General features: G+C 66.7%; 47 protein-coding genes (1 of these 47 running past the window's edge). 28 read left to right on the forward strand and 19 right to left on the reverse strand.

Annotation, left to right across the window (positions count from 1 at the left end):
- A partial coding sequence (locus ACK5JE_RS09775) for an autotransporter outer membrane beta-barrel domain-containing protein (RefSeq protein WP_416801521.1) occupies positions 1–1,323 on the forward strand: 1,323 nt, incomplete at its 5' end.
- Between the two features lie 20 nt (positions 1,324–1,343).
- Here ACK5JE_RS09775 and ACK5JE_RS09780 read toward each other — a convergent pair.
- Entirely contained in the window at positions 1,344–3,272 is a 1,929-nt protein-coding gene (locus ACK5JE_RS09780; RefSeq protein WP_416801522.1) for a sigma-54-dependent Fis family transcriptional regulator, read from the reverse strand.
- Positions 3,273–3,630: 358 nt separating this feature from the next.
- Here ACK5JE_RS09780 and ACK5JE_RS09785 point away from each other — a divergent pair, with 358 nt between their 5' ends.
- Both ACK5JE_RS09785 and ACK5JE_RS09790 read left to right on the forward strand, forming a co-directional pair.
- Positions 3,631–5,157: an aldehyde dehydrogenase family protein gene (locus ACK5JE_RS09785; protein ID WP_416801523.1), complete on the forward strand. Its 1,527-nt coding sequence runs from the start codon at positions 3,631–3,633 to the stop codon at positions 5,155–5,157.
- Between the two features lie 279 nt (positions 5,158–5,436).
- On the forward strand, positions 5,437–6,411 hold the full coding sequence (locus tag ACK5JE_RS09790) for a PDR/VanB family oxidoreductase (protein WP_416801524.1): 975 nt from the start codon (positions 5,437–5,439) through the stop codon (positions 6,409–6,411).
- Between the two features lie 21 nt (positions 6,412–6,432).
- Here ACK5JE_RS09790 and ACK5JE_RS09795 read toward each other — a convergent pair whose 3' ends face one another.
- Positions 6,433–7,620, reverse strand: a complete 1,188-nt coding sequence (locus ACK5JE_RS09795; protein WP_416801525.1) for a benzoate/H(+) symporter BenE family transporter — start codon at positions 7,618–7,620, stop codon at positions 6,433–6,435.
- An 86-nt stretch (positions 7,621–7,706) separates the two neighbouring features.
- Here ACK5JE_RS09795 and ACK5JE_RS09800 point away from each other — a divergent pair, with 86 nt between their 5' ends.
- Positions 7,707–8,837 carry an alanine--glyoxylate aminotransferase family protein gene (locus tag ACK5JE_RS09800; protein ID WP_416801526.1) on the forward strand — a complete coding sequence of 377 codons (1,131 nt, stop codon included), beginning with the start codon at positions 7,707–7,709 and terminating at the stop codon, positions 8,835–8,837.
- Between the two features lie 15 nt (positions 8,838–8,852).
- Here the strand turns inward: ACK5JE_RS09800 and tenA are convergent, their stop codons facing one another.
- Positions 8,853–9,533, reverse strand: a complete 681-nt coding sequence (gene tenA, locus ACK5JE_RS09805; RefSeq protein ID WP_416801527.1) for a thiaminase II — start codon at positions 9,531–9,533, stop codon at positions 8,853–8,855.
- A 135-nt stretch (positions 9,534–9,668) separates the two neighbouring features.
- Between tenA and ACK5JE_RS09810 the strand changes: the two genes are divergently transcribed.
- The 3 genes from ACK5JE_RS09810 (at position 9,669) to ACK5JE_RS09820 (ending at position 12,481) form a co-directional block, all read left to right on the forward strand.
- A complete protein-coding gene (locus tag ACK5JE_RS09810; RefSeq protein ID WP_416801528.1) occupies positions 9,669–11,069 on the forward strand; it encodes an ATP-binding protein in 1,401 nt (466 codons plus the stop codon).
- A 92-nt stretch (positions 11,070–11,161) separates the two neighbouring features.
- Entirely contained in the window at positions 11,162–11,860 is a 699-nt protein-coding gene (locus ACK5JE_RS09815; RefSeq protein ID WP_416801529.1) for a response regulator, read from the forward strand.
- A 96-nt stretch (positions 11,861–11,956) separates the two neighbouring features.
- Positions 11,957–12,481 (forward strand): Spy/CpxP family protein refolding chaperone, encoded by a 525-nt coding sequence (locus tag ACK5JE_RS09820; protein WP_416801530.1) that lies wholly within the window; start codon positions 11,957–11,959, stop codon positions 12,479–12,481.
- 141 nt (positions 12,482–12,622) lie between these two features.
- Here ACK5JE_RS09820 and ACK5JE_RS09825 read toward each other — a convergent pair whose 3' ends face one another.
- Both ACK5JE_RS09825 and ACK5JE_RS09830 read right to left on the reverse strand, forming a co-directional pair.
- Positions 12,623–13,159, reverse strand: coding sequence for a C40 family peptidase (locus ACK5JE_RS09825; protein WP_416801531.1), 537 nt, complete (start codon positions 13,157–13,159; stop codon positions 12,623–12,625).
- 27 nt (positions 13,160–13,186) lie between these two features.
- On the reverse strand, positions 13,187–13,975 hold the full coding sequence (locus tag ACK5JE_RS09830; RefSeq protein WP_416801532.1) for a YggS family pyridoxal phosphate-dependent enzyme: 789 nt from the start codon (positions 13,973–13,975) through the stop codon (positions 13,187–13,189).
- A gap of 183 nt (positions 13,976–14,158) precedes the next feature.
- Between ACK5JE_RS09830 and recC the strand changes: the two genes are divergently transcribed.
- The 9 genes from recC (at position 14,159) to ACK5JE_RS09875 (ending at position 31,584) form a co-directional block, all read left to right on the forward strand.
- Entirely contained in the window at positions 14,159–17,641 is a 3,483-nt protein-coding gene (gene recC, locus ACK5JE_RS09835; RefSeq protein ID WP_416801533.1) for an exodeoxyribonuclease V subunit gamma, read from the forward strand.
- Positions 17,638–21,327: an exodeoxyribonuclease V subunit beta gene (gene recB, locus ACK5JE_RS09840; RefSeq protein ID WP_416801534.1), complete on the forward strand. Its 3,690-nt coding sequence runs from the start codon at positions 17,638–17,640 to the stop codon at positions 21,325–21,327. The genes recC and recB overlap by 4 nt, the downstream gene beginning before the upstream one ends.
- Positions 21,320–23,281: an exodeoxyribonuclease V subunit alpha gene (recD, locus tag ACK5JE_RS09845; RefSeq protein WP_416801535.1), complete on the forward strand. Its 1,962-nt coding sequence runs from the start codon at positions 21,320–21,322 to the stop codon at positions 23,279–23,281. Before recB ends, recD begins: the two co-directional genes overlap by 8 nt.
- Before the next feature lie 86 nt (positions 23,282–23,367).
- A complete protein-coding gene (locus tag ACK5JE_RS09850) occupies positions 23,368–25,014 on the forward strand; it encodes an acyl-CoA synthetase (protein ID WP_416801536.1) in 1,647 nt (548 codons plus the stop codon).
- 8 nt (positions 25,015–25,022) lie between these two features.
- A complete protein-coding gene (locus ACK5JE_RS09855; protein WP_416801537.1) occupies positions 25,023–26,618 on the forward strand; it encodes an NAD(P)H-hydrate dehydratase in 1,596 nt (531 codons plus the stop codon).
- Between the two features lie 19 nt (positions 26,619–26,637).
- The gene (locus ACK5JE_RS09860) at positions 26,638–27,486 is read left to right on the forward strand and encodes an HAD family hydrolase (protein ID WP_416801538.1); all 849 of its coding nucleotides are present in this window, start codon (positions 26,638–26,640) and stop codon (positions 27,484–27,486) included.
- The gene (gene tadA / locus ACK5JE_RS09865; protein ID WP_416801539.1) at positions 27,383–29,143 is read left to right on the forward strand and encodes a tRNA adenosine(34) deaminase TadA; all 1,761 of its coding nucleotides are present in this window, start codon (positions 27,383–27,385) and stop codon (positions 29,141–29,143) included. Before ACK5JE_RS09860 ends, tadA begins: the two co-directional genes overlap by 104 nt.
- A 129-nt stretch (positions 29,144–29,272) precedes the next feature.
- Entirely contained in the window at positions 29,273–30,874 is a 1,602-nt protein-coding gene (locus ACK5JE_RS09870; RefSeq protein ID WP_416801540.1) for an ABC-F family ATPase, read from the forward strand.
- A gap of 86 nt (positions 30,875–30,960) precedes the next feature.
- Positions 30,961–31,584 (forward strand): IMPACT family protein, encoded by a 624-nt coding sequence (locus ACK5JE_RS09875; protein ID WP_416801541.1) that lies wholly within the window; start codon positions 30,961–30,963, stop codon positions 31,582–31,584.
- Between the two features lie 7 nt (positions 31,585–31,591).
- On the opposite strand, the gene ACK5JE_RS09880 is transcribed toward ACK5JE_RS09875, so the two are convergent.
- The 3 genes from ACK5JE_RS09880 to ACK5JE_RS09890 all read right to left on the reverse strand — a co-directional run bounded on the left by ACK5JE_RS09880 (position 31,592) and on the right by ACK5JE_RS09890 (position 35,005).
- Complete coding sequence (locus ACK5JE_RS09880; RefSeq protein WP_416801542.1) at positions 31,592–33,082, reverse strand: MFS transporter; 1,491 nt, start codon at positions 33,080–33,082, stop codon at positions 31,592–31,594.
- Positions 33,079–33,459 carry a thioredoxin gene (gene trxA / locus ACK5JE_RS09885; RefSeq protein ID WP_416801543.1) on the reverse strand — a complete coding sequence of 127 codons (381 nt, stop codon included), beginning with the start codon at positions 33,457–33,459 and terminating at the stop codon, positions 33,079–33,081. Before trxA ends, ACK5JE_RS09880 begins: the two co-directional genes overlap by 4 nt.
- Positions 33,460–33,712: 253 nt before the next feature.
- Complete coding sequence (locus ACK5JE_RS09890) at positions 33,713–35,005, reverse strand: NCS2 family permease (RefSeq protein ID WP_416801544.1); 1,293 nt, start codon at positions 35,003–35,005, stop codon at positions 33,713–33,715.
- Between the two features lie 91 nt (positions 35,006–35,096).
- On the opposite strand from ACK5JE_RS09890, the gene tsaD reads away from it, so the two are divergent.
- On the forward strand, positions 35,097–36,143 hold the full coding sequence (gene tsaD / locus ACK5JE_RS09895; protein ID WP_416801567.1) for a tRNA (adenosine(37)-N6)-threonylcarbamoyltransferase complex transferase subunit TsaD: 1,047 nt from the start codon (positions 35,097–35,099) through the stop codon (positions 36,141–36,143).
- Between the two features lie 39 nt (positions 36,144–36,182).
- On the opposite strand, the gene plsY is transcribed toward tsaD, so the two are convergent.
- Complete coding sequence (plsY, locus tag ACK5JE_RS09900; RefSeq protein WP_416801545.1) at positions 36,183–36,824, reverse strand: glycerol-3-phosphate 1-O-acyltransferase PlsY; 642 nt, start codon at positions 36,822–36,824, stop codon at positions 36,183–36,185.
- 115 nt (positions 36,825–36,939) lie between these two features.
- Here plsY and surE point away from each other — a divergent pair, with 115 nt between their 5' ends.
- The 6 genes from surE to ACK5JE_RS09930 are packed head-to-tail and all read left to right on the forward strand — an operon-like array spanning position 36,940 to position 42,729.
- Entirely contained in the window at positions 36,940–37,686 is a 747-nt protein-coding gene (surE, locus tag ACK5JE_RS09905) for a 5'/3'-nucleotidase SurE (RefSeq protein ID WP_416801546.1), read from the forward strand.
- A gap of 16 nt (positions 37,687–37,702) precedes the next feature.
- Complete coding sequence (locus tag ACK5JE_RS09910) at positions 37,703–38,548, forward strand: protein-L-isoaspartate(D-aspartate) O-methyltransferase (RefSeq protein WP_416801547.1); 846 nt, start codon at positions 37,703–37,705, stop codon at positions 38,546–38,548.
- A 13-nt stretch (positions 38,549–38,561) separates the two neighbouring features.
- Positions 38,562–39,416: a peptidoglycan DD-metalloendopeptidase family protein gene (locus ACK5JE_RS09915; RefSeq protein ID WP_416801548.1), complete on the forward strand. Its 855-nt coding sequence runs from the start codon at positions 38,562–38,564 to the stop codon at positions 39,414–39,416.
- Positions 39,413–40,192 (forward strand): 3'-5' exonuclease, encoded by a 780-nt coding sequence (locus tag ACK5JE_RS09920; protein ID WP_416801549.1) that lies wholly within the window; start codon positions 39,413–39,415, stop codon positions 40,190–40,192. The genes ACK5JE_RS09915 and ACK5JE_RS09920 overlap by 4 nt, the downstream gene beginning before the upstream one ends.
- Positions 40,185–41,507: a 23S rRNA (uracil(1939)-C(5))-methyltransferase RlmD gene (gene rlmD / locus ACK5JE_RS09925; RefSeq protein ID WP_416801550.1), complete on the forward strand. Its 1,323-nt coding sequence runs from the start codon at positions 40,185–40,187 to the stop codon at positions 41,505–41,507. The genes ACK5JE_RS09920 and rlmD overlap by 8 nt, the downstream gene beginning before the upstream one ends.
- 10 nt (positions 41,508–41,517) lie before the next feature.
- Positions 41,518–42,729, forward strand: a complete 1,212-nt coding sequence (locus ACK5JE_RS09930; protein ID WP_416801551.1) for an MFS transporter — start codon at positions 41,518–41,520, stop codon at positions 42,727–42,729.
- Positions 42,730–43,056: 327 nt separating this feature from the next.
- On the opposite strand, the gene ACK5JE_RS09935 is transcribed toward ACK5JE_RS09930, so the two are convergent.
- Positions 43,057–44,010: a LysR family transcriptional regulator gene (locus tag ACK5JE_RS09935; protein WP_416801552.1), complete on the reverse strand. Its 954-nt coding sequence runs from the start codon at positions 44,008–44,010 to the stop codon at positions 43,057–43,059.
- A 113-nt stretch (positions 44,011–44,123) separates the two neighbouring features.
- Here ACK5JE_RS09935 and ACK5JE_RS09940 point away from each other — a divergent pair, with 113 nt between their 5' ends.
- Together ACK5JE_RS09940 and ACK5JE_RS09945 are read left to right on the forward strand one after the other, a co-directional pair.
- The gene (locus tag ACK5JE_RS09940) at positions 44,124–45,206 is read left to right on the forward strand and encodes a tartrate dehydrogenase (RefSeq protein WP_416801553.1); all 1,083 of its coding nucleotides are present in this window, start codon (positions 44,124–44,126) and stop codon (positions 45,204–45,206) included.
- An 87-nt stretch (positions 45,207–45,293) separates the two neighbouring features.
- Positions 45,294–46,613, forward strand: coding sequence for an MFS transporter (locus ACK5JE_RS09945; RefSeq protein ID WP_416801554.1), 1,320 nt, complete (start codon positions 45,294–45,296; stop codon positions 46,611–46,613).
- 150 nt (positions 46,614–46,763) lie between these two features.
- On the opposite strand, the gene argH is transcribed toward ACK5JE_RS09945, so the two are convergent.
- Entirely contained in the window at positions 46,764–48,197 is a 1,434-nt protein-coding gene (gene argH / locus ACK5JE_RS09950; protein WP_416801555.1) for an argininosuccinate lyase, read from the reverse strand.
- A 139-nt stretch (positions 48,198–48,336) separates the two neighbouring features.
- On the opposite strand from argH, the gene ACK5JE_RS09955 reads away from it, so the two are divergent.
- A complete protein-coding gene (locus ACK5JE_RS09955) occupies positions 48,337–48,675 on the forward strand; it encodes a P-II family nitrogen regulator (RefSeq protein ID WP_416801568.1) in 339 nt (112 codons plus the stop codon).
- Here the strand turns inward: ACK5JE_RS09955 and ACK5JE_RS09960 are convergent, their stop codons facing one another.
- A complete protein-coding gene (locus ACK5JE_RS09960) occupies positions 48,676–49,227 on the reverse strand; it encodes a chorismate--pyruvate lyase family protein (RefSeq protein ID WP_416801556.1) in 552 nt (183 codons plus the stop codon).
- Positions 49,228–49,366: 139 nt separating this feature from the next.
- Between ACK5JE_RS09960 and ACK5JE_RS09965 the strand changes: the two genes are divergently transcribed.
- Positions 49,367–50,095, forward strand: coding sequence for a pseudouridine synthase (locus ACK5JE_RS09965; RefSeq protein WP_416801569.1), 729 nt, complete (start codon positions 49,367–49,369; stop codon positions 50,093–50,095).
- On the opposite strand, the gene ACK5JE_RS09970 is transcribed toward ACK5JE_RS09965, so the two are convergent.
- Both ACK5JE_RS09970 and ugpQ read right to left on the reverse strand, forming a co-directional pair.
- A complete protein-coding gene (locus tag ACK5JE_RS09970) occupies positions 50,068–51,033 on the reverse strand; it encodes a 23S rRNA (adenine(2030)-N(6))-methyltransferase RlmJ (RefSeq protein WP_416801557.1) in 966 nt (321 codons plus the stop codon). The genes ACK5JE_RS09965 and ACK5JE_RS09970 overlap by 28 nt on opposite strands.
- 14 nt (positions 51,034–51,047) lie before the next feature.
- Positions 51,048–51,815: a glycerophosphodiester phosphodiesterase gene (ugpQ, locus tag ACK5JE_RS09975; RefSeq protein WP_416801558.1), complete on the reverse strand. Its 768-nt coding sequence runs from the start codon at positions 51,813–51,815 to the stop codon at positions 51,048–51,050.
- Between the two features lie 158 nt (positions 51,816–51,973).
- Between ugpQ and ACK5JE_RS09980 the strand changes: the two genes are divergently transcribed.
- Positions 51,974–53,935 carry a SurA N-terminal domain-containing protein gene (locus ACK5JE_RS09980; RefSeq protein ID WP_416801559.1) on the forward strand — a complete coding sequence of 654 codons (1,962 nt, stop codon included), beginning with the start codon at positions 51,974–51,976 and terminating at the stop codon, positions 53,933–53,935.
- A 75-nt stretch (positions 53,936–54,010) separates the two neighbouring features.
- Here the strand turns inward: ACK5JE_RS09980 and ACK5JE_RS09985 are convergent, their stop codons facing one another.
- The 5 genes from ACK5JE_RS09985 to xth all read right to left on the reverse strand — a co-directional run.
- Entirely contained in the window at positions 54,011–56,275 is a 2,265-nt protein-coding gene (locus tag ACK5JE_RS09985) for a RelA/SpoT family protein (RefSeq protein WP_416801560.1), read from the reverse strand.
- 15 nt (positions 56,276–56,290) lie between these two features.
- Positions 56,291–56,494 carry a DNA-directed RNA polymerase subunit omega gene (gene rpoZ, locus ACK5JE_RS09990; protein WP_376813999.1) on the reverse strand — a complete coding sequence of 68 codons (204 nt, stop codon included), beginning with the start codon at positions 56,492–56,494 and terminating at the stop codon, positions 56,291–56,293.
- Positions 56,495–56,506: 12 nt separating this feature from the next.
- A complete protein-coding gene (gmk, locus tag ACK5JE_RS09995) occupies positions 56,507–57,151 on the reverse strand; it encodes a guanylate kinase (RefSeq protein WP_416801561.1) in 645 nt (214 codons plus the stop codon).
- Positions 57,152–57,163: 12 nt separating this feature from the next.
- Positions 57,164–57,481, reverse strand: coding sequence for a hypothetical protein (locus ACK5JE_RS10000; protein WP_416801562.1), 318 nt, complete (start codon positions 57,479–57,481; stop codon positions 57,164–57,166).
- Positions 57,482–57,559: 78 nt separating this feature from the next.
- Positions 57,560–57,671 carry the 3' end of an exodeoxyribonuclease III gene (gene xth / locus ACK5JE_RS10005; protein ID WP_416801563.1) on the reverse strand. 674 nt of this gene lie beyond the right edge of the window, so the window shows 112 of its 786 coding nt (coding positions 675–786); its start codon lies beyond the right edge, outside the window — the gene reads right to left on this strand; its stop codon occupies positions 57,560–57,562.

Genomic DNA, 57,671 nt, shown 5'->3' on the forward strand with positions numbered 1-57,671 from the left:
GATGCCGATGGCGTGACCACGGTCTCCGTGCCCGATGGCATCATCGGCAACGTGACGCAAAGTGAGATAGGCGGACCCGCCAAGAATGGCCAATGGCTCGCTCCGGTGGTCACGGTGCAGGGCACCGATCTGAACAAGGCGGGCACCTTTGTCGGTTCGGCCGAGACGACCAATGCGGGCCAGGCACAGCTTGCGCAGCGCGATGACGCCAATGGCGCCAGCAACTATTACTGGACGCTGTCGGCCAAGGTGCCGCAGCCCGAGACTGAACCTGAAGTTCCCATCTACACCCCCGGCACCTCGGGCTACGTGCAGATGTCGCGCATCGACCGCGAGATGGGGCTGGAGCAACTGGGCAAGCTGCACGAACGCGTGGGCGAGCAGCAGACCTGGGCCTGGGATGACTGTGGCATGGTGTGCGCGGATTACCGCGAGCGCACGGCGGCGGGCAAGCGTCCCCACCCGGTCTGGGGCCGTCTGAACGTCACCGACCTGAAGGAGCAGGGCGAGAACCGCTTCGGTTACGCCACCAAGGACAGTTTCATCCAGTTCGGCACCGATCTGCGGGTGCGCACGGATGAGGAGCGCAATCACCAGCACCTCGGCGTAATGGTGACCTACAGCCGGGGTGATCACGACTTCTACGACAGGTACCGCGCCGAGAACGGCGTGGTCACCGACCGCAAGCATGTGGGCACGGGCACGACCGACATGTACTCGCTGGGAGCCTACAGCACCTGGTACAGCGCCAACGGCACCTATCTGGACCTGGTGGGCAACCTCTCGGGCATCCACAACACCTACGACAGTGGCAGCGGTTCGGCCAGCCAGAACGGCTACGGGCTGGGCGTGTCGGTGGAGGTGGGCCGTCCGTGGCGGCTGGGCGACAGCCACTGGCAGATCGAGCCGCAGGCGCAGCTGTCCTATCAGTACGTGCATCTGAACGACTTCGATGACGATGTGCGCACGATCGACGACCAGAGCGGCGGCACCCTGCGCGGCCGGCTCGGGGCGCGGCTGGCCTACAACAACGACAACGGCGAGCAGCGCACCCACACGTTCTACGTGACGGCCAACGTGCTGCATGACTTCACGGGCAACAAGTCCGAGGCGAGTCTTGGACGCGACGAGCTGCGCGAGACCTACAGGCGCACGTGGGGCGAGCTGGGCGTGGGCGCGCAGTTCCCGCTGGGCAAGTCGGCCTACCTGTACGGGGATGTGCGCTACGCGCGCGCGTTCAGTGGCGGCACCGACGTGTACCGGGGCAGTGATACCGCCCATGAAAGCATCAGCGGGCGCGTGGGTGTGCGCTTTGTCTGGTAGATCGAGTGGAGCATTGCACTCTATCTGTTCAGCTTGCGATAGAGCGTGCTGCGGTGGATGCCCAGGCGATGCGCAGCGTGGCTGATGTTCCCCTGACAGGCGCGGAGCGCCTGTTCGATGGCTTGTCGCTCCAGTGTGCGCAGTTCGGCGGCAGGCGCCGCGCCCGGTCCGGAGGCGGCAGGGGAGCTGGTGTCACCGCCCCTGTGGCCGCTGGAATCGGCGCGCCCTTGATCCAACGATGCGGCATCCGGTGACCATGCGACAACATGTGACGGCGCGACGTCCGGTGATCCGACCCCCGGTGAGGTGATGTCCGGGGGCAGGCCGTCGGCCGCGACGGGCGCAGGTCCGGGGTACTGGCAGCGCAGCCGCCGCAGGATACTGAACAGTTCCCGGTAGTTGCCCGGCCAGTCATGTCGCGCCAGGAGGGTCAGCGCATCATCGGCCAGGTGGCCCCCCAGGGCGTGGTAGGCCCCGCCGATGAAGGTGGCCAGATCGATCCGGGTTCGCAGCGGCGGCAGATGCAGCGGCATGTCCTGCAAGCGGTAATACAGGTCGGCGCGGAACCGTCCCTGGGCCACGAGCATCTTGAGATTCTGGTGACTGGCGCTGACCAGACCGAATTCCAGGGGCACCCGTTTGTCCGATCCTAGCGGCTGGACCTCGCGTTCTTGCAGAACCCGCAACAGCCGGGTTTGCAATGCCAGTGGCATGTCGCCGATCTCGTCCAGGAACAGCACCCCGCTTTGCGCCTGCCTCAGCAGGCCGCGCGCGCCTTCGCGCCGTGCGCCGGTGAAGGCGCCTGGATCGTAGCCGAAGAGCTCGGATTCGATCAGATGCTCGGGCAGGGCGGCGCAGTTGATGGCGATGAAAGGGCCAGCGCGCCAGAGGCTGCGGGCATGGATGTGGCGCGACAGGACTTCTTTGCCGGTGCCTGTTTCGCCACACAGCAGAACGGCCAGGCCCGAGTCCAGGGCGCGGACCGCCTGATCCAGCAGGGGGCTGCTGACGACATCGGGCTCGGGAAGCGGGGGGGCAGCCGGGCGAGCGCGCGTCGGGGCCGAGGGGCTGGGGGTGCGCGCAGCGGGCGCGGCCCATGTCGACGCGCGCGGGGGCAGGATCAGGCGGCCGGTCAATGGCTGGCCATCGTGCCGGTGCAGCAGTGTGTCCCGAGCATGCAACGGCCCGTCGATCCATTGCGCGCAGGGTGTGCCGATGAGGCGGCTCCAGTCGGCATCCAGCGCCCGCAATGCCGCCTCGTTGGCGCCGGCGATGCGGGCCTCGTCGTCCAGAAGGAGCAGGGCGTGTTCGTCGTCCTGCGGCCCCTGGCCGAGGCGGAAGTTCAGTCTGCGCAGAGGGCTTTCACCCAGGAGCCGGTCTGCGATTCCCCGCGCCATGCGCTGCACCAGGGCCAGCACGTAATCGTGCATGTCATCGGCCGGACCGGACAGATCCAGAATGCCGAGGATCGCGCCCGTGGCCGAGAAGATAGGGGCAGCATGGCAACTGAGGATGCTGTTGCAGGCCAGGAAATGCTCCGTCCCGTGGATACGCACGGCACTGCCATCGTGCAAGGCTGTGCCGATGGCGTTGGTGCCGCGCAGTGACTCGGCCCAGCTGACCCCGGGTTGCAGCGCCACACGGCGCGCCTTGTCCTGAAAACTGTGGCTGCCGCGCTCATGCAGGATCAGGCCGCTGGCGTCGGCCAGCAGCACGACACTGTCTGCGGAATCCGCGAACGCGCCCAGCGCATCGAGGCTGGGCTCGGCCTGGTACAGCAGATGCTGATGGGCCTCGCGACGCAGATTCAGGTCGGCGCGGGGTATCGGGTTGGGGTCGGCCAGCAATGCGGGGTCGAGGCCGGCGCAGCGCGCCCAGGACTGGTGGATGCGTGTCGCGGCGTGCGTGCGGGTGTCTGGTGCCAGGTGGATCGTGGGCGGTGCCTGCATGAGATTCCCCATCCGGAGATGTCGCGGACACTGTCGCGCTCCGCGGCGGAGCCTGTCGCTGTTTGCGGCGCGCGGTGTCGCAAAGTGCGACAAACCTATGTTTTGAAAGCCGATTCGAGTCCAGTATGCCACTGTCGCAGGGCCTTTTGAAGGACGGGTGGGTAACGACAGGAAACCGCACTCCGGCCTGCCCGGGCGGGGGCGCTGCTGCGCTCCGTTGCCGCGTTGTGGCGATGCAGGCGGTATTCACACGAATTGGCATGAGACTTGCTTGAATGGCGTGAGCGCCATCGCGTGTCGCGGCGGCGCATCCGGATTCCGTGCGCGCGGCATCCGGTCAACCCATCAGGAGACAGACATGGACATGACCGACCTGAAGCACTTTGGCATCGATATCGGCTTTCCCTACAAGAAACACTACGAGAATTACATTGGCGGGCGCTGGGTGGCGCCGATGGCGGGACAGTATTTCGACAATCTGTCGCCGATCACCGGACAGGTGTTCTGCGAGGTGCCGCGTTCGGACGCGACCGACGTCGATGCGGCGCTGGATGCCGCTCACGCGGCGCGCAAGGCCTGGGGCGAGACCTCGGTGACCGAGCGCGCCGGCATTCTGCTGCGCATGGCCGATCGCATCGAACAGAACCTGCGCCTGCTGGCGGTGGCCGAGACCATCGACAATGGCAAGCCGCTGCGCGAGACCATGGCCGCGGACCTGCCGCTGGCCATCGATCACCTGCGTTATTTCGCCGGTTGCATCCGGGCCCAGGAAGGTGGCATCTCGGAAATCGACAAGACCACGGTGGCCTACCATTTTCATGAGCCCCTCGGGGTCGTGGGACAGATCATTCCCTGGAATTTTCCCCTCCTGATGGCGGCATGGAAGCTCGGCCCGGCGCTGGCGGCGGGCAATTGCGTGGTGCTCAAGCCTGCCGAGCAGACGCCTGCCTCGATCCTGGTGCTGGTGGAGCTGATCGGCGACCTGCTGCCGCCGGGCGTGCTGAACATCGTCAACGGTTTTGGCAAGGAAGCGGGCGCGGCACTGGCCTCCAGCCAGCGCATCGCCAAGATCGCTTTCACGGGGTCGACGCCGACCGGCAAGCACATCCTGCATGCGGCCGCCGACAATCTGATTCCCAGCACGGTGGAACTGGGCGGCAAGAGCCCTAATGTTTTCTTCGCCAACGTAATGGACCAGGAGGACGCTTTCTTTGACAAGGCACTGGAAGGCCTGAGCATGTTCGCCCTGAACCAGGGCGAGGTCTGCACCTGCCCCTCGCGCATTCTGATCCAGGAATCGATCTACGAGCGTTTCATCGAGCGCGCCATCAAACGGATCGAGTCCATGAAGACCGGCCACCCTCTGGATGCATCGACCATGCTGGGAGCCCAGGTTTCCAAGGCGCAGATGGACAAGATCCTGGGCTACATCGACATCGGCCGCGAGGAAGGCGCCCGCTGTCTGACGGGCGGCGCGCGCAACGCACCCGGCAAGGGGCTGGACGAGGGGTTCTACATCAAACCGACGCTGCTGTTCGGCGAGAACGACATGCGCGTCTTCCAGGAGGAGATCTTCGGCCCGGTTGCCTCTGTCATGACGTTCAAGGACGAGGACGAGGCCATCGCCATCGCCAACGACACCGACTATGGTCTGGGGGCGGGGGTGTGGACGCGCGACGGTTCCCAGGCCTACCGGGTCGGACGCCAGATTCAGGCCGGCCGGGTCTGGACCAACTGCTATCACCTGTACCCGGCGCACGCGGCGTTCGGCGGCTACAAGCAGTCCGGGATCGGCCGTGAGACGCACAAGATGGCGCTGGATGCCTACCAACAGACCAAGTGCCTGCTGGTCAGCTACAGCCCTGATGCGCTCGGGTTCTTCTAGGATCTTTAATCTGCCGTCCAGGGATGCTTGATCAATCCCCGGCTAGGATCGCCCAATGTTCTGATGAGGGCCTGGTCGATCCGCCGGGGCGTAAGGCGGTGCGCTGTTGATGTGGTTCGCGGCGCGATGGGCTTTATCATATCGGTTGTGATGATCAGCCGATGACCGATGACCGACGACCGGATGAACCCGACCTGCGAGGCGTGCAGGCATGCCTGCGGCATCGGCCTGGGGCCGACGGATCCGTGCGTCTGTAAGGCCGCCTGCAAAGTGAATGACATGACCACCGAATCCCTGACCGTGAAGGTTGCAGGCAAGCGCCAGGTCGCCCAGGACGTTGTCTGCCTCGAACTCGTGGATCCCGAGGGCCGGCCCTTGCCGGCATTCTCACCGGGCGCGCATATCGACGTGCATCTGCCGGGAGGGTTCATTCGCCAGTATTCCCTGCTCAACGACAGCCGACAGCGCGCGCGTTTCCAGATCGGTGTCTTGCGCGAACTGCCGTCGCGGGGCGGGTCGGCTGCCGTGCATGAGCGGGTCCATGAGGGGGATCTGCTGCGCATCAGTCTGCCGCGCAATCGTTTTCCCCTGGCGCCGGCCGGACGCAGCCTGCTGTTTGCCGGCGGCATCGGGGTCACGCCGCTGCTGTGCATGGCGCGTCACTTGCGGGCCATCGATGCGGAGTTCGAGCTGCACTACAGTAGCCGTTCGCGCGCGCGCGCCGCTTTCCTGGATGAAGTGCTCGGGCCGGATCTGGCCGATCAGACCCGGGTGCATTTCGATGATGAGCCGCAGACGGCCCTGGATGCGCAAGCGGTCCTGGCGGCGGCCGATGCGCAGACCCATGTCTATGTCTGCGGGCCGTCCGGCTACATCGATTTCATTCGCGATCAGGCGCGGGCGGCGGGGGTGGACGAGACCCGGATTCATTTCGAACGCTTTGCGCTGGATGAGGACCAGCGCCCCGCTGCCCCCGGCGCGGGCGATGTGGCTTTCCAGGTCCAGTTGGCCAGCACGGGCGAAGTTTTCGATATTCCGGCCGACGAGACTGTCACCTCGGCACTGGACCGGCAGGGGGTGTTCATCCCGGTCTCTTGCGAGGAGGGCATCTGCGGCACTTGCCTGACGGGAGTGAGCGAAGGGGTGCCGGAGCATCGGGACAGTTATCTGACCGAGGCCGAGCATGCGGCCAATGACCAGTTCACGCCGTGTTGTTCACGAGCCCGCACCTCGCGATTGGTGCTGGACCTGTAAGAGCATCGATGTGTCCCTGTCTCATGACCGCTGTTTCAGGGCAAGATGGCAGAGGCTGCCCAGCGCCAGGCCCCAGAAGGCGCTGCCGATGCCCAGCAGGCTCATGCCCGAGGCCGTCACCAGGAAAGTCACGAGCGCGGCCTCGCGGTGTTCGGGCGCTTGCAGCGCGTCGTGAATGCTGCCGCTGAGCGTGCCCAGCAGGGCCAGGCCCGCGATGGCCGCGACCAGTTCGTGCGGGAAGGCGGCAAACAGGGCCACGACCGTGGCGCCGAAGATGCCCGTGATCAGATAAAAGATACCCGCCCAGACCGAGGCCTTGTAGCGTTGCGTGGCATCCGGATCGGCATCGGGGCTCATGCAGATGGCGGCGGTGATGGCGGCCAGATTGAAGGCAAAGCCGCCGAAGGGGGCGAGCAGCATGCCGGTCGCGCCCGTCCAGGAAATCAGCGGCGAGGCGGGGACGCGCGCATAGCCGTTGGCGCGCAGCACGGCCAGTCCCGGGACATTTTGCGATGTCATGGTGACGATGAACAGCGGCAGGGCGACGCCCACGAAGGTCGAGAGCGAGAATGCCGGCGGCATCCAGACGGGGCGGGCGGGTGTCCAGTCGAGCCCGGACAGGGCCAGGCCGCCTTGCAGGGCGGCGCAGACGATCCCGGCGGCCAGGGCGAGCGGGACGGCGTAGCGCGGCAGCAGGCGCCTGGCCATCAGGAACGCGACCAGCATCACGCCCACCAGCAACGGGCGGCCTTGCATGGAGACGAACAGGTCCATGCCGAAGCGCAGCAGAATCCCGCCGAGCATGGCCGAGGCCAGATGCCGGGGCACCCAGTCCATGATTTTCTGGAACCAGCCCGTGATGCCGCATAGCGTGATCAGGGCCGAGCAGGCGAGAAAGGCGCCGATGGATTGCGCCAGACCGATATCGCCCAGGCTGGTCGCCAGCAGCGCGGCCCCGGGGGTGGACCAGGCTGTCAGCACCGGGGCCCGCCAGGCCAGCGCCAGGCCGATGCAGGTCACGCCCATGCCGATGCCCAGCGCCCACATCCACGAGGCCAGCTGGGCATCCTGCGCGCCGGCGGCGTTGGCGGCCTGAAAGACGATGGCCACGGAACTGGTGTAGCCGACCAGGACGGCGATGAAGCCGGCCGAGATGTGCGAAACACGGAGCCAGCCCGCGATTCCGCTTGCTGCCGTGCGTGCTGTCATAGGGTCTCTCCTGGCGCTTGCTGTCCGCCCGGCATTGTACTGTGCCTGAGGGTCTACAATCGGGTCATCATTCGTCGGAGAAGCTCATGTCTGGATTACTGCCTGATGTCGACCCCGAGGGGTTGCTGGAATATTCGGTGGTCTACACCGACCGTGCCCTGAACCATATGTCCGCATCGTTCCAGCAGGTGATGCGCGATATTTCGCGTACGCTCAAGTCGGTGTACGGGGCGCATGCCGCCGTCGTGGTCCCCGGCAGCGGCTCGTTCGGCATGGAGGCTGTCGCGCGGCAGTTCGCCACCGGCAGGCGCTGTCTGGTGATCCGCAATGGCTGGTTCAGCTATCGCTGGAGCCAGATCTTCGAGGCCGGCGGCATCCCCTCCGAAGAGCGCGTGCTCAAGGCCCGTCCGATCGAGACCGGCAGCCAGGCGCCCTTTGCGCCGCCGCCCGTGGACGAGGTCGTCGCGACGATCCGTGAGTTCAAGCCCGAGGTCGTTTTCGCCGCCCACGTGGAAACCGCCTCCGGCATCCTGCTGCCCGATGACTACCTCCGTCAGGTGGCCGATGCGGTGCACGAGGTCGGCGGCCTGTTCGTGCTGGACTGCATCGCATCGGGCACGATCTGGGTGGACATGCGCGACGTGCACGTGGATGTATTGATCTCGGCGCCGCAAAAGGGCTGGACCGCTTCGGCCTGCTGCGGCCTGGTGATGCTGGGCGAGGCCGCCCGCCGCCACATCGAGACCACTCAGAGCACCAGTTTCGCCTGCGACCTGCGCAAGTGGCTGGGCATCATGGAGGCCTACGAAAAAGGCGGTCACGCCTACTACACCACGCTGCCCACGGACTCGCTGGCCGTGCTGCGCGATGTGATGGCCGAGACCGAGGCCTACGGCTATGACCGGGTCCGCTCCGAGCAGCGGCAACTGGGCGCGGCCGTGCGCGCGCTGTTGAGCGAACACGGCTTCAAGAGCGTTGCGGCGCCCGGTTTCGAGGCGCCCGGGGTGGTCGTCAGCTACACCACCGACGAAGGCATCCACACGACACGCAAGTTCGCCGAGGCTGGGCTGCAGGCCGCGGCCGGTGTGCCGCTGGCCTGCGACGAGCCGGCGGATTTCAGGACCTTCCGCATCGGCCTGTTCGGGCTGGACAAGCTGCACAATGTCGCGCGGACCGTGGATTCCCTGGCCCGGGCGCTGGAACGGATCCAGGGGTAATCCCGGAGGCCGGTTTCAGGCGCCGTCCAGCCCCATTTGCCAGAAATCGATCTCCAGACGGGTGGCGTCGCGGAACGTGGTTGCCAGCCCGTCCAGGCGCTCGGCGGTCTGACCCGCCAGCCGCGTGTTCAGCCAGTCCCGCTCGGTCTGCGCCGCCACCTGGAATTCGTCGCTGGCGTACATGGCGATCCAGGCTTCGTAGGGGTTGGCCAGCCCCCGGACGGTGAACGGCTGCGCCTCGATCCAGCGGGCGATATCGGCGTAGCCGATCAGGCAGGGGGCGAGCGCCACATGCAGATCCAGCAGATCGCCCCGATGTCCGGCATCCAGGACATAGCGGGTGTAGGCCATGGTCTCGCGGGCTTCGGGCGAATTTTCCAGCTCGTCCGCGTCGATGCCCCATTGGGCGCAGTAGTCCACATGCAGGCCCATTTCCAGGTCCACGATGGCTTTCAGGCTGTCCAGTCCCTGGCGCAGCTCGGTCAGGGAGCGGCTCTTGTAGACGGCCAGCCCCCAGGCGCGGGCAAAGTGGATCAGGAACAGGTAGTCCTGACGCAGATAATGGCGAAAGGCTTCGGCCGGCAGGGTGCCGGCGGCCAGGGCGCGCACGAATTCATGCTGGCAATAGACTTGCCATTCGAGGGCGCAGCGGGTGAGCAGGGAGGCGAAGGGGGATGAGGTGGCGGATGGGGGCACGCGGGATCTCCTTGAAAACCGGGGTTCCGGCCCGAGTGTAGCCTGCCGCGACCCCGTCCGTCGGTCAGACCCGGGTCGCCTACGGTACGATAGCGGGGACGGCGGGGGCGTCTCTCCGCCAGCGGAAAAGAAGTCATGCGATCGAGCATCACCCTCAAGCTGTTTCTGGCCATTCTGGCAACCTGCATCGTCGTGGCGCTCGCCATGGGCATGGCCGTGCGCTACAGTTTCGACAGCGGGTTCGATGACTATATCCAGGAGCGCGAGAACCAGCGGCTCGACCGCCTGGCGCAGACGCTGGCCGCCGATTACGTCGAGGCCGGGGGCTGGGGCTTTCTGGGCGAGGGCGGCGATCGCCGGGGTCTCAGCCTGCGCATGCCGCACGACGCCCGGATGGGGGGCCGCAGCCGGCATCATGACGGTCCGCCTTCTCGCGTCACGCTGCTGGATGCCGATGAAAGTTGGCTGGCTGGGCCGCCGGTCCCTCCCGGCGCCAAACTGATCCGGCGGCCCGTGACCGTCGAGGACCAGACCGTGGGCTGGCTGCTCAGCCCGTCGCCCATGCCCATGGTCGTCAACGATGAAATCGACCGTCGTTTCCAGGCCCGGCAATTGCGCGCCACCTGGGTGATCGTCGGTCTGTCCGTACTGCTCGCGACACTGGTCAGCCTGTTGCTGGCGCGCCTGCTGCTGGTGCCGGTGCGGCGCATCGCGCAGGCCACCCGCCGGCTGGTGGACGGGGATTTCGATACCCGAGTGCGGGTCGGCGCGTCCGATGAGCTCGGGCGGCTGGCGCGCGATTTCAACCGGCTGGCGCACGGCCTGGCCCGCAATGCCCGCCTGCGCCGGGAATTGATGGCGGACATGTCCCATGAGTTGCGCACTCCGCTGGCCGTGCTGCGCGGAGAAATCGAGGCGCTGCAAGATGGCCTGCGCGCGCCGGACGAAGCCGCGCTGGCCTCGCTGGCGCACGAAATCAGCCGCCTGAACCGGCTGGTGGATGACCTGTATGAGTTGTCCCTGGCCGATGCCGGCGCGCTGGACTATCACATGCAGCCACTGGACCTGTCGGTGCTGCTGGCGCGTGCGCTCGATGCGGTGCGGGAGCGGTACGCCCGCGCGGGCCTGACGCTGGAGCGGGATATCGAGCCGGGTCTGCGGCTGTCGGGCGACGAGCGCCGGCTGGAACAGTTGCTGGCCAATCTGCTGGAAAACAGTCTGCGCTACACCGACAGCCCGGGGCGCGTCCGCCTGCGGGCCCATCGGCAGACGGACGGCATTCTGCTGGAAATCGCCGATACCGCGCCTTCGGTGACGGCGGATCAGTGGCCCCGTCTGTTCGATCGCCTCTACCGGGTGGAGTCCTCGCGCAGTCGCCAGTATGGTGGATCGGGACTGGGGCTGGCAATCTGCCGTTCCATCGTCCAGGCGCACGGCGGCGAGATCGAAGCCACTGCCTCCGATCTGGGCGGGGTGGCGATCCGCATCCGATGGCCCCGGATGGACGGTCGCCAGAACAAACGGGCAGGTGAATGAGCAACCAGGCGGGTGAACGGATGCGCGAACGGGCGGATGCGCGGGTGGCGGATGCGCCCGCCGGCCTTTCCGCCACGGGCGAGGAGTGAGGCATGCGGATACTGGTGGTCGAGGACGAACCCAAGCTGGCCGAGGTGTTGCGGACCTATCTGCGGGCCGCCGGCTATGAGGTGCGCTGTGCGGACGATGGCCTGGCCGTCATGCCGCTGATCGCGCAATGGCCGCCCGATCTGGTCCTGCTGGACCTGATGCTGCCGGGCCGGGACGGGCTCGATCTGTGCCGGGACATCCATGCCGACACGGCCATTCCGGTCATCATGGTCACCGCCCGGACCGAGGAGATCGATCGTCTGCTGGGCCTTGAACTGGGCGCCGACGATTACATCTGCAAGCCCTACAGTCCGCGTGAAGTCGTGGCCCGCGTCAAGGCGGTTTTGCGCCGCAGCGCGGCGGACCCGGCGCCCGCCAGGGCGCGCGAGCTCGGGGGGCTGGACATCGACGAGGGGGCCTGGAGCGTTCGTCTGGACGGCACGCCGTTGGACCTGACCCCGGCGGAATTTCGTCTGCTGGTGCTGCTGGCCAGTCAGCCGGGGCGCATCTTTTCCCGTGATCAGGTGCTGGATGGCCTTTATGATGATGGCCGCGTCGTCACTGACCGGACCGTGGACAGTCATGTCAAGAACCTGCGCCGCAAGCTGGCCGCCGTACGGCCCGACGAAGAGCTGATCCGTTCCGTCTATGGGGTGGGTTACCGGCTGGATCTTGCAGGATCCGCTGACGCTTCTCCATGAAGTCTTCACGATTCGCTCATTTTTACACCGCAGTCGGTCTTTAATCTGTCTCCATGCGGCACCAATGGGGCGCCGCAGGAAACAAGGAAGACCCACATGAAAACCACACACGTCACCCGAGCCCGCACGCTTTCTGCCCTGGCCATGGCCGCCGCGCTGGTTGCCGCGCCCCTGGCCGCTTCGGCGTCGCCCGGCATGTCCGGCGACGGCGGTCCCCGCCATCACCAGAAAGAAAAAGGCGGGCATGGCTTTTTCGGCCACAAAGGCGGCGATAGTGGCCGTTTTGGCAAAGACCACGGCATGCGCGCGCTGAATCTGAGCCAGGAACAGCAGGACAAGATCTTCAAGATCCGCCAGGACAAGGCGCAAGCTTTCTATGACCAGAAAAAAGCCCTGCGCGCCGCGCGCGATTCCCTGCGCGATGTCGGTCGTGACGGTGCCTTTGACGAGGCCAAGGCCAAGCAGGCCTCGGATGCCCTTGGCCAGGCGCAATCCCGGCTGGCGTTGCTGCGCGCCCAGACCCACGCCGAGATCCAGGCGGTGCTGACGCCCGAACAACGCGAAAAAATGTCGCAGATGCGCATGCCTCGACCGCCGTCGGACGAGCCCGCCGATTCCTGATCATCCATTGGTCACCATGATGGGCCGGTCATGATGTGCCGGCCATGGCATATCGACCCTTCGCGTCCTTGAACGGCACCCCGAAAGTCGGACTCCGGTCCGGCCTTTGGGGTGTCTTTCATCGGGCGAACAGCGTCCCTTTCATCGGGCGAACAGCGTTCCCACCGACTGGTAGTGACGTTTGTAGTAGGGGTTGTCCAGCCGGTCGATGCGGACCCGGCCGCCGGTCGAGGGGGCGTTGATGAAACGCCCGTCGCCCAGGTAGATGCCCATATGCGAATTCGGCCGGCCCAGTGTGTTGAAAAACACCAGGTCGCCGGCCTTCAGGTCGCTGCGCGACACGGGCCGGCTCATGCGGGCGATCTGATCGGTGTTGTGGGGCAGGGTGGCGCCCGTGGCCGTGCCGAATACGTATTTCACCAGACCGCTGCAATCAAACCCCTGCTGGACCTGAGCGCCGCCGTAACGATAGCGGGTATCCAGCAGGCTGAGCGCTGTCATGACCACTTCGGTGCGTTTTCCGGGATCGATTTCCGGACCGGGCCGGGCGGTTTTCGGTCCGCCCGAGCTGGTGCAGGCCGCCAGCCACAGACACAGCAGACAGACCGCCAGGGTGCGCAGGACGCGCCCGTAGGCGGGCAGGTTGGGGCGGGGGGCGCGGAGTGGCAGGGTGATCATGGGTCGATCCGTGTATGCAGGCGTCGGTCAGGGCCTGGCGCCGCCTTCGGGCCAGTAATGGCTGTCGGGCAGGTTGCGGGCGCCGAAGATCGCCTGGCCGACGCGCACGGTGGTGGCGCCTTCCTCGATGGCCCATTCGAAATCGCCCGACATGCCCATGGAAAGCTCGGCAAAATCCGCGCCTTGAGGCGCGTCCTGGCGCAACTGATCGCGCAGCGCGCGCAGCAGATGAAAGCAGGGGCGTACCCGGTGCTCGTCCGGGGAAAACAGCGCCAGGGTCATCAGACCGCGCACCCGCAACGCTCCGCAGGCGGGCAGGGCGCGGGCGAAATCCAGCGCCTGTTCGGGTGCCAGGCCGAACTTGCTGGTCTCGCCCGATGTATTCACCTGGACGAAGACGTCCAGGCTGCGGCCTTCTTCTTGCAGCCGCCGGTCCAGGGCTTCGGCCACGCGCAGATTGTCCAGCGCCTGGAATTCCCGGGCGAATCGGGCCACGAATCTGGCCTTGTTGGTCTGCAGATGGCCGATGACCGCCCAGTCCAGATCCGTCAGGTCGGCCATGGCCTCCCATTTGCCGTAGGCCTCCTGGACCTTGTTCTCGCCCAGCAGGCGGCAGCCGGCCGCATGAGCCATGCGGATACGGGCCTCGTCCACGGTCTTGCTGACGGGCAGCAGCCGCACGTCGGACGGATCACGGCCTGTGCGCGCGCAGGCCGCGTCGATGCGCGCGCGGATATCGGCCAGATTGGCCTGGATTTCCTCCGGAGTGGTGGCCGTCTGGTAGGCGGGCCGGGCGGGGGACGATACAGCATTCATTGCAACGGTCTCGGACGATGGAAAAGGGGGGGGGTGGACAGGCCCCTGGAGCGCCTCAGGGGTTCCCTAAGGATAACCCCGATGCGCGGCAATCCCAACGGGTCGATCCGTCCGCGTGCCGGGCAGGCGGGCAAAAGCCTTTATGATCTAGTCTGAACGAGCCAGGATCATGGAGGAGCAGGCGTGGCCGAACTCACACCGGGGCTGATGCTGATCCACGGCAATCGGGCGGAACAATTGCGCGAAGTCCTGGTCGCGTGGCTGCGCCATTCGCCGCTCGATCCCCTGGAAAATGAGTGTCTGCTGGTGCACAGCAACGGCATCGCGCAGTGGCTGAGGCTGGCGCTGGCGCAGCGCGATCAGGGCTGCGGCATTGCCGCCGCGCTGGATTTTCTGCTGCCGTCGCGTTTCATGTGGCAGGCGTATCGCGCCGTGCTGGGCGCGCACGCCGTGCCCGAGCAATCTCCCCTGGACAAGGATCCGCTGACCTGGCGCCTGATGCGGCTGCTGCCGACGCTGGCCGGCCAGCCCGGCTTCGAGCCGGTGGCCCGCTTCCTGGCTGACGATGCCGGTGTGCGCAAGCGCTATCAGCTGGCGCATCGGCTGGCAGACCTGTTCGATCAGTATCAGGTCTATCGGGCCGATTGGCTGGATGCCTGGAGCCGGGGCGCCGCGATCCTGCCCGATGCGTTCGGACATGACCCGGCCTTACCCGAGTCCCAGGCCTGGCAGGCCCGCCTGTGGCGCGCGCTGCTGGACGACCTGGGGGCCGATGAGCGCGTGCCGCTCGGCCGCGCTGCCGTGCACGAGGCTTTCATGGCGCGGGTCCGGGCGCCGGGCGATGTTCCGCGCCCGGCCGGTCTGCCGCGCCGCTTGCTGGTTTTCGGCATATCCTCGATGCCGCGCCAGACGCTGGAGGCCTTGTCCGGCCTGTCGCGCTGGATTCAGATCCTGGTGTGCGTGAACAATCCCTGCGCTCATTACTGGGCCGATATCCTGGGCGGGCGCGATCTGTTGCGCGCGCGTTTCCGACGCCAGGCGCGCCGTCCGGGAATGCCCGACGTCCTGGATGAAAACGCATTGCACCAGCAGACGCATCCGCTGCTGGCCTCCTGGGGGCGTCAGGGGCGTGATTTCATCGGCCTGCTCGACGATATCGATGACCCGGCGCACCGGGCGCGCTGCGGCCTGGCTTTCGAGGCGCTGCATCAGCGGATCGACGCCTTCGAGGCTCTGCCGGGAGAGACGCTGCTGGCGCAGTTGCAGGACGACATCCGCGACCTGCGGCCCCTGGCCGAGACGCGCGCGCTCTGGCCCGCAGTGGATACGGCGCACGATGACTCCCTGCGTTTTCATGTGGCCCACAGCGCGGAGCGCGAGGTCGAGATCCTGCACGATCAGTTGCTGGCGGCTTTCGCCGCCGATCCCGGTCTGCAGCCGCGCGATGTGATCGTGATGGTGCCCGACATCGAGGCTTATGCGCCGCATGTGCAGGCGGTGTTCGGCCAGTATGGTCCCCGGGATCGCCGTCACGTGCCCTACGCCCTGGCGGATCGGGGGCAGCGCCAGGCCGATCCGCTGGTCATCGTGCTGGAGCGGTTGCTGTCCCTGCCGCTTCTGCGCCTGGGCATTCAGGAGATCCTGGAGTGGCTCGACGTGCCGGCGCTGCGGGCGCGGTTCGGCATCGAGGATGATGAATTGCCGCTGTTGCAGACCTGGGCGCGGGACGCCGAGGTGCGTTGGGGGCTGCATGCCGAGCATCGCGCCGGGTTCGGTCTGGCGCAGACGCCGCAGGCCGCGCATGGACATACCTGGGATTTCGGCCTGGAACGCATGCTGCTGGGTTATGCGGCGGGCGCGGATGCGCCGGCCTGGGGAACGATTGAACCCTATGGCGAGACGGGCGGGTTGCGGGCCCGCGCGCTGGGCGCGCTGGCCCGCCTGCTGGACACACTGGACCATTACTGGCGCTTGCTGCGTCAGGAGGCCGCGCCGGTCCGGTGGGTCTCGGTGCTGCAATGCCTGCTTGATGATTTTTTTCTGCCGCTGTCCGATGGTGATGAACAGACGCTGGCGCGGTTCCGTGAAATCCTCCAGGATTGGGCGCTGCTGTGCGAGACGGCCGGCGTCGACGAGGCGCTGCCGGTGTCCATCGTTGTCGAGCACTGCCTGGGGCGCCTGGACCAGGCCGCCTTGTCGCAACGTTTTTTCGCGGGGGCGGTGACGTTTGCCACACTCATGCCCATGCGGGCCATTCCGTTCCGGCGCGTCTGCCTGCTGGGGATGCAGGACGGCGCCTTTCCCCGTCAGCGCGTCCCGGCCGATTTCGACCTGATGGCGCTGCATCCGCGCCCGGGAGATCGTTCCCGGCGCGAGGACGACCGCTATCTGTTCCTCGAAGCGCTGCTGTCGGCGCGCGACCAGCTGTATCTTTCCTGGGTCGGGCACAGCATCCATGACAATACGCCCCAGCCGCCTTCCGTGCTGGTGTCTCAGCTGATGGATCATCTGGACCGGGGCTGGCGTTCTTCGGACGGCGCTGAATCCCTGTCGCGGGCCCTGAGCCTGGATCATCCGTTGCAACCGTTCAGCCGCCGCTATTTTCCCGGGCGGGCGCAGACCGGACCTGGCGCATTGTTCACCTATGCCGCCGAATGGCGTCGTGCCCGCCAGCCGGCAGCGCCCGCGCCTTCGCCGGCTGCCCTGCCGTCATTGGCCCGGGATGCCGCGCTGCGGCTCGAGGTGTTGCGCCAGTTCCTGCGCCACCCCGTGCGCGCTTTCTTCCAGCAGCGTTTGCAGGTGGTTTTCGAGGCCCCGGCTCCCGATCTGGACGAAGGTGAGCCCTATGTGCGGGACAAACTGGGCCAGTGGAAACTGCGCGCCGAACTGCTCGAGGCCTTGCGGCAGGCCCCCGATCCGGCAAGGGCCGAGCCGGTGTTCCGGGCGTGTCTCGATCGCATGCGTCAGCGTGGTGCCCTGGTTGCCGGAGGCCTGGGCGAGGCGGTCGCCGAGGCGTTGTACGAGAGCGTCCAGGCCACCATCGATCCCTATCTCCGCGCTTGCGCGGCCTGGCCCCAGGCCTGCGATGCCGCGTTGCGCATGGAGAGCGTCGTGCCCGAGAGCGAGGTGTTGTTCGAGGACACGCTGGGTGGCTGGCGCCAGGACGGGCAGGGCCGGTGGGGCCGGATCGTGCTGCTGGCCAGTCACCTGGTGCGCCAGCGTCATTACCGCCTCACTCCCATGATGCCCGCATGGCTGGATCATCTGGCCGCGCATGTTCATGGCCGGTCGCTGACGACCGTGCTCGTCAGCCCCCAGGGCTGCGCGCGGTTCGAGCCGCTGGACCCGGATCAGGCCGCCAGTCAATGGCAGGCCCTGTGGGCCGCATGGCGGCAAGGCATGCGCGTTGCCCTGCCTGTGGAAATCGACACTGCGGGTGTCTGGCTGCGCGCGGGCGCCGATCCGGATCCCGGCAGCAAGGCGTGGCGTGAGGCCGAGAACATTTATACCCAGCGCGTCGACAACGACCTGTATCTGCGGCGCTGTTATCCCGATTTCGATCGGCTGTGCGCAGACGGTGCATTCTTCGACTGGGCCAGGACGCTGTACGGCACGGCATCGCGGGCCATTCTGCCGTACTCGGATACGACGCAGGAGGACGCATGAATCCGGCGCCGGTGATGCCTCAGGTCGATCCGCTGCGGTTTCCCCTGCGGGGCAGCCACCTGATCGAAGCCAGCGCCGGGACGGGCAAGACCTGGACGATCGCCGCCTTGTATGTCCGGCTGGTGCTGGGGCATGGCGGTCAGCGCCCCTGGCTGCCCGCCGAGATCCTGGTGCTCACCTTCACTGATGCGGCCGCCCAGGAACTGCGTGACCGCATCCGGGGCCGGCTGGCCCAGGCTGCGGTCTGGTTCGCCGAGGCGGACGATCCGGATGCCCTGGAGGATCGCCCGGTCGATCCTTTTCTGGCCGCCTTGCGGCAGGAATGGCCGCAGGACCAGTGGGCCGCCTGCGCCCGCACGCTGGACCTGGCGGCGCAGTCCATGGACGAGGCGGCCATTTCGACCATCCACGGCTGGTGCGCCCGGGTCCTGCAGGAGCATGCGTTCGACAGCGGCAGCCTGTTCGAGCAGCGGCTCGAACCTGACCTGGGCGCCGAGATCCGCCAGGCCGCCTGGGATTACTGGCGCGCGCATGTGGCGCCGCTGCCGCCCGAGGCATTGGCCGAGACGCTGTCCGTATGGTCCGGGCCGGATGCGCTGATGGAGCTGTCCGGCCTGCTCACGCGCGAGTCCCTGCCCGATGGCGCCGATGAAAGTCTGGCCGACGCGCTCGTCCGCCATCGGACGCTGCGACAGCATCGTCTGACCGCGCTCAAGGCGCCCTGGGTCGGGGAGGCGGATGTGCTGGAAGGCTGGCTGATGTCGCTGGGCGGCGATGTGGGGATCCGGCCGACGGACAGGCGCCGCTGGGCGCAGGCCCTGCGAACCTGGGCGCAGAGCCCCGAACAGGTCGAACTGGACCTGAAGACCGGTTGGGACCGTCTGACACCGCAGGGCATCGAGGAAAAATGGCGCGGTGCGGGCGTGGCGCCGTCCCATCCCGCGAGTGAGGCGCTGGCGCGCCTGCGTCTCGCTCTGAACGAGCTCCCCGCCGTGCGCGCCACATTGCTGCGTCACGCCCTGGCCTGGATGTCGGGCCGGCTGCGTCAGGCGCTGTCCAGCGCGGCGCTGCTGGGATTCGACGGCCTGCTCGGCAATCTGGACGCGGCCCTGGCCGGCGCCTCGGGCGCCCGGCTGGCGCAGACCTTGCGACGGCAGTTTCCGGTGGTGCTGATCGATGAATTCCAGGATACCGATCCGGTGCAGTACCGGATTTTCGACCGGGTCTACCGGGTTGCCGACAATGATCCGGAGACGGCGCTGGTGTTCATCGGCGATCCCAAGCAGTCCATTTATGGTTTCCGGGGCGCCGACGTGCATACCTATCTGCGGGCCAGCCAGGCCTGCGCGGGTCGGGTCCAGACCCTGGGGCGCAACTATCGTTCATCCGAGGCCATGGTCGCGGCTGTCAATCAGTGCTTCATCCAGGGCGGCGCGCAGGCCTTTCCCACGAGCGTGCCGGCGGCGACCATCGATTTTCATCCGGTCCAGGCGCAAGGGCGGCCCGAACGCTGGGAAATCCAGGGACGTCCGGTCCCGGCCATGAGCGCCTGCTGGATCGGGCCGGCCGAGCCGGACAAGCCCTTGCCCTCCGGCCTGTACGTACAGGAGGCGGCTGAGCGCTGCGCCCGGCGTGTAGCCGATATCCTGGGGCAGGGTCTGCGCGACGAGGCGGGCCTGCGTGGCCAGGCGGGCCGGGACCACGGGGCGGATCAAGGCGATGAATCAGGACAGGGCGATGCGGCGGGGCTGCGCGATGGGACGGGGTGGACGCGGGTGCGGCCCGCTGATATCGCCATTCTGGTCAACACGCATGCCGAGGCGCGCAGCGTGCGTCAGGCCTTGGCCCGGGTCGGGGTGCGCAGTGTCTATCTCTCCGAACACGATTCCGTCTACGAGTCGCCCCAGACCGCAGAGCTGGCGCTGTGGCTGGCCGCCTGCGCGCGTCCTGAGGACGAGCGCGCTGTGCGCGCGGCCCTGGCCACGCCGGCGCTGGGCCTGGACTGGCCGGCATTGGACCGGTTGGTGGAGGACGAGCGCATCTGGGATGCCCAGGTCGAACGTTTTCAGGAGTATCGCCAGATCTGGCGTCAGCGCGGTGTGTTGCCCATGCTGCGCCGGCTGCTGCATGATTTCGACGTGCCTTCGCGGCTGTTGGCCGATGGTTATGAGGGTGAGCGGCGCCTGACCGATTTTCTGCACCTGGCCGAACTGTTGCAGCAGGCCGCCGCCCACCTGGACGGGGAACAGGCCGTGCTGCGTTATCTGCACCAGCAGTCCCTGAACCCGCAGGGAGAGGACGGCCGCCGCCTGCGCCTGGAAAGCGATGAGGATCTGGTCCGGGTCGTGACTGTGCACAAATCCAAGGGACTGGAATATCCCCTGGTCTTTCTGCCTTTTGTCTGCAAGGCCCGGCGTGTCGAGGGCGGGCGAGGCCCCTATCTGCTGCCCGAATCAGACGACCGGGCCTGGATCATGGAGGTGGACGCCGATCAGTTGCGTCGCCTGGATCGTGAGCGTCTGGGCGAGGATGTGCGCAAGCTCTATGTGGCGCTGACGCGCGCCCGGCATGCTGTCTGGATGGCGCTGGGGTCGCTCAAAGACGTTGGCGCCAGCGGCATCGGCCATCTCCTGGGCGAGGATCTGCACGCCGCCTGGGCGTCCATGACGCAGGCCCATCCCGGGCTGATGGCCTGGGATGCGACCTCGCCGGATGATGCGGACCGGACGCGCCTGACCGATGCGGCCAGCGAGGCGCTCGGAGACGCCCGCCACCTGGCGGCGCCGGCCGTCAGGCAGGCCTGGTGGATTTCCAGTTATTCCGGCTTGTGCCTGGCCGATGCCGCCGCGCCTGAGACAGCTGCCGAGGATGTGTTGCGCGAAGGCCGTCAGGCCGAGCCTGCGCAGGTGCTTGCGACCGGGGCCCAGGCGTCCGAACCGGTCGTTTCGGGGTTGCAGGATTTTCCGCGCGGCAGCGAGGCCGGGACATTCCTGCACGGCCTGCTGGAGTGGGCGGCGAAGCGTCATTTCCGTGACCTGGACGAAGTGCGGGATCTGATCGCCCGACGCTGTGCGGTGCGCGGCTGGGAGGCGCACATCGATGCGCTGCACGACTGGTTGCTGCGCCTGATCCGGACGCCATGGCGCCCGGCGCTGCCGGAAGCGCCCGTGCTGCGGCTGGACCGCCTGCAGGCCTGCCTGCCGGAGATGGAGTTCTGGCTGCCCGCGCACCAGGTGGACATCGAATCCCTGGATGCACTGTTGTGCCGGGGCACCTTTGGCGGCGCAGTTCGGCCGGCCCTGGCGCCAGGCCGGTTGAACGGGATGTTCAAGGGCTTCATCGATCTGGTTCTTCAGGCCGATGGCCGCTATTACCTGGTCGATTACAAATCCAACGACCTGGGTTCCCAGGCCGCCGACTACGCACCCGAGGCGCTGGCCGCGGTCATGCGCGCGACCCGCTACGATGCCCAGATGCTGATGTATCTGCTGGCGCTGCACCGGCAGTTGCGCGCCCGGCTGGCCGATTACAACTATGCGCGCCACATGGGGGGTGCGCTGTACCTGTTCCTGCGCGGCCAGGAGACGCCCGGGCAGGGTATCGTGGCGCTGCGGCCCGAGCCGGAACTGATCGATGCGCTGGACGTGCTGTTCGACGGGGCGCGCCGAGGAGGGGATGATGACTGAGTGGCCCGACTGGCTGGCGTTCGGACCGCCCGAAGAGGATCTGCGCGATCTGGATGTGGCCTTTGGCCGCCTTCTGGCCCGTCGGTCGCCCCAGGCGCCCATGTTGGCGCTGCGCCTGGCGGTGTTGTGCAGTGCCAGACTGGCGCGTGGACATCCCAGCCTCGATCTGCATGCCCTGTGCGAACCGCAGGCAGATGCGTCAGACGACGATGCGCCGGACCGGAGCGGTGTGCCGGCCTGGATCGAGGGCGGGCTGGAGGGCTGTCTCGCCGCGCTGGCGCAGGCCGATTTCGTGGGCGACGGCGATGGCCCGCAGCCGCTGGTGCTGCATGGGCAGCGGCTGTACCTGGCCCGCTATTGGCGTGCCGGACGGCGGATCCGCGAGGCTCTCGAGCGGCGGCTCGCGCAGCCGCCGGCGCATGAGCCGGCCCGGATCCGTCACTGGCTGGATCGGATCTTTGCCGAACCGGCCACAGAGACGCCGGACTGGCAGAAAATCGCCTGCGCCACGGCCTTGCTGCAGGGCTTCAGCATTGTCACGGGAGGGCCGGGAACAGGCAAGACCACCACGGTCGTGCGTCTGCTGGCGGTGCTGCAGGGGCTGGCCATGGCGCACGGGCGCGCGAGCGGCCTGCGTATCCGCCTGGCCGCGCCGACGGGCAAGGCGGCGGCGCGTTTGAATGAATCCATTGCCGGGGCGCTGGGACGTTTGGCGGAATCCGCCGATGCGCCATTGCGCGCCGCGCTTCATCGCGTCCCGGCGCAGGTCGTCACGTTGCACGGACTTCTGGGCAGCCGGCCCGACACGCGGCGTCTTGAATTTCATGCGCACAACCCCCTGGATCTGGACGTCCTGGTGATCGATGAAGCCTCGATGATGGACATCGAGATGATGGATGCCGTCCTGGCCGCCTTGCCCACGCAGGCGCGTCTGGTGCTGCTGGGGGATAAGGATCAGCTGGCCTCGGTCGAGGCCGGCGCGATGCTGGGCGAATTGTGCGAGCGCGCTGAAGGCGGTCATTACACGCCGGCGCAGTGCCATCGCCTGCTCGAATGCTGCGGCGAGACCGTGCCCGAATCCTGGCAGGATCCGGACGGCACCGCCCTGGATCAGGCCGTGGTCATGCTGCGCCACAGTCACCGTTTCCAGGCCGACAGCGGTATTGGCCGGTTCGCCGCCGCCGTGAACCGGGGGGATGCCGGGGCCGTGACGACGTTGTTGCGCGCGCCTCCGCCCGGCCTGGGCTTGTTGCGGGCGGGGTCGGCGGCGACCGTTCCGGATGCCTGGTTGCGGGACAGCGGCGTGCTGGGCGACTCGGGCTGCGCGGCCCTGTGCCGGATCGTGCGCGCGGACCGTCCCGCGCCGGGGGCGCCCGCTCTGGCCTGGGACGATTGGGCCCGCGCCGTCCTGGCGCAGCAGGCGCGGTTCCAGGTGCTGTGCGCTTTGCGCGATGGCCCCTGGGGTGCGCAGGGCTTGAACCAGCGCATCGAATCCCATCTGCGGGCTGCCGGCTGGCTGGCGCCGTCCGCCGAGACCTGGTATCCCGGTCGGCCGGTGCTGGTGCTGCGCAATCACGCTGCCCTGGGGCTGGCCAACGGCGATATCGGCGTGGCCTTGCCCAGGCCCGATCCGCAACAGGACGGGGCCTGGATGATCCGGGTGGCCTTTGCCGGCACGATTCCGGGGGCCGTGCGCTGGGTGTCGCCGGCGCGGCTGCCGGAAGTCGAAACCGTCTACGCCCTGACGGTGCATAAATCCCAGGGGTCGGAATTCGATCGGGTCGTGCTGGTGCTGCCCGACCGGAAATCACCGCTGCTGACGCGGGAACTGCTCTATACCGGCGCGACCCGGGCGCGCCGCGGGCTGACGTTGGTGCTGCCCGGAGGAGATACGCTCCTGAAGGACGCCGTGCATCACCGGACCCGGCGCGCGGGCGGCATCTGGATCACATGACCGGGTTCGCGTCTCGCTAAAATGAGCGCGAGGGGGAGGGCGCCGTGACTGCGCCGGGATGCCCCGACAGATGGATGGAGACACGCATGACCTCGATTTACGAACAGGATCTGCCTCAGAATCCGGCCAATTTCGCGCCGTTGACGCCGCTGCTGTATCTGGAGCGGGCCGCCGAGGTCTACCCGGACCGGACCGCAGTGGTGCATGGCCAGGGCGATGCCGTCATCCGCCATACCTGGGCCGAACTGTACCGGCGCTGCCGCCGTCTGGCGAGCGCCCTGGCCGCGCGCGGCATCGGCCGGGGGGACACGGTGGCCGCGATGCTGCCGAACGTCCCCGCCATGGTCGAGGCGCATTTCGGCGTTCCCATGAGCGGGGCCGTCCTCAATACCCTGAACACACGGCTGGACCCCGCCACCATCGCCTTCATGCTCGATCACGGCGAGGCGCGCGCCATTCTCGTCGATCGGGAATTCTCGGGCGTCGTGCGCGAGGCGCTGGCGCGGCGCACCCGCACCGAACCCATTCTGGTGGTGGATGCCGACGACCCCCAGTACGACGGTCCGGGCGAGGCCATCGGTACGCTGGACTATGAGGCCTTGCTGGCCGGAGGGGACCCCGATTTCGCCTGGCCGATGCCGGAGGCCGAATGGGATGCGATCACCCTGAACTACACCAGCGGCACCACCGGCGATCCCAAGGGCGTCGTCTACCATCACCGGGGGGCGGCCCTCAATGCCGTGTCCAACATTCTCGAATGGGACATGCCCAAGCATGCGGTCTACCTGTGGACGCTGCCCATGTTCCACTGCAACGGATGGTGCTTTCCCTGGACCGTGGCGGCACGGGCGGGGGTCAATGTCTGCCTGCGGCGGGTCGATGCGCCGACCATGGTGGCGTTGATGCGCGCGCATGGCGTCACGCATTATTGCGGGGCGCCCATCGTCCAGAGCATGCTGGTCAATGCGCCGCAGGCGCTGCGCGACACGATTCCTGCCGGCATCCGGGCGATGGTGGCGGGCGCCGCGCCGCCCGCCTCGATGATCGAGGGCATGGAGGCCCTGGGCATCGATCTGACCCATGTCTACGGCCTGACCGAGGTCTATGGGCCGGCCACGGTCTGCGCCAAGGACGCGGCCTGGGACGACCTGGACATTGGCCGGCGGGCCGAGCGCAACGCCCGCCAGGGTGTGCGCTATCACCTCGAAAAGGCTACCCGGGTGCTGGATCCCGACACCCTGCGGCCGGTGCCGGCCGATGGCCAGACCATGGGCGAGATCATGTTCCAGGGCAATATCTGCATGAAGGGCTACCTGAAAAATCCGCGTGCGACGCAGGCAGCGTTCGCGGGCGGCTGGTTCCACAGCGGTGATCTGGCGGTGGTCGATCCGGACGGCTATATCAAGATCAAGGATCGCAGCAAGGACATCATCATCTCCGGCGGCGAGAATATCTCCTCGATCGAAGTCGAGGATGTCCTCTATCGCCACCCGGCCGTGCTGGCCGCCGCCGTGGTCGCCAGGCCCGACGCGCGCTGGGGCGAGACCCCCTGCGCCTTCGTCGAGCTCAAGGCCGGCGCGCAGGTCGGCGTCGAGGACATCGTGGCGCATTGCAAGGCGCATCTGGCGGGCTACAAGGTGCCGCGCCATGTCGTGTTCGGCGAGTTGCCCAAGACGTCCACCGGCAAGATCCAGAAGTTCGAATTGCGCCAGCGGGCGGCGCAGTCCGCCTGAGGCCGGTGATGTCGATCCGGCCTTCCCGGACACATCGGGCGGGCGGCGCGTCGCCGCCCGCTCCGGCTCCCGGATCGGAGGGGCTGTCGCGTCATGCGCTGCTGAGTCCGGCGCAGATGGGCGTCGCCGACCGGGCGGCGCCGGCGGCGGGCGTGACCGGTGTGCAACTGATGGCGGCGGCCGGGGCGGCCGTGGTCCGGGCGATCTGCGACCGCTGGGCGCCGAGGCCCGTGCGGGTCCTGTGCGGGACGGGCAACAACGGCGGCGATGGCTTTGTCGTGGCGCGCCTGCTGCGGGATGCGGGCTGGCCGGTGCGGGTAGCGCTGTGGGGCCGCCGCGATGCCTTGCGCGGAGATGCGGCCTGGGCGGCCGAGGCCTGGTCCGGGCCACTCGAGCCGGCTGAGCCGGCGTGCCTGGAGGGCGCCGGCCTGATTGTCGATGCCTTGCTGGGCGCCGGATTGAGCCGGTCGCCGGAGGGCACCTTGCGGGCGCTGATTCAGGCCCTCAATGCCGCCGCCGCGCCGGTGTGCGCCATCGATGTGCCGACCGGCCTGGACGGTGCCAGCGGTCGCGCGCCGGGGGCCGTGGTGCGGGCCGATCTGACGGTCACCTTTTGCCGGCGCAAGCCCGGTCATCTGCTGTTGCCCGGACGTGTGTTGTGCGGCGCGCTGGTCTGCGCCGACATCGGCATGCCCGAGGCCGCCCTGTCCGGGATCGCGCCCGCGGCGTACGCCAATCATCCCGACCTCTGGGCGGGGATTTTCCCCTGGCCGCGCGTCGATGGCCACAAATATCACCGGGGCCATGCGCTGGTGGTGGGCGGCGCGCAGATGCCGGGCGCCAGCCGCTTGGCCTGCCTGGCGGCCGCGCGGATCGGGGCTGGCCTGGTGACGCTGGCTACGCCGCCGTCCGCCTGGGCGCTCCAGGCCGGGGCGCTGACCTCGATCATGGTCGAGGCGCTGCCGCAGGATGGCGCGCTGGACCTGGCGGTGGCCGATCCGCGGCGCAATGTGCTGCTGATCGGGCCGGGGCTGGGCCGGACGCCCCAGGGGCGGCATCAGGTGCTGGCTTTGCTGGCGACAGGCCGTCCCTGCGTGCTCGATGCCGATGCACTCAGCGGTTTCTCCGATGAGCCGGAAGTCTTGCTGGGCGCGCTGCACGAAACCTGCGTGCTGACGCCTCACGAAGGCGAGTTCGCCAGCCTGTTCGGCGCGGTGCTGCCTTCAGCGGATATGGAGTCGCCTTCAGCGGATGTTGGGGCGGCGGGCGTGGGAGACGATAAACTGTGGCGTGCCCGGACGGCGGCCCGGCAGAGCGGCGCGGTGGTGGTGCTCAAGGGCGCCGATACCGTGATCGCGGCGCCCGACGGCCGCTGCGTCATCAACGACAATGCGCCGCCGACGCTGGCCACCGCCGGTTCGGGGGATGTGCTGGCGGGCTGCGTGGCCGGTCTGCTGGCGGCCGGCATGCCGGTTTTCGAGGCGGCCTGCGCCGCCGTCTGGCTGCATGGCCTGGCGGCCGACGGGTTGGGGCAGGGACTGCTGGCCGAAGATCTGCCGGGCGCTTTGCCCGGGGCGCTGGCCGTGCTGGCCGGTATGGATTGAGACTTAACTGGATGCGCATATGGCGGACGTGATCGCGCTGGTCTTCGATTTCGATGACACCCTGGCGCCGGACAGCACCTCGGGATTTCTTCAGGAGATCGGTGTGGACGTGCCGGCCTTCTGGCATGACCGGGTCGGGCCGCTGCTGGACCATGAGGACTGGGACCCGGTGCCGGCCTATCTGTACCAGATGCTGGCGCTGTCCCGTTCGGGCCGCCATGGCCCGATCACCCGCGATCGTCTGCGCGACTGGGGCCGGCGGCTGCCCTTGCACGAAGGCGTGACGACCCTGTTCGAGCGTCTGCGCGCGCGGCTGCATCAGGCGCATCCGACCGTGCAGCTGGAGTTCTATCTGATTTCCAGCGGCATTGGCGACGTGCTGCGCGAGACGTCCATCGCGGACTGGTTCTCCGACATCTGGGCTTCCGAATTCCATTACGACGCCGACGGCGCCATCGATTTTCCGCGCCGGGTGGTCAGCTTTACCGACAAGACGCGTTATCTGTTTCACATCCAGAAAGGAATCATCGGCGCCGAGTCGCGCAACAAGCCCTTCGAGGTCAATCGCAAGGTCGATGCCGACAAGTTGCGTGTGCCGTTCGAACAGATGATCTTCGTCGGCGACGGTTATACCGACATTCCCTGCTTTTCCCTGATCCGCCGCTCGGGTGGCGTCGCGTTCGGCGTCTGGGATCCGCGCCACAAGGAAAAACGCAGCCGGGCCTGGGGGTTCATCGAGGACGGCCGGGTGTCCAATCTGAACCATGCCCGGTTCGGTGAGGACGCTGAGCTCTATCAGTTGCTGGAGGCTGCCGTCGAAAGCCTGGCCTCGAAGATCGTGCTGCGGTCGCGGATGTATCGTGGCTGAAACGCGCATCAGCCCTTTGGACGATGACGGCGCCATGGCGCTGGCGCTCGAGCAGGCCAGACAGGCGGCGGCGCTTGGCGAGGTCCCCGTTGGGGCCGTGGTGCTGGATTCCGAGGGCCACCTGCTGGCCACCGGGCACAACCGCACCATTCTCGACCGCGACCCCACGGCGCACGCCGAGGTCGTGGCGTTGCGCGCCGCCGCCCGCCATCTGGACAACTACCGCCTGAGCGGCGCGCGCCTGTATGTGACGCTGGAGCCTTGCGCCATGTGCCTGGGGGCGATGTTCCATGCGCGTCTGGCGGAAATTGTCTATGGCGCGTCCGACCCCAAGACCGGCGCCTGCGGCGGCGTGGTCGATCTGTCCGCGCAGCCGCGCCTGAACCATCATGCCCGGGTGCGGGGCGGGGTGCGCGCGCAGGCCTGCGGCGATCTGTTGCGCCGATTCTTTCGCGCCCGGCGCGAAGCCGTCCGTACGGCGCGCGCCAGCGCGCCGGCGACGCAGGCGTGCGCCGATTTCCCCTCGATGGCCTCCGGGGCCGATCCCTCTCTTTCCTGGAATCTTTCCGCCATGCCCAAACAGAAATCCGCCTCCGCTTCATCCTCTCGCACGGCGTCCCGTCCAGCCACCGGCGGCGAACACACGCACCTTGTCTGCGACGACCCGGGATGCGGCGCGCATGGCGTGCATGCGCAGCCTTCAGGGATCTACCTGATCTCGCCCTCGGGCGCCGTGCCGGAACCCGCCAGACTGGATCTGGCCACGGAGCGCCTGCGCGCGATGGGTTTCCGCGTGACGGCCGATCGTACGGCGCTGGCCGTGCACGAGCGTTTTGCGGGCACTGACAAGCAGCGTCTGGCGTCCATCCAGCGCGCCCTGAAACAGAAGCACCCGGTCGTCATGGCGACGCGGGGCGGTTATGGCCTGAGCCGCCTGCTGCCGCACATCGACTGGCGGGCCGTGGCCGACAGCGGCAAGACCTTCATCGGCCAGAGCGATTTCACCGCCTTCAACCTGGCCCTGCTGGCGCGCACCGGCGCGGTCAGCCTCGCCGGTCCCACGGCGATCTTCGATTTTGGTGCCAAGAAAGTCGATGACCTGACCCAGGCCTTGTTCCAGGAAACCCTGTCGGGCGAGCTGGAAATCCTCAGCTTCGAGTCGCCCGGCGCCGATTCGGTGGACGCGCGCGGCATCCTCTGGGGTGGCAATCTGGCGATGGTGGCTTCGCTGGTCGGCACGCCGTACCTGCCCGATGTCCAGGGCGGCATTCTGTTCCTGGAGGACATCTCCGAACATCCTTTCCGGATCGAGCGCATGCTGACCCAGCTGTGGCATGCCGGCGTGCTGGAAAAGCAGCACGCCATCGTGCTGGGCCAGTTCACCGATTACCGTCTGGCGCCGCATGACAACGGTTACGACCTGGACGCAGTGGTGCGCTGGCTGCGCAAGACGGTGCGCGTGCCGGTGATCACGGGCCTGCCCTATGGTCATGTCAAGGTCAAGGCCACGTTGCCGGTGGGGGCCCGCACGGGCATCGCCACCGAAGACGGCATGGCGCACCTGGTGTTCCAGGAGCATGGACATGCGCATGGGATTGAATGCAGTGGATGCGATGAGGCGGCCGGAGCTGAAGACGCCGGCCAGGACCCACACTAGCGCGCTTCTGGATCAGCGGTTCCCCGGGAACGGATCGTCCCGTCGGGAGGGCCGCCGGTCTTAAAAAATCATGATTCTCCACCTGCTAAACTAGCAGGTTATTTTGATTTCATTTTTCTTGTCGCCACCGTGATCTCCACCAACAACCTCACCATCCAGTTCGGCTCCAAGCCCCTGTTCGAGAACGTCAGCGTCAAATTCGGCGACGGCAACCGCTATGGCCTCATCGGCGCCAATGGTTCGGGCAAGTCCACCCTGATGAAGATCATCGGCGGCGACCTGGACCCGACCTCGGGCAACATCGCGCTGGAACCCGGCTTGCGGCTGGGCAAGCTGCGCCAGGACCAGTTCGCCTTCGAGGATGTGCGGGTGCTGGACGTGGTGATGATGGGACACGTCGAAATGTGGCAGGCGATGACGGATCGCGACGCCATCTACGCCAACCTCGAGGCGACCGAGGACGATTACATGCGCGCCGCCGAGCTGGAAGGCAAATTTGCCGAGTACGATGGCTACACCGCCGAGGCCCGCGCCGGTGAGCTGCTGCTGGGCCTGGAGATCCCCGTCGAACAGCATCAGCTGCCGATGCGCGAGATCGCGCCGGGCTGGAAACTGCGCGTGCTGCTGGCTCAGGCGCTGTTCTCCAATCCTGATGTGCTGCTGCTCGACGAGCCCACCAACAACCTCGACATCAACACCATCCGCTGGCTGGAAACCGTGCTCAACGGCTACGACAGCACGATGATCATCATCAGCCACGATCGCCATTTCCTGAACGAAGTCTGCACCCACATGGCCGATCTGGACTACGGCGAACTGCGCGTGTATCCGGGCAACTACGACGACTACATGCTGGCCTCCACCCAGGCGCGCGAACGGCAGGTGGCCGCCAATGCGCGGGCCAAGGAACGCGTCAGCGAGCTGCAGGATTTCGTGCGCCGCTTTGCCGCCAACAAGTCCAAGTCGCGCCAGGCGACCTCACGCCTGAAGCAGATCGACCGCATCAAGGCCGAAACCGTCCAGGTCAAGCCGTCCTCGCGGCAGAATCCTTACATCCGCTTCGAGGTCAACAAGGTGCTGCATCGTCAGGCCGTGCACATCGAGGACCTGTCGAAAGCCTATGACCGGCCCATCATCGCGGGCCTGTCCACCATGATCGAGGCCGGCCAGAAGGTCGCCATCATTGGCGCCAACGGGGTCGGGAAAACGACCCTGCTGCGCCTGCTGGCCGGCAACCTGCCGCCCGACGAGGGAGCAGTGCGCTGGTCAGAAAACGCCGACCTCGGCTACATGGCCCAGGACGTGTCCGATCAGTTTGATTCCGACCGTGATCTGTTCGACTGGATGACGGACTATCGCCAGCCGGGAGACGAGGACCAGTCGATCCGCTCGGTGCTCGGCCGGTTGCTGTTTTCGGGTGACGAGATCACCAAGGCCGTGCGCGTGCTCTCGGGCGGCGAAAAGAACCGCATGAGTTTTGGCCGCCTGATGCTGGGCCGCCACAATGTGATGCTGATGGACGAGCCCACCAATCACCTGGACATGGAATCCATCGAGTCCCTGCAATATGCACTGGAACAATACAAAGGCACGCTGGTGTTCGTCTCGCACGACCGCCAGTTCGTGTCGGGCGTGGCGACGCGGGTGATCGAGATCCTGCCCGACGGCCGCCTGAACGATTACCCCGGGACTTACGAGGAATACCTGGCGTCCCAGGGCATCGAGGTGTGAGGCGTGGCGTCTGCCATGATCGCCCGGGCGCCGGATGACGGGTGCCGTAGACCGGATGGTGGCCGGCGACCGGCATGGACGGGCGCATGCCACATACCCTGACCGGCGTGGTCCGCCACGAGACCGACATCCGCAAGAGCCGGTTTCTGGCCCTGGCAGCGCCCATCGACTCGCCCGAGGCCGCCCAGACCTTTCTGGAAGCGTCCCGTGATCTTCAGGCGACGCACAACTGCTGGGCCTGGCGTCTGGGCGAGCAGTATCGCTTCCAGGATGATGGTGAGCCGGGCGGCACAGCGGGCCGGCCGATCCTGCAGGCCATCGACGCTCAGGGTTATGACCGTGTGGCGGTGCTGGTGATCCGCTGGTTCGGCGGCATCAAGCTGGGCACGGGCGGTCTGGTGCGGGCCTATGGCGGGACGGCAGCCGAATGTCTGCGGCTGGCGGATCGGGTGGAATTGCGCGAGGAATGCCACGTGCTGTGCGCCTGTCCCTATGCGGACATGGACCGTGTGCAGGCGCGCCTGCTGGCGATGGGTGCGCGGATCGAGCATGCGGAATATGACGGCCAGGGCGTCGTCTGGCGCCTGCGCTGTCTGCGCGATGAGGTTGTGGATCTCGAGACGCTCTATACCGATCAGACGCGCGGACAGGGATGCTGGCGCGTCCTGGATGCCGGCGGGGGTGCCGGGGAACAGGTCGGCCGCGAGTGAGCGGCCGTCATGCCGCGCCTGGCTGGCGCCGGATCCGTTGATCCTTGATCGCGACCAGCAGGGCCACCAGGACAACGGCCGCAATGACGCCGAATCCGGCGACCATCGCGGTCGGCCATGAGGACATGTTCAGGGTCCAGAAGACGACGGCGGTGATGATGGCGATGCCCACGGAGGTGCCGATGCGCTGTCCCGTCTGCATGATGGCCCCGGAGCTGCCCGCGTAATCCAGCGGCACATCCATCAGTGTCAGCGCCTGATTGGGGCTGATCACCAGCCCCTGCGCCAGGCCGATGAACGAGAGGGTCAGCAGCAGCCACCAGGCGCTGATCCGGTCATGCACCTGCAGCAGGATCACCCCCGCGCTCAGGAGCAGCCCGGCCAGGGCCAGCAGCAGGCCGATGATGACGATCCGGCGACCATATGCCATCACCCGGCGTCCGGCCCAGTCGGCGGCCCAGGAGGACAGCAGGGCGGCAGGGATGCCGAACAGGCCGGATTGCAGGGCCGTCATGCCCAGGCCTTCCTGGACATACAGGGCGACCAGCACCCAGATGCTGGTCATGCCCAGGAAATACAGGCTCATGATCAGCACGCCATTGCTGAAACTGGACGTGGAAAAGATCCGCAGATCGACCATGGGGCTGTGGCCATGGCGCGCCGTATGCCGTTCCCAGCCGATCCACGCGGCCGTCAACCCCAGGCTCAGCGGCAGCAGCAGCCAGGTCAGGGGCGCGGTGCGGGATTCGACGAACGGATACAGAAAGCACAGGACCGCCAGTCCCAGCAGCGGGGAGCCGACGGGATCCAGGGAGCGCCAGCCCTGGTGCGCGGGGGCCCTGGGGGTGGATGCCTGGTTCGGGCCCGGGGCGGCAGGCAGGCGGATCAGTGGCCGGGGAAACCACTTGAAGCCGAGCACGAGAACGGCGATCCCGATCGGGACATTGACCAGAAAGGTCAGGCGCCAGCCGAGTTGCTGTCCGCCCAGTTCGATCAGCAGCCCGCCCAGGACCGGGCCAATGGCCACGGAAAATCCCACCATGGTGCCGAAATAGCCAAAGGCGCGGCCACGCTCCGCGCCCTGGAAATACTGCTGGATCATGCCCAGACCCTGGGGGTTGAGCAGGCCGGATCCCACACCCTGCGCGAAGCGCGCGCCGTTGAGCCATGCGGCATCCGGCGCCAGCCCCGCCGCGACGGAGGCCAGGGTGAACAGGGCTACGCCGATCAGAAACAGGCCGCCGCGTCCCATCAGGTCGCCGGCGCGTCCGGCGGCCACCAGCACGACGCCAAACGTCAGCGCATAACCGGACAGCACCCACTGCATGTCGGATTGCGTGGCGTTGAGGGCGACATGGATGGAGGGCAGGGCGACGTTGACGATGCTGACCCCGATCAGGGACATGAAGATCGTCGTCAGCAGTACGGCCAGGATGCGCCATCGGCCGGGATCCGGCCGATGGGCGGGTTGCGCGGCAACCGGGGGCGCGGCGCTCAATGGGAGGTGGACGAGGCTTTTTCCTGGGCGGCGATTTCGGCGTGGACCTGCGCCATGTCCACGGCTTTCACCTGGGTCAGAAGTTCTTCGAGTTGCGAGGCGGACAGCGCGCCGGCCTGCTGGAACAGCAGCACGTTTTCACGGAAGACCATCAGGGTCGGAATGGAGCGGATGCGCAGCGCCGCCGCCAGTTCTTGCTGTTCCTCGGTGTTGATCTTGGCGAACGTGACGTCGGGGTGCTGCTCGGCGGCGGCCTCGAAGGTCGGGCCGAACTGGCGGCAGGGACCGCACCAGGGCGCCCAGAAATCGATGATCAGGGGCTGCTCGGCCTGGGTGGCCGCCTGGAAGGTGTCTTGGGTGAGTTCGATGACGCTCATGAGTGCTCCAGGATCGGGTCGGACGGCAGGATGCCGTCCGGGGTTCCAATCAATATGGGGGCGGAAGCGGGAATTTGCAAGCCGGGCGGGATGGGGATTCTTGGATCGTGGCATCCCTTCGCTTTGCGGGATTCTCTGCCTCGTGGCCTGCACGCCGCTTTGAGTGTGACGGCCTCCCCCACCTCGCGGCTTGCACGCCGCTCGGATTCGTCTGGCATAGGACAGCCCGCAGAGGGCTGTCCTATGTCCCGACTCATCCCGGAAACAGGGCGTATTTGATGGTGAAGAGGATGGCGACCAGCAGGGTGGCCGGGTGGATTTCGCGGAAGCGGCCCGACAGGATCTTGATCGCCACGTAGCTGATGAAACCGAAGGCCAGGCCGTTGGCGATGGAATAGGTCAGCGGCATGGAAATGGCGGCAATGGCGGCCGGGACGGATTCCGTGATGTCGCTCCACTCCACGTCGACCAGTTCACGCAGCATGAGGCAGGCCACATACAGCAGGGCGGGGGCCGTGGCATAGGCCGGGACGATGGCGGCCAGCGGCGACAGGAACAGCGCCAGCAGGAACAGCACGGCGATGGTCAGGGCGGTCAAGCCGGTGCGCCCGCCCGCCTGAACGCCTGAGGCGCTTTCGATGTAGGCGGTGGTGCTGCTGGTACCCAGCATGGAGCCGGCCACGATGGCGCAGCTGTCCGACAGCAGGGCGCGGCCCAGGCGCCCGGGGCGACCCGGGCGGATCAGGCCGGCGCGGGTGGCCACGCCGATCATCGTCCCGGTCGCGTCAAAGACCTCGACCAGCACGAACACCAGGATTACGTGGAAGAAGCCGGTATTCAGCGCCCCCATGATGTCCAGCTCGAAGAATGTGGGGCTCAGGCTGGGCGGTGCCGAGAAGATGCCCCTGAATTCCGTGTAGCCCGTCACGATCGACAGGAGGGTGATGGCCAGGATGCCGATCAGGATGGCACCACGGATTCTCATCGCGTCCAGGGCCGCAATGATGAAGAATCCCAGGACGGCGAACAGGGTCGTGGCGTGGGTCAGGTCGCCCAGCCCGACCTTGGTGGCCGGATTGGCGACCACGATGCCCGCCGAGCCCAGGGCGATGATGCCCAGGAACAGCCCGATCCCTGCGGCGATGGCCGATCGCAGCGAGGCCGGGATGCCTGCGACCAGCCACTCCCGGGCGCCGGTCACCGTCAGGATCACGAACACCACCCCGGAAATGAAGACCGCTCCCAGCGCCTGTTGCCAGGAGTAGCCCATCTGCGCCACCACAGTGAAGGCGAAAAAGGCGTTCAGGCCCATCCCCGGCGCCATGCCGATGGGCCAGTTGGCGAGGAAGGCCATGATCAGCGAGCCCAGCGCCGCAGCCAGACACGTGGCGACGAAAACCGCGCCCTTGTCCATGCCGGTGCTCGACAGGATGTCCGGGTTGACGAATACGATGTAGGCCATCGTCAGAAAGGTGGTCAGGCCAGCCAGCACTTCTGTGCGGACCGAGGTGTCATGTTCCGTGAGCTTGAAGAACTGTTCCAGCATGGTGTCTCCTTTGGATGTCTGTCTTCGTTACTTTTGTTTAAGACCGGGTCATTCTAAAGCCCTTTCGAGATCAGTTGTACACTTGCGCCCTATGCTGATCATCGGATTCGAGAGTTCCTGCGACGAGACCGGGGTGGCGGTCGCGTGCACCGAGCGCGGTCTGCTGTCGCATGCCCTGCACAGCCAGATCGCCATGCACCGGGAGTATGGCGGGGTGGTGCCGGAACTGGCTTCGCGCGACCATATCCGCCGCATCGTGCCGCTGACGCGCCAGGTGCTGGGCGAGGCGGGTGTGCGTCCCGAAGACCTCGATGCCGTTGCCTACACGGCCGGTCCCGGCCTGGCCGGGGCGCTGCTGGTGGGCGCGAGTTTTGCCCGCGCCTTTGCCTGGGCGCGGAATCTGCCCGCGATCCCCATTCATCATCTCGAAGGCCATCTGCTGTCGCCGTTGCTGGCCGACGAAAGACCCGATTTCCCCTTCGTGGCACTGCTGGTGTCGGGCGGCCACACGCAGTTGATGCGGGTCGACGGCGTGGGGCGGTACGATCTGCTGGGCGAGACGCTGGACGACGCGGCAGGCGAGGCGTTCGACAAGAGCGCCAAACTGCTGGGGCTGGGCTATCCGGGCGGGCCGGAACTGTCGCGTCTGGCCGAGCAGGGCGATCCGCAGGCATGCGCGCTGCCGCGTCCCATGCTGCATAGCGGCGACCTGGATTTCAGTTTCAGCGGCCTGAAGACCGCCGTGCTGACCCGGATGCGGTCCCTGCGTGATGTCGGTCAGGACGACGACCGGGCAGCGCGCGCCGACCTGGCCGCTTCGACCGAGGCGGCCATCGTGGATGTGCTGGCGGCCAAATCTCTGCAGGCGCTGCGCCGCACCGGGCTGAAAACCCTGGTGGTGGCGGGCGGTGTGGGCGCCAACCGGCATCTGCGCGCGCGGTTGCGCGATGCCCTGAACACCCTGGGCGGCCAGGTGTTTTTCCCGCCGCTGCATCTGTGCACCGACAATGGCGCGATGATTGCCTGGGCCGCAGTGATGCGCGGGCGCGCCGGGTTGGTCGATCTTGCGGCTCTGCGCAGTGATGCCGCCTTCGAGGTGCGGCCTCGCTGGGACTTGCAGGACGTGTGCGTCGGCTGAGCGCCCCGCTTCCGGGGGATGGTCCGATTCCCGGGGAGACTATTTTTTCTTGCTGCCGATCTTGCTTTCCTTGCCCGCCAGCAAACGGTCGATGTTGGCCCGGTGGCGCGACAGCAGCAGGACGCTGATGAATACGATCACGACAATGGTCAGCGGATCCGCGTGCCAGGCCACCTTGTCCCCCAGGATGTAGTAGAACGGCGCAAAGACAGCGGCCAGAATCGCCGCCAGGGACGAGTAGCGGGTCACCAGCGCCACGATCAGCCAGGTGGCGGCGGTTGCCAGGGCCAGCCAGGGCTGCAGCGCCAGCAGCACGCCCAGCGCCGTGGCGACGCCCTTGCCGCCTCGAAAGCCGAGGAACAGCGGATACAGATGGCCCAGAAACGCCCCCAGGCCAGCCAGCGGGATCGCGGCTTCGGGCAGCAGGCCCTGACGCACGACCCAGGCGGCCAGCGCCACCGCCAGCCAGCCCTTGGCGGCGTCGCCGATCAGGGTCAGGGCCGCAGCCAGCTTGTTGCCGCCTCGCAGCACATTGGTCGCGCCGGGATTGCCCGAACCGAAGCTGCGCGGATCTTTCAGGCCCATGACGCGGCTGACCACGACGGCAAAGGGCACGGAGCCCATCAGGTAGCCGATGAGCAGGGCAGTGGCCAGGCCTGGAATCGAAATAAAAGAAGTCATGGCGGGTAGGGCGGCGGGACGATCCGCACGGGATGAGTGATGGGCGCCATTCTAAAGCGCAGCGCGGCGCGGGTACAATTCGCACCATCCGGTTTCAAGTGGGAAAGGCGAGCATATGCGCATTCTGGTGTCCAACGACGATGGCTACAACGCAGCGGGGATCGAAGCCCTGGCGGCGGCGCTGCGGCCCTTGGGCGAGGTCACCGTGGTGGCGCCGGAAACCAATTGCAGCGCAGCATCCAATTCGCTGACGCTGCGCCGGCCCCTGTCGGTGCGCCAGGCCGCCAATGGCTTTTATTTCATCAACGGTACGCCTTCGGACTGCGTTCATGTAGCGCTGACAGGCATGCTCGATAACCGACCCGACCTGCTGGTCTCGGGCATCAACAATGGCGCCAACATGGGCGACGATACCCTGTATTCGGGCACGGTGGCCGCAGCCATGGAAGGCTACCTGTTCGGCATCCCGTCCATGGCCTTTTCCCTGGCCGACCGCGAGTGGCGCCACCTGGATTGCGCGGCCCGGGTCGCGCATGATCTGGCGGCGCGGTTCCATGATCGGCCCTGGGAGGAACCGCTGCTGCTCAACATCAATATTCCGGCGGTGCCCTACCGCGACCTGGCGGGCTACCGCACGACCCGCCTGGGGCGCCGTCATCCCGCCGAACCCGTCATCCGCAGCACGACCCCCTACGGCGAGACGGTGTACTGGATCGGTCCGGTCGGGCAGGCGCTGGACGGCGGCGCCGACACGGATTTCGGCGCCATCCAGGCGCATGCCGTATCGATGACGCCCTTGCGGGCCGATCTCACGGACCATGCCCGTACCGACAAGGTCGCGCAGTGGATGAGCGACCGATGAGTTCCCGGGAGATCCGATGAGCAAGCCGCGTCATCCGTTGGACAAGCCGCGTCACCCGCTGGACAAGCCTGCGCGCGGGCCGCGGACGTCTCCGGTGGGGTCCGCGCTGGGGCCCGGCTATTCGGTGGCCAACAGCAATACGCGCATTCTCGGGCCGCGCCCGTCCGCTTTGCCGCACTTCCAGGACAGGACGCCCGTTGCGCCCGCCGCCGCCAACCTGGGCCTGAATTCGGACCGGTTGCGCCTGCAGATGGTGCATCGCCTGCGCGAGCAGGGGGTTGCCGATGAGCGGGTGCTGTCGGCCATGCAGGCGGTGCCGCGCCATCTGTTCGTGGATCAGGGGCTGGCCAGCCGGGCCTATGAGGATGCCGCCTTGCCCATCGGCTATGGCCAGACCATTTCCCAGCCCTGGGTGGTGGCGCATATGCTGGCGGTCATGTGCCAGGGCCGCACGCCGGCGCGGGTGCTGGAGATCGGCGCTGGCTGTGGTTACCAGGCGGCCGTGCTGGCCCGGTTCGTGCCCGAGGTCCATGCCGTCGAACGGGTGCGCGGCCTGTATGATCAGGCACGGCTGAACCTCGCCCAGGCCGGTGTCCGGGGGCGGGTGCGGCTGATTTTTGGCGACGGCATGCGGGGGCTGGAACACCGCGCGCCCTTCGATGGGATTGTCGTTGCCGCTGCGGGGGTTAAAATCCCAGAAGCCTTGCTGCACCAGCTGGCTGTGGGGGCACGCCTGATCGCCCCGGAAGGCACGGCGCACCAAAGGCTGATCCTGATCGAGCGGACCGGATTGTCCTCCTGGCACCGGCTTGAACTCGACGATGTCCGATTCGTACCGTTGCGTCCTGGCACGCAGACCTAAGTAGGAGAACCACATGCTCGATGGGACGCTGGTGACAGATGCTCCGTCTACCCAACCGCAGCGCACCGGGCGCTTTCTTCTGTCGGCCGTCACCTTGTCGGTTGCCGTCCTGTCAGCGGTTGGTTTGTCGGGCTGCGCCTCGACCTCCGCGCGCGCGCCCGTGACCGATCATTCCAGCGGGACCGCCGCCGGAGGGGCGCAGGCAAAGGGCACCTATGTCGTGCGGGCGGGCGACACCCTCTACAAGATCGCCCAGGCGCATGGCATGGAGGTCTCGCGCCTGGCAAAGTTGAACAACATCGGCGACCCGACCCAGCTGGCCATTGGCCAGGTGCTGCGTCTGGACAGCGGCACCCCGATGCCTTCGGGCGGCTCGGGCGCGACGACTTCGCCGGTCAAGCCCGCATCCTCGGGGGGCGCCTCGGGCGGCAGCGGTGGCTCCACGGCGACGGGCGGCACGACGACGCCGGTCGAGACCTCGGCCTCGCGCGCCAGCGACGCCAGCCTGATCTCCTGGGACTGGCCCAGCAGCGGCAAGATCATCCAGGGGTTCAACGCCACCACCAAGGGCATCGACATCGAGGGTGTCGTGGGCGCGCCTGTGACGGCCGCTGCCGAGGGCAAGGTCATGTACGCCGGCAACGGTGTGCGCGGCCTGGGCAATCTGATCCTGCTTGGCCACAGCAACGGCTTCATCACGGCCTATGCGCATAATCAGTCTCTGCTGGTCAAGACGGGCGCGACCGTGAAAAAAGGCGCCAAAATCGCCACGCTGGGCCAGAGCGATACCACTTCGCCGCGCCTGCATTTCGAGATCCGCCGTCGCGGTACGCCGGTCAATCCCCTGTCCTACCTGCCGGCGCGATGATTCCGACGCTGGTCTTCGACCTCGAAACGATCCCGGACGCCGACGGTCTGCGGCGCCTGGAACCGCAGTGGGCCGATCTGCCGGATGCCGATCTGATCGAGGTCGCGCTTGCCCGTCGCCGCGAGACCCATGGCAACGATTTTCTGCCGCTGCACTTGCAGAAGATCGCTGTCATCGGCTGTGTGTTCCGTGACGACCAGGGGTTTCGCGTCCGCACGCTGGGCCAGACGGACGATCCCGAGGAGACCCTGATTGCCGGTTTCTTCAAGACCATCGGCCATTACACGCCCACGCTGGTCAGCTGGAATGGTTCGGGGTTCGATCTGCCCGTGCTGCACTATCGCAGCCTGATTCATGGCGTGGCCGCGCTGCGCTACTGGGACACGGGCGAGGACGATCGCGATTTCCGTTTCAACAACTACCTGAACCGCTACCACACCCGGCACGTCGATCTGATGGACGTGCTGGCAAAATTCAACGGTCGCGCCAACGCGCCGCTGGATCAGCTGGCCAAGCTGTGCGGTTTCCCGGGCAAACTCGACATGGACGGAGGCCAGGTCTGGCAGGCCTGGCATGCCGGGCAACGGGATCAGGTGCGCAACTACTGCGAGACCGACGTGGTCAATACCTGGCTGGTGTATTGCCGCTACCGCCTGATCAAGGGCGAACTCGATGCGGCCGCCTATGCGGCCGAACTCGCGCTGGTGCGCGACACCCTGGCGGCCATCGATGCGCCCCACTGGAAAGCATTCCTCTCTGCCTGGCCTCATGGTTGAACCCATTCTGTTGTCCCTGAATGTCGAATCCCTGGATCTCGAAGGCCAGGGTATTGCCCATCACGAAGGCAAAGTCGTCTTTATCGAGGGCGCGCTGCCCGGCGAACGGGTTCTGGCCCGCGTGACGCGCCGCAAGCCGTCCTTCGATAAAGCCAAGGTCGAGCGCGTCCTGCGGCCTTCCGCCCAACGTGCCCGGCCCCCGTGTCCGCATTTCGGCGTCTGCGGGGGATGCGCCATGCAGCACTTCGAACCGGCCGCCCAGATGGCGATCAAGCAGCGCGCCCTCGAGGATGCGCTGGCGCACATCGGCAAAGTCCGGTCCGCGCAGATCCTGCCAGCGTTGCAGGGGCCGACTTCCGGCTACCGCCATCGCGCCCGGCTGTCCGTGCGGCTGGTGCCGAAAAAGGGTGGCATGCTGGTGGGGTTCCGTGAGCGCGCCAGCAGCTACGTGGCCGACATGCAATCCTGTCTCGTGCTGCCGCCGCACGTGTCGGCGCTACTGATGCCGTTGCGCGACCTGATCGGCGGGCTGTCGCGGCCTGACCGCATGCCGCAGATCGAGGTGGCCGTCGGCGACGAATCCACGGTGTTCTGCCTGCGGCACCTCGAGCCGCTGACCCCGTCCGACCTGGAGCGCCTGCGCGATTTTGGCGTCCGGCACCGGATCGACTGGTGGTTGCAGCCCAAGGGGCCGGAGACGGCGCATCCGCTGGATCCCGCCCGGGCGGACACGCTGGCCTATGCGCTGCCGGCCTATGGCCTGCGGATGCACTACCGGCCCACGGATTTCACCCAGGTCAACCCCCACATCAATCAGGTGCTGGTGGCGCGGGCCCTGAGCCTGCTGGACGTCCAGCCCGATGATCGCGTGGCCGACCTGTTCTGTGGTCTGGGCAATTTCAGCCTGCCGCTGGCCACGCAGGGCAGGGCGGTCGTGGGCATCGAAGGCAGCGCGGCGCTGGTGTCCCGCGCCCGCGAGGACGCCGTCCGCCAGGGCCTGGCGGACAAGGCCGCGTTCACCGAGCTCAACCTGTTCGAAGTGGATGCCGACTGGCTGCGCGGCCTGGGTCATTTCGACCGCATGCTGATCGATCCTCCCCGCGAAGGCGCGTTGGCCGTGGCGCAGGCGCTGGCTGCGCTGACGCCCGCGCAAAGGCCGCGCCGCGTGGTGTACGTGTCCTGTAATCCCGCCACCCTGGCGCGCGATGCCGGGGTGCTGCACCATGTGGGCGGATGGACGCTGAAGGCCGCGGGCGCGGTCAATATGTTCCCTCACACGGCGCACGTGGAATCGATCTCGGTCTTCGAACCCTGAGGGACTTTATATGAATCAAGAGCATTCCGTTCCGGACACGAACGGAAAACGCGCCATTCCGCGCACGGTCTGGATGCTGGGGCTGGTCAGCCTGTTCATGGATCTTTCATCGGAAATGATCCACAGCCTGCTGCCGATCTTCCTGGTCTCCGGCCTGGGCGCGAGTGTGCTGGCTGTCGGTGTCATCGAGGGCGTGGCCGAGGCCATCGCCCTGATCGTCAAAGTCTTTTCCGGTGCGATCAGCGATGCCCTGGGTCGGCGCAAGGGGCTGCTGTTGGCGGGCTACGGGTTGGCCGCCTTGAGCAAACCGCTGTTTCCACTGGCGCATTCGGTGACGATGGTGTTCGCGGCCCGTTTCATCGACCGGATCGGCAAGGGCATCCGGGGTGCGCCGCGCGATGCCCTGGTCGCCGATGTCACGCCGCCGCGGATTCGCGGAGCGGCCTTCGGCCTGCGCCAGTCCATGGATACCGTGGGCGCGCTCCTGGGGCCGGGGCTGGCGGTCATCCTGATGCTGGCTTTCACTGATATCCGGCACGTGTTGTGGTTTGCCGTGGTGCCGGGAATCGTGGCCATGGGGCTGCTGTTCTGGGGGGTGCGGGAGGCGGGTCCGGCGCCGGGGCGGGGCCGCGTGTTTCGTTCTCCCATCCGTTGGCACGCCGTGCGCGGCCTGGGCGCGGCCTACTGGCGGGTGGTGACGATCGGCGCCGTGTTCACGCTGGCGCGCTTCAGCGAGGCCTTTCTGATCCTGCGTGGGCAGGATATGGGCCTGAGTGCCGCCTGGGCGCCCGTCGTGCTGATCGTGATGTCGCTGTTTTACACGCTGTCGGCCTATCCGGCAGGCTGGCTGTCGGATCGTGTGCCGCGCACGGCGGTGCTGGCCTCCGGCCTGATCCTGCTGGTGCTGGCCGATCTGGCGCTGGCGATCGACGGCGGCGCCTGGCCGTTGCTGGCGGGCGCGGCGCTATGGGGGCTGCACATGGGATTCAGCCAGGGGATCCTGTCGGCCATGGTGGCGGACACAGCGCCTGCGGATATGAAGGGGACGGCGTTCGGGGTCTTCAATCTCGCCAGCGGCGTGTGCATGCTGCTGGCCAGCGTCCTGGCCGGCTGGCTGTGGCAGGCCTGGGGGCCGTCCGCGACCTTTCTGGCCGGCGCCGTGTTCGCGGCCGTGGCGCTGCTGGGGCTGGCCATGCCGGCGGGACGGGGGCGGGCAGCGTAGGGGTTGTTGGCGATCAGCGCGTGCGCGGCGATCTGCGTATCCAGCGCGCCGATGCCTTGCAAGAACCGTCCGACCTCGCGTTCGAGTCGCGTGGCTGTGGACAGCAGACGGGCCTCCCCGTAGAGAGGTGATGAATTCCTGAAAAGGCCAGGATAAAAGGGGGCGGCCGAGGATGAGCCGGCGCGTGATCCGTTTTGTCCGTCGGGAGAACCACGGAATCGGGAGGATGGAGGCGATCGCGGTTTTCGGACGCAGCGGTGAAGGAATCTCTTCTGTGGTGGGCCGTATCCGTGTATTCCCTCGCCAGGCATCCGCCAAAGAACACAATTAGTGCTCTGTCCGGCGGGTCGCCGTACTTCTCTGGGTGCGCAGTTTGTCGCCCAGTTCCGCCGCCAGGAAATCGACGAAGGTCCGAATGCGCGTCGAGAGCTGGTGGCTCTGTGCATAGACCGCATAAATGTTGGCTCCCGGCGTCGAATGCAGCGGAAGCACCTGCACCAGACGCCCGTCGGCCAGGTATTGATTAATGTCCCATTCCGCCCGCATCAGGATGCCGTGTCCGTCCAGCGCCCATTGGACCGCGATCTCGCCATCGTTGGTCGTCAGCGTGCCGTGGGTATGGATGGATTCGGTCTTCTGCGTGCCACCACGGCCGCTGCTCAGTTTCCAGACGCCATAGGCTTCGTCTCCTTGCCGGATACCGATGCAGTTGTGTCGGTTCAAGTCCCGTGGAGAAGCCGGCATGCCGTGTCGGGCGAGATAGGCTGGTGCCGCGCATAGCAGCCGTCGGTTGGGGGCCAGGCTGCGGGCGATGACACGGGTGTCGGGCGGCTCTCCGAAACGAATGCACACGTCGAAGGCGCCTTCAGTCAGCGGCGGCGGTGTGACGGAAAGCTGCAACTGAACAGAGACCTGCGGATACTGCGTGATGAAGCGTGAAATGGCCGGACCGACATGGCTGCGGCCGAAGCCGAGTGTGGCATTGACGCGCAACAGGCCCGTTGGCCCCTTCTTCGCGCTGCCCAGCAGTTCGCCCAGTTCATCGATCTCATCCAGGATCCTGCGTGCCCGTTCCAGATAGACCTCACCCTCCGGGGTCAACATCATCCGCCGGGTGGTGCGATTGACCAACATGACGCCTGCGCGTTGTTCCATCTGCGCGAGCCGCTTGCTGACGGCGGCTGCCGTGAGGCCGAGTTCCCGGGCCGTTGCGCTCAGGCTGCCGGCTGCGGCCAGTACTGAAAAAAAGCCGAGATCGGCAGGATGAATGGTCTCGCTCATGGTGCCTCAATTCATGAATCAAAGTTAATTATGAATTGATTTTAGACGTGATCTTTAGGAAATAAACATGATTAAAGTGTTCCAACACTTTCAATTTCCATTGGGCGGAGACCATGAAAACCTATCGCATTGCCACCATTCCCGGAGACGGCATCGGCAAAGAAGTGATTCCCGCAGGGCGTCAGGTACTGGAGGCCGTTGCCGCCGCCGGCACGCGGTTCAAATTCGAGTTTCAGGACTTCGACTGGGGGGCTGATTACTATCGGCAGCATGGCGTGATGATGCCGGAGGATGGACTGGATGCGATTCGTGACCAGGACGCGATCCTGTTCGGTTCGGCTGGTGATCCTGACGTGCCCGACCACATCACCCTGTGGGGCTTGCGGCTGAAGATCTGCCAAGGACTGGATCAGTACGCCAACGTCCGCCCGACGCGCATTCTGCCGGGCATCGACGCGCCGCTGAAGCACTGTGCGCCGCGGGATCTGGACTGGGTCATCGTGCGGGAAAACTCCGAAGGCGAATACTCGGGTGTCGGTGGCCGCGTGCATCAGGGCCATCCCTTGGAGACGGCCACCGACGTGTCCGTTCTGACGCGAGCCGGCGTTGAGCGCATCATGCGCTTCGCCTTTCGCCTGGCGCAGTCCCGGCCGCGCAAGCTGTTGACGGTGATCACCAAGAGCAATGCGCAGCGCCACGCCATGGTGATGTGGGATCAGATCGCCCGTGAAGTCGCGCAGGAATTCCCGGATGTGACTTGGGACAGGGAACTGGTCGATGCGGCGACCGCGCGCATGGTCAACCGTCCTGCATCGCTGGACACCATCGTGGCCACCAATCTGCACGCCGACATCCTCAGCGACCTGGCGGCCGCGCTGGCAGGCAGCCTGGGCATTGCGCCCACGGGCAACATCGATCCCGAGCGCCGTTATCCCTCCATGTTCGAGCCGATCCACGGTTCTGCGTTCGACATCATGGGCAAGGGGCTCGCCAATCCGGTCGGCACCTTCTGGTCGGTCGTGATGCTGCTTGAGCATCTGGGCGAAACGCAGGCTGCTGCCGGCGTGATGCGCGCCATCGAGGCCGTGACGGCTGATCCCGCATTGCATACGCGGGACCTGGGCGGTCAGGCCACGACCGTGCGGGTGACCGAGGCCGTTTGCGCATCGGTCGGCGAGGCCCTGGCAGCGGCCTGAGACAGAACTGGCGGGCGACGTGCGATACGCCGTCGTCCGTAGAGCCCCTGAAGGGGCCCGCCCAGCAATCAGCGTGGAGACAATGCAATGGACAAGAACATCAAGGATGTCGAGGATATCGAGAAGCGCACGTTGCGCCGGATTAGCTGGCGCATCGTGCCTTTCATCATGCTGCTGTATTTCGTCGCCTACATTGACCGGGTGAATCTGGGTTTTGCGGCGCTGACCATGAAGGCCGATCTGGGGTTGAGTGCCTCGGTCTTCGGTTTTGCGGCAGGCATCTTCTTCTGGGGCTACTTTCTGTTCGAGGTGCCGTCGAACATCGTGCTGCACAAGCTCGGCGCGCGGTTGTGGATCGCGCGCGTCATGGTCACCTGGGGCATTATTTCGGGCGCCATGGCCTTTGTCGAAGGGCCGACCAGTTTCTATGTAATGCGTTTTCTGCTCGGCGCGGCCGAGGCGGGTTTCTTTCCCGGCATCATTCTGTACCTGAGCTACTGGTTTCCGGCGCGCCACCGGGCCGGGGTGACAGCGCTGTTCATGGCGGCGGCGCCGCTGTCCACGGCGCTCGGCTCGCCGATCTCCGCCGCGCTGCTGGAAATGCACGGCATCATGGGCCTGACGGGGTGGCAGTGGCTGTTCATCCTGGAAGCCATCCCGGCCTTGATCCTGGGCGTCGTCGTTTTCTTCTACATGACGGATCGGCCCGCGCAGGCGAAATGGTTGAAGGACGACGAGCGCGCCTGGCTGGTCGGAGCCATGGAGCAGGAAGCCGCTCGTGTGGGCAAGGGGGCCAGGCACGGCGTGCTGAGCGGCCTGGCCAATCCGCGTGTGCTGGCCCTGGCGCTGATTTATTTCGGCACGTCGGCGGGTTTGTACACCCTGGGCATCTGGGCACCGCAGATCATCAAGCAGTTGGGTGTGTCGTCCATGACGGTTGGCGTGCTGAACGCCATTCCGCCCATTGTGTCGGTGGTCGCCATGGTGCTGTGGTCGCGCCATTCCGATCGAATGAACGAGCGCACTTGGCATGTCGTGCTGGCGTGTATTGCCGCGGCCGTGGGGCTGTGGATCGCGGCCGCCTCCAACAGCATCGTCGGCCTGATCGCGGCCCTGACACTGGTGAATATCGGGATCAGTTGCGCCAAGCCGCCGCTCTGGAGCATGCCGACGCTGTTCTTGTCGGGTAGCGCGGCGGCCACCGGGATCGCCACCATCAATTCCATTGGCAATCTGGGCGGCTTCTTCGGCCCGGCCATGATCGGCTGGATCAAGGATCAGACGGGCAGCTTTGCCGGGGGACTCCATTTCGTGGCTGGCTTGCTGGTGTTGTCGGCCATCCTGACCCTGGTGTTGGCGCGTACGCAAAAGCCGGTTGGCACGATGGGCGGGGTCAGCGCTTCGTAAGCGTATTCCGCGCGGATTGGGATGCGAAAACGCCGGACATCACTCCAGCGTTTTCGCATGGCGCCCGGGCCTGCGCCCGGTGTGTTCACGCCTGAGCGGTCCAGATCCTCCTTCACCGTTTTCAGGCGGCTCGGATTCGTCAGGCACGGATCAGTCCGCGGGGACTGGCCTGTGTCCGGACTCATCCAGCACCCGCTGCGCCTCGATGCGCACACGTTCGGGCGCGGTGCCGCCGATGTGTTTGCGGGCGGCGACCGAGCCTTCCAGGGTCAGCACCTGGAACACATCATCCTGGATGTCGGTGTGGAAGCCGCGCAGCTCGTCCAGGGACAGGTCGGCCAGGTCGCAGCCGCGTTCTTCGCAGGAACGCACCGCCAGCGCCACGGTCTCGTGGGCGTCGCGGAAGGGCACGCCGCGCTTGACCAGGTAATCGGCCAGGTCGGTGGCCGTGGCGTAGCCCTGCAGGGCGGCGGCGCGCATGGCGTCGGCCTTGACGCAGATGCCGCCGATCATGTCGGCGAAGATCGTCAGCGTGTCGCGGATGGTGTCGGCGGTGTCGAACAGGCCTTCCTTGTCTTCCTGGTTGTCCTTGTTGTAGGCCAGGGGCTGGCCCTTCATCAGGGTCAGCAGGGCGACCAGATGGCCGTGCACGCGACCGGTCTTGCCGCGCGCGAGCTCAGGGACGTCGGGGTTCTTTTTCTGCGGCATGATCGAGCTGCCGGTGCAGAACCGGTCGGCCAGTTCGATGAAGCCCACGCGCGGGCTCATCCACAGGACGAGTTCCTCCGACAGGCGCGAGACATGCGTCATGATGAGCGCGGCCGCCGCGCAGAATTCGATGGCGAAATCGCGGTCCGAGACGGCGTCCAGGGAATTGCGGCAGACCTCGTCGAAGTTCAGGGTGCGGGCGACGCGTTCGCGGTCGATGGGGTAGGATGTGCCCGCCAGCGCGGCGGCGCCCAGGGGCAGGCGGTTGGTGCGGCGGCGGCAGTCGGTCAGGCGCTCGGCGTCGCGGCCGAACATTTCCGCGTAGGCCAGCAGGTGATGGCCGAAGGTGACCGGCTGGGCCACCTGCAGGTGCGTGAAGCCCGGCAGGATGGTGTCGGCGTGTTCGAGGGCCAGCGCGGCCAGCCGGTTGCGCAATTGCCCCAGCAGATCGATGGCCAGGTCGATTTCGTGCCGCAGCCACAGGCGGATGTCGGTGGCGACCTGGTCGTTGCGTGAACGGCCCGTGTGCAGGCGCTTGCCCGCGTCGCCGATCAGCTCGACCAGGCGTTTTTCGATGTTCAGGTGCACGTCTTCCAGGTCCAGCGACCAGATGAAGCTGCCAGCGTGGATTTCTTCCAGGATCTGCGCCATGCCGCGCTGGATGTCGGCCAGATCGGCCGCGCTGATCACCCCCACGGCGGCCAGCATGTCAGCGTGGGCCAGCGAGCCCTGGATATCGAAGGCGGCCATGCGCTGATCGAAGTCGACCGAGGCTGTATAGCGCTTGACCAGATCGGAGACGGGTTCGGAAAAGCGGGCCGACCAGGCCTGCGACTTGTTGTCGAACTGATTGTGTGCGGACGAGGTATTTGACATAGTGGGCGCATTATAAAGGAGGGTGTGTCCGGCCCTGGACGGGCGGGGCCGGACGCACGTGCCGTTCGGGAGGTCCGGCGCCGTCTGCGCTATATTAGAATTTTTTCAGCGGAAACCAGACACCATGGCGCAGTCCGACATGAAGCAGATCACGGCGATCGTCAAACCCTTCAAGCTCGATGAGGTGCGCGAGGCTTTGTCCGAGCTGGGCGTCAACGGCCTGACCGTCACCGAGGTCAAGGGGTTTGGCCGCCAGAAGGGCCATACCGAACTGTATCGCGGGGCGGAATACGTGGTGGATTTCCTGCCCAAGATCCGTGTCGATGTGGTGGTGGCGGCCGATCAGGCCGAGGGGGTGATCGAGGCCATCATCCGCGCCGCGCGCACAGGCAAGATCGGCGATGGCAAGATCTTTGTGACGCCGGTGGAACAGGCGGTGCGCATCCGCACCGGGGAAAGCGGCGTCGAGGCGCTGTAATCAGGCGAACGGCCGCCTGGCGATCGCCCAGAAGGCCGGCAAAAAATACTCTGCCACCAGCAAAGGCTGGCCCAGGCGCATGAACACCGAATGCCGGGCCAGGATCGTCTGGCCCGCGTCCACGCCCACCCAGGTCTGGTTGCCGCGTCGCGCCCGCAGGCGGCCAAAGCAAAATCCGCTGCGGGTGATGCGCGGATCCTGGTACAGGATGTCGGCCAGGGGCCGCAGTCCCAGGCCGCGCATGGCCTTCCAGACGCCCCGGCTGGCGGGCAAGGGCGTGAAGCTGCATGCCTGAACCGCAGGCACCCCGTCGATGGTCATCAGAATCTCGCGCCACCAGACCGGGGTGCCCGCCGGCAGTCCGGCCTCGGCGGCCCAGCCCCGGGTCAGCGCCTCGGCCGATTCACGGCGCACCGTCAGCCGCACCTCGCCCAGACGCCTCAATCCGGCGGTCAGGGCGCCAGGCCGTTGCAGCCAGGCCTGCTTCACCCTGTCCTTTCCGGGGGGCGGCGTACTGTGCCAGGGGCGGGAGAATGCGGTATCGGGCGTCATGATGGGCGGGCGATCAGGGGCCTCACGATAGCATGGCCCGGATGCTCAGACCGGCTTGCGCGATGCCCGGGGCTTTTCCGGCGGCATTCTGGCGTCGGCCGGGAGTCCGGCCGGAGGATTCGATACAATGCGCAGCATCATGGAACCGGTCCGAATCTCAAAACTCATGGCCCAGCGCGGCCTGTGCTCGCGGCGCGAAGCCGATGCCTACATCGAACGCGGCTGGGTGCGCGTGGATGGCCGGATCGTGAGCGAGCTGGGCACCAAGGCGTTGCCCAGCGCCCGCATCACGCTTGAACGGCAGGCCGCGCGCCGTCAGACCGACAAGGTCACGATCATCCTGAACAAGCCGGTGGGCTACGTGTCGCATCAGTCCGACAAGGGCTATCGTCTGGCCGCATCCCTGATTCAGGCGCGGACCCAGTACCGGCCGGGGCAGAGCCCGGCGTTCGACCCCGCGCATCTGCGCGGGCTGGCGCCCGCCGGACGGCTGGACATCGATTCCCAGGGACTGCTGGTGCTGACCCAGGACGGGCGTGTCGCCCGCCAGCTCATCGGCGATGACTCCTCGATCGAAAAGGAATACCTGGTCCGGGTCGAGGGACGTTTGTCGGCCAACGGGCTGGCGTTGCTGAATCATGGCCTGTCGCTGGACGGCCAGGCGCTGCGGCCGGCCCGGGTGCAATGGCAGAACGAGGACCAGTTGCACTTCACCCTGCGCGAAGGCCGCAAGCGGCAGATCCGCCGCATGTGCGATCTGGTCGGTCTGAAAGTCGTCGGCCTGAAGCGCGTGCGCATGGGGCGCGTCGTGCTGGGCGACCTGCCGGTGGGCCAGTGGCGCTATTTGCGGGACGGCGAACGATTTTGAGGCTGCGCACGGTCCCTGGCCGGCCGCGATGACCGGGCCTGGGCCTGGGGGGCGGGCGATTCCGGTGACGCGACAGGACTGGCGCCGGGCGACGCGCTGGTGGTGAGGGTATGCCGCGCATGGTCGTCCTGGGCCAGCGTGGCGGTCAGCCAGGGCATGGCGCTGCGCAATTCCTGGTGCAGTGTCCAGGGCGGATTGATGATGAACATGCCGCTGCCGTGCAGCCCCAATCCATCGGTGGAGGGCTTGTGCACCGTCAGGGTGGCATGCAGCCATTGCACCGGCAGCCGCTCCAGCGCGCGGGCCATTTCGTGCGCCTGGACCCGTTGCACCAGGGGATACCAGATCGCGAAGCAGCCGGACGCGAAGCGTTCCAGGCCATCGCGCACCGCGTGCAGGGTGTGCCGGTAGTCCTGCTTGTCCTCATAGGACGGATCGATCAGGACCAGACCGCGCCGGGTCGGTGGCGGCAGCAGGCGTCTGAGGCCGCCAAAACCGTCCTCGCGGGCGATGGCCACCTGACGGCGCGCGCTGCCCAGTTGCCGCAGCGTATCCTGGAGGACCTCGATTTCGGTCGGATGCAGTTCGAACAGCCGCAGCTTGTCATGCGCGCGCAGGGCGTGCAGGGTCAATGCGGGCGATCCGGGGTAGCGGTTGGCGACGCCGTCTGGATTGAAGTCCTGGATGGCGCGCAGGTAGCGCGTCACCAGCTCGGGCGGTTGGGGAGCGCCCAGCAGCCGGTCCAGCCCGTCGACGACTTCGCCGCTCTGACCGGCCCATTCGCCATCCAGTGCGTACAGCCCGGCGCCGGCATGCGTGTCGATCACCCAGTAGGGGGCTTCCTTGCGATTGAAATAGTCCAGGATCTGGACCAGGATGGCATGTTTCAGGACGTCGGCGTGATTGCCGGCGTGAAAGGCATGGCGATAGCTGAACATGACGGCCCGGCGGATTATCGGGCCAGGCCGGGCGCATCCGCCCGGACGCTGTGCAGCGCATCGGTAAAGACCGCGTGGCAGCCCCAGTCGAACAGGGTGCGGGCGCGGTCAGGGTCGTTGACCGTCCAGATGGCCAGCGCGGCGCCCTGGTCCAGGATGTCGCGCACCGTGGCCTGGTCGGCATAGGCCGTGTCGATGTTCAGGCCGATGCAGCCCAGGCCCTGCTGGCGGTTCCGCCAGTCGGCCGGGACCTGGCCCTCGATGAGCAGGGTGCGGGGCAGATCGGGGGCGGCAGCGCGGGCAGCCTCCAGCGCGGCTTCGGAGAACGACGACAGCAGCGGCGGCAGGTCGGCGCCCGCCCACAAACGCGCGGCCTCACGGGCCACGGCCGCGCCGGTCTCGGCATCGTGTCCCGTGGTCGGCTTGATCTCGATATTGCAATGCATGCCGCGCGCGCGGGTGCAGCGGGCCACGGCGTAGAGGGACGGGACCGGCTCCCCGGAAAAATCCGGGCCGTGCCAGCTGCCGAAATCCATGTGCCCCAGCGCGAGCCAGTCCAGCGCGCTGGCCAGGCCATGGCCGTCGGAGGTCCTGTCCACGGTATCGTCATGCAGCAGGAAAGGCATGCCGTCACGGCTGAGCTTGACGTCGAATTCCACCATGCCGAATCCGGCGGCCGCGCCCGTGCGCATCGCTGCCAGGGTGTTTTCGGGGGCCAGGCGGCCGCCGCCGCGGTGCGCGATGAAGGCCGGCCAGGGCCAGACGGGAGGAGAGGAGGGCATGGGGCAGGGTCGCAGGAAGGAATCAACCCGCATTTTAGCCAGCCGGGGCCGCCTTCACCAGGCACGGTCTTGGCGACTGCGCCGGCCACGGTGGTAAACTGCGAAACATTTCGTGTGCGCGGCCCTGGGGCCGTCAGTCTCCAGCAGGTGAGCCGTTCATGTTCGATTTCATTCGCACGCATCAGCGCCTGATGCAGTTGATCCTCCTGATTCTCGTAGTGCCGTCCTTCGTGTTCCTCGGGATCAGTGGCTATTCCTTCGTCACGGCCGATCCGGCCGTGGTCGAGATCGGCAAGGCCTCGGTCAGCCGCAACGAGTTCGTCCAGGCTCAGCGCAACCAGTTGCAGCAGATGCAGGAAAGCAGTCAGGGGCGTTTCGATCCGGCGTTGCTGGACAATCCCCAGGCGCGCCAGGCGTTGCTGGACCAGCTCGTCGATCGCAAGTTGCAGATCGCCGTGGCGACGCAGAACCGCTTCAGCGTGTCCGACGGCGCCCTGCGCCGCGCCATCGCCGCGATGCCTCAGCTTCAGGTCGATGGCCAATTTTCTCCCGATCGTTACCATGAGGTCCTGGCATCCTATGGCATGACGCCGCGCGATTTCGAGGCCAGTCAGCGCGCCGAACTGGCGCTGGGCCGCGTGCTGGATCCGGTACGCGACACGGCCGGGCTGCCGCTGCCGGTGCTCGACGGCCTCAAGCGCGCGCTCACCGAGGAACGCACTGTCCGTCGGCGGGTCTTCAAGGCCGAGGATTACATCCAGGGCATCCAGGTGCCCGATCAGGACATTCAAGCCTGGTACGGCGGCCATCAGGACGAATTGCGCCTGCCCGATCAGGTCGCTGCCGACTATCTGGTGCTCGACGAGGCGGCCGCGCGGGCCAGCGTGCCGACCCTCGAAGAAGCCCAGCTCAAGGACTACTACGAGCAGAACAAGTCGCGCTATGTGGTGCCGGCGCGCGTCAGCGTCAGCCATATTCTGGTCAAGCTGCCGGCTGGCGCCTCTGACGATGTCGCCAAGACCGCGCTGACCAAGGCCCAGGGCATCGCCTCCCGCGCCCGCACCGAGCCCGCCGATTTTGCCGACCTGGCCCGCAAGGAATCCCAGGATGCGGGCACGGCGCACGATGGCGGCCGTCTGGGCTGGATTCAGCGCGGGACGCTGCCGCTGGACATGGAGCAGGCGGTGTTCGCGCTCAAGCAAGGCGAGATCTCCGATCCGGTCAAGGGGCCGGATGGCTATCATGTTTTCATGGCCGATCAGGTTCAGCCCGAGCAGGGCGAGTCCTTCGAGCAGGCTCGCACCAAGGTCGAAGACGAGGTGCGCCGCCAGCTGGCCGCCGAGAGTTACGCCGACATGGCCACCAAGCTCACCAGCCTGGTCTATGACAATCCGTCCAGCCTGGATCCGGCCGCCAAGGACCTGGGGCTCAGCATCCGCCAGGCCGGCGGCATCGCGCGCGACCGCCTGCTGACGGCCGACGAGGCGGGCAAAGACGCCGCTTCCGCCTCTGAAGATGCAGCGATCCTGGGCGATGTGCGTGTGCGTCAGGCCCTGTTCAGTACACAGGTGCTGACGGACAAGCAGAACTCCGGGGTCATCGAGATCTCGCCCGACACCATGGTCGTGGTGCGGGTGCGCGACATGACGCCGGCGCATGTGATGACGCTGGATCAGGTTCGCGATCAGATCCGCAAGCGGCTGGTTGGTGAGCGCGCGCTGGCGGCCGCCGTGGCCGAGGGCGAGAAGGTGCTCGCCGGATTGCAGGCCCAGCCTTCGACCGAGGGCTTCGAAAATCCGGTCACGGCCAGCCGGCTGAATCCCGCGGACCTGTCCGATGAGGTGCTGGAGACCGCATTCTCGATCAAGGCGGACAAGACGCTGCCGGCTTTCAGCGGCGTCACGCTGACGCCGAGCGGCTACGTCATCATTCAGGTCGAAAAGATCCAGCCCGGGACGACCAGCGCGCCGGCGCTCGCGGGTCTGGGCCAGCAGATGGCCCGTCTCTGGGGCGGTGTGGAACGTGAGGCCGTGCTGGTCGAGCTGCGCCAGCAACTGGGCGTCAAGGTCACGGACGAGGGCCGCAAGCTGATCGAGCAGGGGGATGTGAGTCCGAATTGATCCGTCGGCTGACCGGGCCTCCGATGACCCGGTTGCGCGATGTCCGAGGCCCCGGTTTTCCGGGGCCTTTGTGTTTTATCGCTTGGCCCGCACGATTTTCTGGACCTGGGGGACGTGCCGGATGGCGCGGATGACCTGAGCCAGGTGCTTGCGGCTGTCGACTTGAACCATGATGTTGAGCAAGGCGGTGGAGGCGACCTCGTCGGGCATGGTGAGCTGGATGATGTTGGAGTCGGCTTCGGTGATCTCCGCCGCCAGGCGTCCCAGGACGCCGCGTTCGTTCAGGACGGTCAGTTCCAGGCGCGTGCTCAGATGCCGGGCAGTGGTGGTGTCCCAGACCACGGGGATCCAGCGCTCGGGCTCACGCGCCTGCTGGCGCTTGGCGACCGGGCAATCGGCCATGTGCACCACCAGTCCGTGACCCAGGCGGATGCCGCCGATGATCACGTCGCCGGGCAGCGGGCCGCAGCACGGCGCGAGCTGGACAGCCTGGCCCTCGTTGCCATGGATCACGATCGGCGCGCTGTTGGCGGATGTGTATTCGTCCACGGCCATCGCTGTGGTCTCGAGCATGTCGTTCTCGGGCGCGAAGCGACGCGCCACGACCGCCGCCAGGCGTTTGCCCAGGCCGATGTCGGCCAGAATCTCCGTGCGCGACGCGCCGCCCGAGCCCTTGGCCAGCCGCTCCCATTGCGGGTCGTCGTCCTTGGGGTAGGGGATGGAAAGCTGATCGAAGGCCTGGTTCAGCAGCCGCCGTCCGAACGCCACTGACTCCTCGTAGCGTTCATTGCGCAGGTAGTGGCGGATTTCCGAGCGCGCGCGGCCCGTGCGCACGTAGTTCAGCCATTGCGCGCTAGGGCGCGAGGTGGTGGACGTGACGATCTCCACGGAGTCGCCGCTGTGCAGCTCCGTGCGCAGCGGCGAGAATTCGCCGTTGATCTTGCAGGCCACGGCATGGTTGCCGACATCCGTGTGGATCGCGTAGGCAAAATCCACCGAGGTGGCGCCCCGAGGCAGCGACAGGATCTTGCCCTGCGGGGTGAACACGTAGACCGCGTCGGGGAACAGATCGACCTTGACGTGCTCCAGGAATTCGCCCGAATCCCCGGTCTGGCTCTGGATGTCCAGCAGCGATTGCAGCCACTGGTGGGTGCGTTTTTGCAGATCGTTGAGCGAGGTGCCCTGTTCCTTGTAGAGCCAGTGGGAGGCCACGCCTTCTTCGGCGACATGATCCATGTCGTGGGTACGGAACTGAAACTCCACCGGCGTGCCGTAGGGGCCGATCAGCGTCGTGTGCAGGGACTGGTAGCCGTTGATCTTGGGGATGGCGATATAGTCCTTGAACTTGCCGGGCACGGGGCGGTAGAGCTGGTGCAGTGTCCCCAGGGCGAGATAGCATTCCGGCAGCGTGTGGACGATGATGCGAAAGCCGTAGATGTCCAGCACGTCGGAAAACGACTTTTTCTGCTGGACCATTTTTTTGTAGATGCCGTAGAGCGATTTTTCCCGGCCGTTGACCTGGGCGTCCAGGCCCGCGGCGGGCAGCGCGGCACGCACCGCCTCGGCGATCCTGGAGATGACCTCCCGGCGGTTGCCGCGCGCGGCCAGCATGGCCTTGTGCAAGACGTCATAGCGGTTCGGGTAGATGGCCTTGAAGCAGCGGTCCTGCAGTTCACGAAACAGCGCGTTCAGGCCCAGCCGGTGCGCGATCGGAGTGTAGATGTCGAGCGTCTCGCGCGCCACGCGGCGGCGTTTTTCGGGGCTGACGGCATCCAGCGTGCGCATGTTGTGCAGCCGGTCGGCGAGCTTGATCAGGATCACCCGGACGTCGCGCGCCATGGCCAGCAGCATCTTGCGGAAGGATTCCGCCTGCTGCTCGGCCTTGGTGGCGTATTCCAGGCGTTCGAGTTTGGTCAGGCCGTCGACGATCTCGGCCACCTCGGCGCCGAATTGCTCGGCCAGCTCCTGTTTGCTGACGTTCTGATCCTCGATCACGTCATGCAGCAGGGCGGCCATCAGGGAATCGGCGTCGAGTTTCCAGCCGGCGCAGATCTCCGTGACGGCGATCGGGTGATGGATGTACGGCTCGCCGCTGGCGCGGAACTGCCCGAGATGGGCGTTGTCGGCAAAGCGGTAGGCCTCCCGGATGCGCTCGATGTCGCGGGGTCCGAGATAGCCGGAGACGATCTGGTTGAGTCCGGTCAGCGAGGCGATCGGACTGGGCGATGCGTCGGTGTGGGCGGCGGGCGTAACATGCGGCTTGCGTCGCCGCAAGCGGGGGCCTTTGCGCAGGACGGCGAGCAGTCCGGAGGACGCGCCGCGTAAACCCGAAAACGCCATGGCCCGCCCCGGGAATCAGGTAGGTACTTTGCGCAGCATCTCGGTGCCCACCTGGCCTTGGGCGATCTCGCGCAGCGCGGTGACCGTGGGTTTGTTGTGGCTCTGGATGCGGGCCTCGTGTCCCTGGGCCAGCTCGCGGGCGCGGTAGGTCGCGACCAGGGTCAGATCGAAACGATTGGGAACTTGTTCGAGGCAGTCTTCTACGGTGATGCGGGCCATATGTGTCCTGGTTCAGGAATCGGTTGACAGTGGTTTGCGGATACCCAGCTGAGTGAACAGTTCGGCATGACGGACGGATTGCGCCGGATAGCGCAGACGGGCCGCGCCGACGACTTGCCGGAGCTGCTCTAATGCAAGGCTAAATTCTTGATTAATAATAACATATTCGCAATCCGAGGCATGTGCCATTTCTCCGCCGGCGGCGAGCAGTCGGCGGGCAATGACCTGGGGCGCATCCTGGCCGCGTTTTTGCAGACGGGCTTCGAGCGCCTCGATCGAGGGCGGCAGGATGAAGATACCGATTGCCTGGGGATAGTGGCGGCGCACTTGCTGGGCGCCTTGCCAGTCGATTTCCAGAATGATGTCCGTGCCGCCGCTCAAGGCCTGTTCGACCCGGTCGCGGGGTGTGCCATAGAAATTGCCGTGGACCTCCGCCCATTCGAGCATGTCGCCGCGGTCGCGCAGCGCCTGGAAAGTCTCCACGGACACGAAACGGTAGTGTTCCTGGTCGCGCTCGCCCGGACGCGGGTCGCGGGTGGTGCAGGAAATGGACAGGGCCAGGCTGGCGTCCTGATCCAGCAAGGCGTTGACCAGACTGGACTTGCCCGCTCCGCTTGGAGCGATCACCATGAAAATATTGCCGGAAGACTGCTTCATATCGGATGGGTTTCAGCGTTCGGCCGAGGCGGACAGGTCGGGCTGGCCCAGTTCGGCCAAGGTTTCTGCATAGGCCTGGGCGCCTGTGCACAAAAAGACGATGGCATCGCCCGGATTCAGGTTGAACAGCACGTCCTGGATCTGCTCGGAGGCGTCGTCTCCGTCGTGGATCGCGGCGACATGGACGTCGCCGTCCCCCTGGAACTGCTCGGCGGGAACCAGGTCGGCCACCTGCTCGATGTCGGCGGCGCGCTGGGCCACATAGACCCGGAACGGCAGATCCTCGAGGGTGATGTCCAGGACCAGCCCCCGGTCCAGATGAGAAATCAATCGGCTGTCGAGCGGCATGAGCAAGGGGAAAGTAGGACGAGCCCTGGATTATAGACGCTTTGTCCGGCGGGTTTGTCGTCAGGCTGCGTCGAATTCCGCCACGACAGGGGCGTGGTCCGAGGGCTTGTCCCAACCGCGCGGCGTCTTGTCCACGAGACATTCGCGGCAGCGCGCCGCCAGGGCTTGTGTG

The organism is Castellaniella sp. (assembly GCF_047971665.1).
Lineage (GTDB): Bacteria > Pseudomonadota > Gammaproteobacteria > Burkholderiales > Burkholderiaceae_B > Castellaniella.

Bases quoted from the DNA above. Each gene is read 5' to 3' on its own strand.
- rlmD (WP_416801550.1), top strand. From the start codon at position 40,185: ATGGTTGAACCCATTCTGTTGTCCCTGAATGTCGAATCCCTGGATCTC.
- ACK5JE_RS09850 (WP_416801536.1), top strand. From the start codon at position 23,368: ATGACCTCGATTTACGAACAGGATCTGCCTCAGAATCCGGCCAATTTC.
- ACK5JE_RS09980 (WP_416801559.1), top strand. From the start codon at position 51,974: ATGTTCGATTTCATTCGCACGCATCAGCGCCTGATGCAGTTGATCCTC.
- ACK5JE_RS09955 (WP_416801568.1), top strand. From the start codon at position 48,337: ATGAAGCAGATCACGGCGATCGTCAAACCCTTCAAGCTCGATGAGGTG.
- ACK5JE_RS09910 (WP_416801547.1), top strand. From the start codon at position 37,703: ATGAGCAAGCCGCGTCATCCGTTGGACAAGCCGCGTCACCCGCTGGAC.
- ACK5JE_RS09820 (WP_416801530.1), top strand. From the start codon at position 11,957: ATGAAAACCACACACGTCACCCGAGCCCGCACGCTTTCTGCCCTGGCC.
- ACK5JE_RS09815 (WP_416801529.1), top strand. From the start codon at position 11,162: ATGCGGATACTGGTGGTCGAGGACGAACCCAAGCTGGCCGAGGTGTTG.
- ACK5JE_RS09965 (WP_416801569.1), top strand. From the start codon at position 49,367: ATGGAACCGGTCCGAATCTCAAAACTCATGGCCCAGCGCGGCCTGTGC.
- ACK5JE_RS09890 (WP_416801544.1), bottom strand. From the start codon at position 35,005: ATGCTGGAACAGTTCTTCAAGCTCACGGAACATGACACCTCGGTCCGC.
- surE (WP_416801546.1), top strand. From the start codon at position 36,940: ATGCGCATTCTGGTGTCCAACGACGATGGCTACAACGCAGCGGGGATC.
- rpoZ (WP_376813999.1), bottom strand. From the start codon at position 56,494: ATGGCCCGCATCACCGTAGAAGACTGCCTCGAACAAGTTCCCAATCGT.
- trxA (WP_416801543.1), bottom strand. From the start codon at position 33,459: ATGAGCGTCATCGAACTCACCCAAGACACCTTCCAGGCGGCCACCCAG.
- recD (WP_416801535.1), top strand. From the start codon at position 21,320: ATGACTGAGTGGCCCGACTGGCTGGCGTTCGGACCGCCCGAAGAGGAT.
- ACK5JE_RS09800 (WP_416801526.1), top strand. From the start codon at position 7,707: ATGTCTGGATTACTGCCTGATGTCGACCCCGAGGGGTTGCTGGAATAT.
- ACK5JE_RS09935 (WP_416801552.1), bottom strand. From the start codon at position 44,010: ATGAGCGAGACCATTCATCCTGCCGATCTCGGCTTTTTTTCAGTACTG.
- ACK5JE_RS09945 (WP_416801554.1), top strand. From the start codon at position 45,294: ATGGACAAGAACATCAAGGATGTCGAGGATATCGAGAAGCGCACGTTG.
- recB (WP_416801534.1), top strand. From the start codon at position 17,638: ATGAATCCGGCGCCGGTGATGCCTCAGGTCGATCCGCTGCGGTTTCCC.
- gmk (WP_416801561.1), bottom strand. From the start codon at position 57,151: ATGAAGCAGTCTTCCGGCAATATTTTCATGGTGATCGCTCCAAGCGGA.
- plsY (WP_416801545.1), bottom strand. From the start codon at position 36,824: ATGACTTCTTTTATTTCGATTCCAGGCCTGGCCACTGCCCTGCTCATC.
- tsaD (WP_416801567.1), top strand. From the start codon at position 35,097: ATGCTGATCATCGGATTCGAGAGTTCCTGCGACGAGACCGGGGTGGCG.
- ACK5JE_RS09790 (WP_416801524.1), top strand. From the start codon at position 5,437: ATGACCACCGAATCCCTGACCGTGAAGGTTGCAGGCAAGCGCCAGGTC.
- ACK5JE_RS09810 (WP_416801528.1), top strand. From the start codon at position 9,669: ATGCGATCGAGCATCACCCTCAAGCTGTTTCTGGCCATTCTGGCAACC.
- ACK5JE_RS09860 (WP_416801538.1), top strand. From the start codon at position 26,638: ATGGCGGACGTGATCGCGCTGGTCTTCGATTTCGATGACACCCTGGCG.
- ACK5JE_RS09960 (WP_416801556.1), bottom strand. From the start codon at position 49,227: ATGACGCCCGATACCGCATTCTCCCGCCCCTGGCACAGTACGCCGCCC.
- ACK5JE_RS09825 (WP_416801531.1), bottom strand. From the start codon at position 13,159: ATGATCACCCTGCCACTCCGCGCCCCCCGCCCCAACCTGCCCGCCTAC.
- ACK5JE_RS09915 (WP_416801548.1), top strand. From the start codon at position 38,562: ATGCTCGATGGGACGCTGGTGACAGATGCTCCGTCTACCCAACCGCAG.
- ACK5JE_RS09785 (WP_416801523.1), top strand. From the start codon at position 3,631: ATGGACATGACCGACCTGAAGCACTTTGGCATCGATATCGGCTTTCCC.
- ACK5JE_RS09875 (WP_416801541.1), top strand. From the start codon at position 30,961: ATGCCACATACCCTGACCGGCGTGGTCCGCCACGAGACCGACATCCGC.
- ACK5JE_RS09780 (WP_416801522.1), bottom strand. From the start codon at position 3,272: ATGCAGGCACCGCCCACGATCCACCTGGCACCAGACACCCGCACGCAC.
- ACK5JE_RS09795 (WP_416801525.1), bottom strand. From the start codon at position 7,620: ATGACAGCACGCACGGCAGCAAGCGGAATCGCGGGCTGGCTCCGTGTT.
- ACK5JE_RS09930 (WP_416801551.1), top strand. From the start codon at position 41,518: ATGAATCAAGAGCATTCCGTTCCGGACACGAACGGAAAACGCGCCATT.
- ACK5JE_RS09855 (WP_416801537.1), top strand. From the start codon at position 25,023: ATGTCGATCCGGCCTTCCCGGACACATCGGGCGGGCGGCGCGTCGCCG.
- tadA (WP_416801539.1), top strand. From the start codon at position 27,383: ATGCCCGGTTCGGTGAGGACGCTGAGCTCTATCAGTTGCTGGAGGCTG.
- ACK5JE_RS09920 (WP_416801549.1), top strand. From the start codon at position 39,413: ATGATTCCGACGCTGGTCTTCGACCTCGAAACGATCCCGGACGCCGAC.
- ugpQ (WP_416801558.1), bottom strand. From the start codon at position 51,815: ATGCCCTCCTCTCCTCCCGTCTGGCCCTGGCCGGCCTTCATCGCGCAC.
- ACK5JE_RS09940 (WP_416801553.1), top strand. From the start codon at position 44,124: ATGAAAACCTATCGCATTGCCACCATTCCCGGAGACGGCATCGGCAAA.
- ACK5JE_RS09970 (WP_416801557.1), bottom strand. From the start codon at position 51,033: ATGTTCAGCTATCGCCATGCCTTTCACGCCGGCAATCACGCCGACGTC.
- argH (WP_416801555.1), bottom strand. From the start codon at position 48,197: ATGTCAAATACCTCGTCCGCACACAATCAGTTCGACAACAAGTCGCAG.
- ACK5JE_RS09830 (WP_416801532.1), bottom strand. From the start codon at position 13,975: ATGAATGCTGTATCGTCCCCCGCCCGGCCCGCCTACCAGACGGCCACC.
- ACK5JE_RS09985 (WP_416801560.1), bottom strand. From the start codon at position 56,275: ATGGCGTTTTCGGGTTTACGCGGCGCGTCCTCCGGACTGCTCGCCGTC.